Raw genomic sequence first — 55,712 nt, 5'->3', positions numbered from 1 at the left:
CCCGTAGAACACCGCCCGCCAGGACCACCACTCGGCCACCAGGCCGGCCAGCGGCGGGCCGACCAGTGAAGGGACGATCCAGCAGGCGCTCATCAGTGCCAGGGCCCGCGGCCGGAGCCGGTCGGGATAGGCCTGGCCGATCGCCGCGTTGACGGCCACCGCGATCATGCCGCCCGCGACGCCGTCCACGAAGCGTCCGGCGGCCAGTTGCCAGACCGAGCCGCTGGCGGCCGAGACCAGCAGGGTGACCACCGCCAGCACCATGCCCACCGCCAGCGGGCGTTGTGCCCCGGCACGGTCCGCCCACTGCCCGCCCAGCACCCCGCCCAGCAGGCTCGCGGCGACGAAACAGCCCGCCACCAGGGGGAAGAGCGCCACCCCGTCCAGGTCCCGTACCGCGGTCGGCAGCGTGGGCACCACGGCGAGCGCGGCGAGCCCGGTCAGGAACATCACCGCGGCGAAGCCCGCGGTGGCCGTCCGGTACGTACGGGAGAACAGTCCTTCCGCGGTTCCGGGCCGTTCCGGGGCCAGTCGGGCGGGGGCGGCGGGCGTTGTGCTCTCGGGGGCATCGGTCACGGGCCGACAAGCTATGCGGCCCGGCGCGGCGGCCGCCACCCGTTTTCCGCGCGCCGGGGAGCCCGTACCCCTGCCCCGTGGCCCGTGCCCCGTTCAGCTGTCGGCGGGTTCGGCCGCGGTGGCCTCGGTGGCCGGCCGGGCCCCGGCGCCGGCGGGGTCGTGCGCGGGCAGGAAGGACGCGACGAGGAAGGCCACCAGCGCGGCACCGGCGCCGATCGCCAGTACGGTACGGAAGCCGTTCAGCGACGGCACCTCGACGGGTCCGAACCAGGTGGTCATCTGGGCGAGGACCACGCCCGCCACGGCGCTCGCGGCGGAGGTGCCGATGGCCCGGGTGAGGGTGTTGAAGCTGTTGGCGGCCGCGGTCCCGGTGACCGGCACCGCGCTCATGATCAGTGCGGGCATCGCACCGTAGGCAAGGCCGATCCCGGCCCCGATCACGGCCGAGACCAGCAGGAGTTCCCAGATCGCGGACATCAGGACGATGCCCAGCAGGTACCCGGCGGCGACCACGACGGCTCCGGTCATCAGCGTCGTCTTCGGCCCGCTGGTCCGGGAGATGCGCGCCGACAGGGGCGCGACCGCCATCATGACCAGCCCGGACGGGCCCATGACCAGCCCGACGGTCAGCAGCGAGGCCCCCAGGCCGTACCCGGTGGCCTTCGGCAACTGGATGACCTGGGGCAGTACGAGCGAGACCGCGAACATCGCGAAGCCGAAGACCGCCGAGGCGATGTTCGTCAGCAGAACCTGCCGCCGGGCGGTGGTCCGCAGGTCGACCAGCGGCTGCCCGGTCCGCAGCTCCCAGCGGCCCCACACCGCCAGGACGACCAGTGAGACGCCCATCAGGCCGAGCGTCCACCCACTGGCCCACCCCCAGGCCGCCCCCTTGGAGATCGCGAGCAGCAGACAGAGCAGGGCCACGGAGAGCCCGGCCGCGCCCACCAGGTCGAACCGGCCGCCGGTGCGCACCCGCGACTCCGGAACCAGCGTCAGGACGAGTACCGTGGCGAGCCCGCCCATGCAGGCCGCCACCCAGAACAGCACGTGCCAGTCGACCCGTTCGGCGAGAAAGGCGGCTGCGGGCAGTCCGAGGGCGCCCCCGATCCCCAGGGAGGCCCCCATCAGCGCGACCGCCGATCCGAGCCGCTCGGCGGGCAGTTCGTCGCGCATGATGCTGATGCCCAGCGGGATGACGCCGGAGGCGAGGCCCTGGAGGGTCCGGCCGACGATCATCGGGCCGAGGCCGTCGCTGAGCGCGCTGACCACGGAGCCGGCCACCAGCAGGAGCAGGCTGGCCAGCAGCATGCGGCGCTTGCCGTACATGTCCCCGAGCCGGCCCATCACCGGGGTGGCGACCGCTCCGGCGAGCAGGGTCGCGGTGATCGCCCAGGTCGCGTCGGAGGGGGAGGCGTGCAGGAGGTCGGGCAGCTCGGGCACCAGCGGGATCACGATCGTCTGCATCAGGGAGACGACGATCCCGGAGAGGGCGAGCACGGCGACCAGGCGGTCCGCCGCTGCGAACCGGCCCTCCGTGGGCCGGTTTCCGGCCGGGGGCGGGGCGCTGGACTTCACGGAGACCTCCGTTGCGGCGTGCGTGCGGGGACGGCGACGGGTCGACCGGCCCCGTCCCGTTACGGATCGGACCGGTGGGGCCGCGCCCGGTGGCGCGGGGCGCGGCCCCACCGCGCGGTACTGCCTACAGCGTGCGTTCGAGCCGGTCGGCCATCAGCCTCACGAAGCGCGAGGGGTCGCCCAGTTCGCCGCCCTCCGCCAGCAGCGCCAGGTCGTACAGGAGCTCGGCCGTCTCCTCCAGACCGGCACCGGGTTCCTCGCCCCGGGCGGCGTACGCCCGGTTGAGGCCGCTGACCAGCGGGTGCCCGGCGTTGAGTTCCAGGATGCGCTTGGAGTGCGGCACTTCCTGGCCCATGGCGCGGTACATGGCCTCCAGGGCGGGCGTCACACCGTTCGTGTCGGAGACGACGCAGGCGGGCGAGACGGTGAGGCGCGAGGAGAGCCGGACCTCCTTGACGCTCTCGCCGAGCCGCTCCGTCATCCAGCCGAGCAGATCCGCGTACTCCTGCTGCCGGCCCTCCCGTTCGGTGGCCGCCTCCTTCTTCTCCTCCTCGGTGCCGAGCTCCACCTCGCCCTTGGCCACGGAGCGCAGCTTCCTGCCGTCGAACTCGGGGTCCGCCTCGACCCACACCTCGTCGACGGGGTCGGTCAGCAGCAGCACCTCGATGCCCTTGGCCCGGAACGCCTCCATGTGCGGGGAGTTCTCGACGGCCTGCCGGGACTCGCCCGTCAGGTAGTAGATGTGCTCCTGGCCCTCCTTCATCCGCTCCACGTAGCTCCGCAGCGTGGTCGGCCCGTCCTTGTCGTGGGTGCTGGCGAAGGACGAGATGCCGAGGATCGTCTCCCGGTTCTCGAAGTCGCTCAGCAGCCCCTCCTTGACAACCCGGCCGAACTCCCGCCAGAAGGTGGCGTACTGCTCCGGCTCGGCGGACATCATGTCCTTGACCGTCGACAGCACCTTCTTCGCCAGCCGCCGGTGCATCAGCTGGATCTGGCGGTCCTGCTGGAGGATCTCGCGCGACACGTTGAGCGAGAGGTCCTGGGCGTCGACGACACCCTTGACGAAGCGCAGGTACGGCGGCATCAGCGCTTCGCAGTCGTCCATGATGAAGACGCGCTTCACATACAGCTGGATGCCGCGCTTGTACCCCTGCATGAACAGGTCGTGGGGCGCGTGCGCGGGGATGAAGAGCAGCGCCTGGTACTCGAAGGTGCCCTCGGCCTGGAGCCGGACGGTGGTGAGCGGATCGACCCAGTCGTGGCTGATGTGCTTGTACAGCTCGTGGTACTCGTCGTCGGTGACCTCGTCGCGCGAGCGCGCCCACAGGGCCTTCATCGAGTTGAGCGTCTCGGGCTCGCGCGGGGTGCCGTCGGCCTCCTCCCCGGTGGCCGCGGCATCCTCGGGCGCGGTCTCCGCGGCCATCCTGACCGGCCAGGTGATGAAGTCGGAGTACCGCTTGACGATCTCCCTGATCTTCCACGGGGAGGTGTAGTCGTGGAGCTGGTCGTCGGAGTCCTCCGGCTTGAGCCGGAGCGTGACCGACGTCCCCTGCGGTGCGTCGTCGACGGTCTCGACGGTGTACGTGCCCTCCCCCGTCGACGTCCAACGGGTGCCCCGGTCCTCCCCCGCGCGCCGGGTCAGCAGCTCGACCTGGTCGGCCACCATGAAGCTGGCGTAGAAGCCGACGCCGAACTGGCCGATCAGCCCCTCGGCCGCGGCGGAACCCTCGGCCTCCTTCAGCTCGCGCAGGAACTTCGCGGTCCCCGAGTTGGCGATGGTCCCGATGAGCTGGACCACCTCGTCGTGGGACATGCCGATGCCGTTGTCCCGCACGGTCAGGGTGCGGGCCTGCCGGTCGGCCTCGATCGCGATGTGGAGGTCGGACACATCCACGTCGAGCGCGTCGTCGCGCAGTGCTTCGAGGCGGAGCTTGTCGAGCGCGTCGGAAGCGTTGGAGACGAGTTCGCGCAGGAACACGTCCTTGTTCGAGTAGATCGAGTGGATCATCATCTGCAGAAGCTGTCGCGCTTCCACCTGAAACTCGAACGTCTCAGTGGGCATAATTCCGTGATTCCTTCTCAGGTCCTCGGTGCGGGATCCGGCCTGAGCACTTTAGATCAGCCGGTCTTGACACCGGACGGCTTCCGTCAACTGCTCCTCCCCGCGTTGGATACGGTGTATCCGACCCACCGCATCGAATGAGCCCTCCCGAGGGACCGCACAGCAGCTTGAAACACGCCAAGGACAATCAGCAACGAGCCCCTCGGAGTGGACATGCACGCCCGGCGACCTCCTGCTCTGATCGGGCCCGACGCCCGGCGATGGCGGACGTTCCAGAGCGATAGGACCCTGGTCGTAGCCGCCCGGACCGTCACGTCGACGGCCAGGGTGCTCGAATGCCTGCCCGCACTGCTGCGCGGGGACACCAGGGTCGCCGTCGTCTTCGCCTACGACTCCACCTCCGCCTTCAGCGGTGGGGTGCTCGACCTGCTCCACGACGCGGGATGCCAGGTGATCGCGTGGGACCACGTCCCCGCCGCGGCGCCCGACCTCATCGTCTCCGCGAGCGAGAACATCGACGTGCCCGACGGGGACTGCCCCGTCCTCGTGCTGCCGCACGGAATCGGGTTCCAGAAGCACGTGCCGGATTCACGGGCGCGGCGCAGCCGCCTGTCCGGTGTGGTGCCCGACCGGCTCCTGGAATCCGGCCGGGCGTGGCTGGCCATCTCGCACCCGGGCCAGGAGGAGCAGTTGCTCGCGACCCATCCGAAGGCGGCCGGGCGCACGCTGCTCATCGGCGACCCCGCCTTCGACGAGATGCTCGTCAGCCTGGACCGGGCCGCCGCGTACCGGGCCGCGCTGGGCGTACCGGACGGGCGGCGGCTCGTGGTGCTCAGCTCCACCTGGGGCCCCACCTCGCTGCTGGGGCGCCACCCCGATCTGCCGGCCCGGCTGCTCGCCGCGCTGCCGTACGACGAGTTCCGGGTCGCCGCGATCGTGCACCCCAACGTCTGGTCGGGGCAGAGTCCCTGGCAGCTCCGCGTCTCGCAGGCCGCCGCCCTGGAGGCGGGGCTGATCCTGGTCCCGCCCGTCCACGCCTGGCGGCCGGCCCTGGTCGCCGCCGACGCGGTCGTGGGCGACCACGGTTCGGTGACCCTGTACGGCGCGGCCCTGGGCAAGCCGGTGCTGCTCGCCGCGTTCGGCAGCGACGCCGTTCAGGGCACGGCCGCGGACAGTCTCGGGCGGTCCGCTCCCCGGCTCGATCCGATGGGCGATCTGGCCCGGCAGGTCGCGGACGTGGTCGGTACGCACACCGCGCAGCGCTACCGCACGGTCGCGGACCAGGCGTTCGCGGAGCCGGGGCGCGCGCTGCGCCACCTGCGCACCGCGCTCTACCGGCTGATGGGGCTGGCCGAGCCGTCCCCCGGGGTGCCGGACCGGGTGGCGCTGCCCGCGCCGGAGCACACCGGCTCCCCCGTGTCCTCGTGGACCGTGTCGAGCACCGTCCGCCGCGACGGCGCGCGGCAGGCCGTCACCGTACGCCGTCGTCCCGCGGCCGTGTCCCGGGCCGGGCACGAGGCCGCGTACGAGGTGTCCGGCACGTTCACCCATCTCGCCTGCGACGACCGGGAGCGGGATCTGCGGCGGGTCGAGAGCGCCTCGGTCCTCACCCGGCACGAGCCCCTCCCGACGGCCGCCGGGGCGGTGCGCTGGATCGAGGAGACCCTGGACCGGCTGCCCGGCTGCCGTCTCGCGGCGGTCGCCCTGGGCGCGGGCGGCTGCCTGGTCGGGCTGCGCGACGGACGGATCGTCGAGGCGACCGTCACCGGCCCCCCGGTAGACCCCGGTCTGCCGGCCGCGATCGTCTACACGCTGCTGCTCGCCGGGAGCGCGCCGGGCGACACCGAGGCCGTCCTGCGGATCGGCGACGCGCGCGAGGAGGACGTGCTGCTGAGAACGCGCCCCCGACCCGCCGCCGGTCCGTCGTACTGAGGGTCGACCGGCGTCAGTCCGTGGCGTCCAGGGCGTCGATGCGGCGGCGGACCTCCTCGGCCCGCGGGCTGCCGCCCTCCTCGTAGATCTCCAGGGCACGGGCCAGATCGGCCCGCACCTCGGCGGGTGCGGCGGCCGTGCGCTGCCTGATGCCGGCCAGGGCCACGAGGGCCTGCGCCTCGTAGTGCGTCGCCCGTTGCGCGCGCAGCTCCGCGACGGCCTGGCCCAGCGCGCGGATCGCCTTGTCCGTCTCACCGAGGTGGTCGTGGACCAGGCCGATGGCGGCCAGGGCCCTCGGCGCCATCCGCCGGTCGTCCAGTTGGGTCAGCCGGGTGTGCGCCCCGTCCAGGGTGGCCAGGGCCTGTGGGTGGTCGCCGTTCGCGTCCTGGGCGCAGCCGAGGAAGTAGGCGGCGAGGGCGGCGCCGCGTTCCTCCCGCGCCTCGGTGCTCAGTTCGAACGCGCTGCGGTAGGCGTCCATGGCGTGGGAGAGGTCGAAGCGTTCCCAGTACCGGCCGGTGAACTCCTGGACGGAGGCCCGTACCAGCAGGTCGCCCGAGACCTCGGCGCAGGCCGCGGCGGTGTCGAGTTCGCGGCGTGCCGCGTCGTACTCGCCCAGGTCCATCAGTGGGCGGGAGAGCAGGCTGCGGAGCCTCGCCTCGGCCGCCGGTTCCATCGCCGCGGCGGCGGCCGCCGCTCCCAGTTCGAGCGATTCCCGCCAGTCCCCGAGGTGCCGGTTGTGGAAGAACAGCACGGTGAACACCTCGGCCAGCTGCCACACCCCGGCGGCGAGGGTCTCCTCGCGCGCGGCGGTCCGGAGCACGGCCAGGATGTTGCGGTGCTCCGCCTCCAGCCAGTCCAGGGGCGCCGGGCCGGCCCCGGCGGTGAACGGGTCGGGCGCCGTGTCCAGGAGCCCGGAGAGGTCGCCGACGCGCAGCCGGTCCTGCCGGATCGCCCGGTCCGCGAGGGCGGTGAGGGCCAGGTAGTGGGTCAGCACCCGCCCCGTCAGGGCGAGCCGGGCGCCACCGGGTTCCTCCGCCTCGGCACGTTCCCCGGCGTGCAGGCGTACCAGGTCGTGGAAGCGGTAGCGGCCGTCCTCGCCCGCCTCCAGGAGCCGCGCCGCCGCCAGCTCCCCGAGCATCGTCCTGGCGCGTGCGGCGTCGAGATCGGCGGCGACCGCGGCGACTCCGACGTCGAACGTGGTGCCCGGCAGCCAGCCGAGGAGCCGGTAGAGCCGGGCCTTCTCCGGCGGGAACTCCTGATACCCCAGATCCAGTACGGCGGACACCGAGCGCTCCCTTCCGAGGGACATCCCTGCCAGCCGACGCGGTGCGTCGGCGAGTTCGCCGGCCAGCCCGGCCATGGTGAGCCCCGGCTCGGTCAGCAGCCGGGCCGCCACGATGTGCAGGGCCACCGGCAGGCCGCCGCACAGCTCGACCAGCCGCTCGGCCGCGGCCCGGTCCGCCTCGACGGCTGCGGACCCGCAGCGCTCGGTCAGCAGATCCAGCCCGCTCTCCCGGTCCAGCGGCCCCACCGGCATCATCCGGGCCCCGTCCAGGGCCAGTTCCCGCAGCAGCCCGCCGCTCGCGACCAGCAGGGCACTGCCCTCGCCCTTGGGGATCAGGGGCGCCGCCTGGGCGGGCTGGCTCACGTTGTCGAGGAAGATCAGCAGCCGCCGGTCCGCCGAACGCGACCGGAACAGGACGGTGCGGTCGGCCAGCGACTCGGGGATGCACATCTCGTCGACGCCCAGGGACCTGAGACAGCGCCGGACGGCCTCGGAGACGTCCCCGCCCTCGGCGTCGCCGCGCAGAGCCGCGAAGTCCACGTAGATCTGGCCGTCGGGGAAGAGCGCCTTCTTCTCCTCGGCCCAGCGCGAGACCAGCGCGGTCTTGCCGACGCCGGACATCCCGTACAGGGCCCCGAAACCGACCCGTACGCCCGTCGAGCGGCCGCCGCCCACCCAGGCGTCCAGCTCGGCGAGGTCCTCGACGTGGTTGATGAAGGCGAAGGTGAGCGGCGGGATCTCGTCCGGTCTGATGTCGAGTCCGGGCCTGGGCTGTTCCTGGACGTTGAAGGTGATGCCGCCGTGGATCCGCTGGGCCTGGATGCTCGGTCCGTAGACATGCCCGGACAGGTCGTTGCGCAGCTGTACGCGGTCGGCGCCGCCGGTCTCCTCGCCGCTCACGCCGCACCTCTCCCCGGCCCGGCCCAGGCCGTGCGTCCGGTCACGTGTGTCGCGCCGCTCGCTGTCACCGCCGCCAACTCCGCTTCCACTGTTCCCCCGTTGCGTCGACGCCGTGTCCCTGCGCGTCTGATCGTTGCGCCTTCCACCGTAGAGACCGGACGGGCGGTTCGGAAGCGCGAACGCGGCGCGGCGCGTACGGGTTCCGGCCATGGTGCCGGACGGCCCGCGACGAGCGGTTCGCCGCTGCCGCCGGGTACCGGGCGGAGGTGCGGCGCCGGGCCCGGGGTGGGTGGGCCTATCTTGGCCGGTATGCAGTTCTACACGATCGGTCAGGCGGCCCGGCTCCTCGGCGTGAGCCCCGACACCGCGCGCCGCTGGGCCGACGCGGGCCGGGTGGCCACGCACCGGGACGAGAGCGGGCGGCGGCTCGTCGAGGGCAAGGACCTCGCCGCCTTCTCCGTCGAGCTGGCCAAGGACGGGAGCGAGGAGGACGCCTCGTACACCTCGGTCCGCAACGCCTTCCCGGGGATCGTCACCGCGGTCAAGCTCGGTGACGTCGCCGCCCAGGTGGAGATCCAGGCCGGGCCGCACCGGCTGGTGTCGCTGCTGACGCGGGAGGCGGTGGAGGAACTGGGGCTGGAGGTCGGGATGGAGGCGACCGCCCGGATCAAGTCGACCAATGTGCATATCGACCGTGCCTGACCGGGGGTGACGGCCCTCCCGGCTCCACCGGGGCGACCGTCCCGTACAAACGCACATGCGAGCCCGCGAGATCAACTACCGGGCTCATGCAAAGCCACAGCAGACTTCCCCCTCGCATCTGCGGCATTATCATCGGGTCGGCCCGGTGGTGCCGGCAGACCGTAGACGTGTCCGTGAGGACCAAGAGGGAGTGGAACCCGTGACAAGCCGTACCGCACGCCGGACCCGCCGGACCCTTCAGGTGGCCGGTGCGGGCGCCGCCGCGCTGCTGGTCCTGACCGCCTGTTCCTCGTCCGGGAAGGACGACGCACCGGCCTCGGACGCACCGGCCTCCTCGAAGAAGCTGTCCGGCACGGTGACCGTCTTCGCCGCGGCCTCGCTGAAGGAGAGCTTCACCGCCCTGGGCAGGACGTTCGAGAGCCGGCACCCGGGCACGAAGGTGACGTTCAGCTTCGGGGGCAGCGACTCCCTCGCCGCGAGCATCACCGGCGGTGCGCCGGCCGACGTGTTCGCGGCGGCCAGCGCCAAGACGATGAAGATCGTCACCGACGCGGGCGACGCCTCCGGCACCCCCGCCACCTTCGTACGCAACCAGCTGGAGATCGCCACCCTGCCGGGCAACCCCGACAAGGTCGCCTCGCTCAAGGACCTCACGGGCCCCGGCCTGAAGGTGGTTCTCTGCGCCAAGGAGGTGCCGTGCGGCGCCGCCGCGCAGAAGGCCCTCGACGCCGCGAAGCTCAAGCTGACCCCGGTCTCCTACGAACAGGACGTCAAGAGCGCGCTGACCAAGGTCGAACTGAAGGAGGCCGACGCGGCGGTCGTGTACCGGACCGACGTGAAGGCCGCGGGTGACAAGGTGGAGGGCGTGGAGTTCCCCGAGTCGGCCGACGCCGTCAACGACTACCCGATCGCCCTGCTGAAGAACGCCCCCAACGCCGCCGCCTCCGAGGCGTTCATCGCGCTGGTGCGGTCCGCCGAGGGGCAGAAGGTCCTGACCGGGGCCGGGTTCCTGAAGCCGTGACCCGGCCCGTCGAGTCCGACGCCGCGCGCGGCCCCCGTCCGGGCGGGGCGCGGCGTCACCGGGTCCGGGCGGGCGGCCGCGGCGCGCCGCTGCCCCTGCTCGTGCCCGCGCTGCTCGGACTGGCGTTCCTGGTGGTGCCGCTGTTCGCACTGCTGGTGCGGGCCCCATGGCGGGACATGCCGGAGCAGCTGACCAGCCCCGAGGTGTGGCAGGCGCTCCAGCTGTCGCTGGTCTGCGCGACCGCCGCCACCGCCGTGAGCCTGGTTCTCGGGGTGCCGCTGGCCTGGCTGCTGGCCCGGGTCGAGTTCCGCGGCCGCGGTCTCGTACGTGCCCTCGTCACGCTGCCGCTCGTGCTGCCGCCGGTGGTGGGCGGTGTGGCGCTGCTGTCGGCGCTCGGCCGCAACGGGGTCGTCGGTTCGTGGCTGGACGCGTGGTTCGGCGTCACGCTGCCGTTCACCACGGCGGGGGTGGTGGTGGCCGAGGCCTTCGTGGCGATGCCGTTCCTCGTCATCAGTGTGGAGGGCACCCTGCGGGCGGCCGATCCGCGCTTCGAGGAGGCGGCGGCGACCCTGGGCGCCTCCCGCTTCACCGCGTTCCGGCGGGTCACGCTGCCGCTGATCGCACCGGGCATCGCGGCCGGCGCGGTGCTGGCGTGGGCCCGCGCGCTCGGCGAGTTCGGCGCGACCATCACCTTCGCCGGCAACTTCCCCGGGCGTACCCAGACCATGCCCCTCGCCGTCTACCTGGCGCTGCAGAGCGACCCGGAGGCGGCGATCGCCCTCAGCCTGGTGCTGCTGGCCGTGTCCATCGCGGTACTGGCCGGGCTGCGCGACCGTTGGATGACCGCAGGATGACCAGGAACCACGACGAACCGGCCGGTGCCGAAGCGATGGGCCTCGACGCCCGGCTGGTGGTGGAGCGGGGGGCCTTCCGGCTCGACGTGGAGCTGCGGGTCGCACCGGGCGAGGTGGTGGCGCTGCTCGGGCCGAACGGTGCGGGCAAGACCACGGCCCTGCGGGCACTCGCCGGGCTGGCCCCGCTCACCGACGGCCATCTGCGGCTGGACGGCACGGCCCTGGAGCGTACGCCGCCGGAGGCCCGGCCGGTCGGCGTCGTCTTCCAGGACTACCTCCTCTTCCCCCATCTGACCGCCCTGGACAACGTGGCGTTCGGGCCGCGCTGCCAGGGGATGGGCAAGACGGCGGCCCGTGGCCGGGCCGCCGAGTGGCTCGACCGCCTCGGCCTCGCGGACCACGCCGGAATGCGGCCCCGGCGGCTCTCCGGCGGCCAGGCGCAGCGGGTCGCGCTGGCCCGCGCCCTCGCCACCCGTCCGCGGCTGCTCCTGCTCGACGAGCCGCTCGCCGCCCTCGACGCCCGGACCCGGCTGGAGGTGCGCGGTCAGCTCCGGCGCCATCTGGCCGAGTTCGAGGCGGTGGCGGTGCTCGTCACGCACGACCCGCTCGACGCCATGGTCCTCGCCGACCGGCTGGTCGTCGTGGAGCGCGGCGGGGTCGTCCAGCAGGGCAGCCCGTCGGAGATCGCCCGCCATCCCCGTACGGACTACATCGCCCAGCTCGTCGGGCTCAATCTCTACCGGGGCCGGGCGGACGGCCACACGGTACGGCTGGACGACGGCCCCGCCGTCACCACCACGGAGGTCCTGGCCGGGGAGGTCTTCGTGGCGTTCCCGCCGAGCGCGGTCACCCTCCACGGCAGCCGGCCCACCGGCTCCAGCGCCCGCAACGTGTGGCGCTGCGAGGTCGCCGGGCTGGAGGCGCACGGCGACCAGATCCGCGCCTCGCTCACCGGTGGACTCCCGCTCGCCGCCGACCTCACGACGGTGGCCGCCGCCGAACTCGACCTGCGCCCGGGGGCGGAGGTCTGGGCGACGGTGAAGGCCGCGCAGACCCACGCGTACCCCGTGTGAGACCCGGCGGGGGTCAGAGGGCGGCGAACAGGTCGTCGAGCGGGGCGGGGGCGCGGCCGGGACCGAGGGCCTCGACCAGGACCCGGCCGTAGTGGATCTTGCGGCCCTTCTTCGTGCCGAGGAAGCGCCGTATCTGCTGTTCCGGGGCGCGGCCCTGCTGGGCGGGCTGGCCGAGGAAGGTCTCCAGGGGGCGCAGATCGCCCTCCGCGGCGATCAGTTCCCTCACCCGGGCCACCCCGAGCGCGCGGATCAGCTCCTCCTCCAGGTCGGCCGCGCAGACGAAGAACTCCTGCGGAACCGCGCCGGCCCGCTCCAGGCCACGGGCGTAGTAGCCGCGCTCGCGCTCGTCGCAGAGCCCGGTCAGGCGCAGGCCCAGACCGGTCGGGCCGAGCAGCCCGGCGAAACGTCCGACGCTCATCGCCCCGCCCATCGGCAGGACGCAGACCCCTTCCGCCGCCAGGTCCCGGCCCCGGGCGGCGGCCAGCGCGTCGACCGCGGCGGCGTCGCTCGGCCCCTCCAGCAGGACGACCGTCCGGACCGGCAGCCGCGCGGCCAGCTCGCGCACGGGGTCCCCGGGGCCGCCGGCCGCCCATGCCACGACCGATTCCTGGAACAACCGCATCTCCGTCATGGGGCCGAGTCTCGCTCCCGGGTCTCCTCCCCGCCAAGGGATTTCCCCGCCCCGGCCGGGTCCCCGGGACGAACGGGACGGTGGCCCGTCCGTCGTGGTGGCTCCGGGCACACCCCGCCCGGGAAGTGTGGTGCCCCACCACATACGCCGCCGATCCGGGCCTCCCTACGGTGTGGCGACACGGAACCGTCCCCACCCTCCGGAAGTGGTGTCCATGGCAGCCCCAGCAAGCTCCCCGCCGGCATCCTCGAACCTCAGGCGGATCGTCGCCGCCAGTCTCATCGGCACCACCGTCGAGTGGTACGACTTCTTCCTGTACGGCTCGGCCGCCGCGCTGGTCTTCAACAAGCTGTTCTTCCCCGAGTCCGACCCGCTCGTCGGCACGCTCCTTTCCTTCCTCACCTACGCGGTCGGCTTCGCCGCCCGGCCGCTCGGCGCCCTGGTCTTCGGGCACTACGGCGACCGGCTCGGCCGCAAGAAGCTGCTGGTGATCAGCCTGCTGATGATGGGCGGGGCGACGTTCGCGATCGGGCTGCTGCCGACCCACGCCACCGTCGGGTCCGCCGCCCCGGTGCTGCTCACCGTGTTGCGGCTGGTGCAGGGCTTCGCGCTCGGCGGCGAGTGGGGCGGGGCGGTGCTGCTGGTGTCGGAGCACGGCGACGCCCGGCGGCGCGGCTTCTGGGCCTCCTGGCCGCAGACCGGCGCCCCGGCGGGGCAGCTGCTCGCCACCGGGGTACTCTCCGCGCTCACCGCGCTGATGTCCGACTCCGCCTTCGGGGCATGGGGGTGGCGCATCCCGTTCCTGCTCTCCGGTGTGCTCGTCCTGCTCGGCCTGTGGGTCCGGCTCTCCGTCGACGAGTCGCCGGTCTTCCAGGAGGCGCTGGCCAGGGCCGAGGCCCGCAGGGCCACCGCCGGGGCGACGGAGAAGATGCCGCTGGTCGCCGTACTGCGCCATCACTGGCGCGACGTGCTGATCGCCATGGGCGCCCGGATGGCCGAGAACATCAGCTACTACGTCATCACCGCGTTCGTGCTGGTCTACGCGACCACGGCGGCCGATCTCAGCAAGCAGACGGCGCTCAACGCGGTGCTGGTCGCCTCGGCCGTGCACTTCGCGGTCATCCCGATGTGGGGAGCCCTCTCGGACCGGATCGGCCGCAAGCCGGTCTATCTCGTCGGTGCGGTCGGCGTCGCGGTCTGGACGTTCCCGTTCTTCGCGCTGATCGACACCCGGAGTTTCGGGAACGTGCTGCTCGCCGTCACCGTCGGGCTCGTGTTCCACGGTGCGATGTACGCGCCGCAGGCGGCGTTCTTCTCCGAGATGTTCGCGACCCGGGTGCGGTACTCGGGCGCGTCGATCGGCGCGCAGTTCTCCTCGGTCGCGGCCGGTGCCCCGGCCCCGCTCATCGCCACCGCGCTGCTCGCGGACTACGGCAGCTCGACGCCGATCTCGCTGTACGTGATCGCCGCGGCCCTGATCACCCTGCTAGCGGTCGGCTGCGCCCGGGAGACCCGGCACCGGGACCTCGCGGAGATCGGGGCGACGGCCCCCGACCCGGACGGGTCCGAGGCGCGGGCGGCGGACGCCCGGACCGCCTGAAACACCGTCCGCCGGGCGGGGCCGCGTGCACGGCCCGCCCGGCGGACGGTCCCGCTCACGGCTGCGGGGTGGGCTCGAACCAGGTGGGCCCGTCGCTCAGGGACTGCTTGATCCGGAAGAGCCCGAACTCGTCCAGCGGCGGCAGCGCGTCCACCGAGAACCAGCCCACATCCAGCGACTCGTCGTCGTTGACCCGGGCCTCGCCGCCGGTGGCCCGGCAGCGGAAGGTCACGTCGAGGTACTGGCAGCGGTCGCCGTTCGCGTACTCCACGGGCTCCAGGGCCTGGGTGAGCACCACCCGCTCCGCCACGCAGCGCACCGCCGTCTCCTCGAACACCTCGCGCTCCGCCGTGGCCGCCGGCTGCTCCCCCGGTTCGCAGATGCCGCCGATCACCGCCCACTTGCCGGTGTCGGTGCGGCGGCCGAGCAGGACCCGGCCCTCGTCGTCGAAGACGATCGCGGTGACCCCCGGCAGCAGGAGCAGTTGCTGACCCGCGGTGGCGCGGATCCGACGGATGAAATCAGGAGTAGCCATGGCCCCGACCCTACGTGGTGCGGCCGCCGGTCACCGGGCGCGCCGGGCGCGGACCGCGCGCAGGGCGACCAGGCCGAGCCCGGCCGCGGCGATCAGGACGAGGACGCCCTCGGGAAGCGTGCCCATCCGGGTCGCGGGCGTCAGCGAGGAGCGCAGCGGCACCTCGTCCACGAGCGCGTCCGGGGTGAACTGCTTCGTCTGCTGGACGATCGTCCCGTCCGGGCGGATCACCGCGCTGACCCCGCTGGTGACGGGAACGACGACGGACCTGCTGTGCTCGACGGCCCGTACCCGGGACATGGCCAGCTGCTGGTAGGTCATCTCGCTGCGGCCGAAGGTGGCGTTGTTGCTGGGTACGGCGATCAGCTGGCCGCCGTGCATGACGGTGTCCCGTACGGCGTCGTCGAACGCGGCCTCGTAGCAGGTCACGAGCCCGACGCTGGTGCCCGCCAGGTCGAAGACGCCGACCTTCTTCCCGGGACCGAACTCGCGCTGCACCCGGTCCACGTCCGAGCTGAAGACCCGGGCGATGGACCGCATCGGCATGTACTCGCCGAACGGCTGGATGTGGCGCTTGTCGTAGGTGTCGACCGGGCCCTTGCCCGGGTTCCACTGGATGAGGGTGTTGCGCAGGTTCCCGGTGTCGGGCTCGACGACCGCCCCGATCACGGTGGGCGCGCCGATCGCCTTGACCGCCTCGTCGATGAGGATGCGGGCGTCGGCGTTGCGGTAGGGGTCGAGGTCGGAGGAGTTCTCGGGCCACAGGACGAAGTCGGGCTGCGGGACCTTGCCCTGCTTCACCTCCCGGGCGAGCTGCTCGGTGCGGCGCACGTGGTTGTCGAGGACGGCGCGGCGCTGGGCGTTGAAGTCGAGCCCGAGCCGGGGCACGTTCCCCTGGATCGCGGCGACGGTGGCGGTGCCGTCCTCGGCGGAGTCGTCGACCAGCGGCAGTGCGGCGAAGGCCCCGGCCACGGGGACGAGCACGGCCGCGGCCGCGGCGGCCACGGCCCCGCGCGGCACGGTCCCGGTCCGCCGGTACGCGCGGAAGCGGAGCACCGCCTCGCAGAGGCCGAAGCCGCACAGCACCACCGCGAAGGAGAGCAGCGGGGTGCCGCCCAGGGCGGCCAGCGGCAGGAACACGCTGTCCGCCTGGCCGAACGCGATCTTCCCCCAGGGGAAGCCGCCGAACGGCACCCGGGCCCGGACCGCCTCGTCGAGCGCCCAGACGGCGGCGGCCCACAGCGGCCAGCAGGCGAGCCGGCTGACGGCGGCGATCCCGATGCAGCCGACCGCGATGAACAGCGCCTCGGCGGTGGCGAGGGCCAGCCACGGCACGGGGCCGACGTCCTCGCCCGTCCAGTGCAGCAGCGGCAGCATGAAGCCGAGACCGGCGAGGAGGCCGAGCCCGAAACCGGCGCGGAGCCGCCGGCCGTGCAGCACCCAGCCGAGCAGGGCGAAACCGGGCAGGACCAGCCACCACAGGGGGCGGGGCGGGAAGCTCAGATAGAGCAGCACGCCCGCGATCACTGCGGCGGCGGGTCGTACCAGGCGCTGTCGCCGGGAGACGGGGGAGGAAACCGGCTGCGCGGCTCCGACGGGGGTGATGGTGGCGCTCACCCGGCGGAGTCTACGGTGGGCGGCTGTGCGCCCGGGAGCCCCTCCCGGCAGGAAGTGCCCCTGGTCAGGCTCCGGCCGCCGCGCCGCCCGTGGTCAGCCGCAGACGTTCGCGGATGAACCGGACGCCCGCCTCGGCGTCGTCGACCGTGATGGTGAACGTGCGGCCGTCGCCGAGCCGGAGCACCAGCCCCTCGCCCCGGCGGACCACCACGGCCGTGCCCTGATCGGGGCGCCAGCGGTAGCCCCAGCCGCCCCACTGGCGCGGGGTGACCTCGGGGGCGAACTCGGCGCCGACCACCTGGGTCAGCAGGATCCGGCGCCGGGGCAGGCCCATGTGGCCGCAGCGCACCTCCAGGGCGTCCCCGTCGATCCGGACGGCCACGTTCACGAAGGCGAGGGTGCCGAACAGCATGAGGAGTCCGGCGGCGACGCAGCCGATCACGGACATCAGCAGCGGGGCGACCCCGGAGGTCCAGTTGGAGCTCACGGCCAGCTGGACGCCGAGCGCCAGGCAGGCCGCTCCCCCGGCCGCGAGGACCCACTGGGCCCGGTTGGTGGCCCGGCCGGTCCAGACGGCGGGGTGCGGGTCTGTTCCGTTGTGACGGGATTCGCGGGAGTCGTCCCTCATGTCCAGCAGCGTACTCAGGAATCCGCACGCCGGGCAGGGGCCGAAGGGCCCGCGCCGGGTCAGCGGACCGGGCTGACGGCTCCCAGCAGAAGCCCCTCCGGGTAGGCGGGCGCGGCCCGGGGGAGGTCGGTGAGGTCGCCGCCGACGAGCACCGAGACGCGTCCGGTGGATTCGGCCGACGGAGCGGGTTCGGCCCCGATCCGGCGCAGTGCCTGGGCGGCGACGGCCTCGGCCGATCCGTACAGCGAGACGGGCGGCAGGCCGGGCCGCCCCACGGCGGCGCGGATGCGCTCGCCGACCAGCTCGTAGTGGGTGCAGCCGAGGACCACGGCCCGCACGTCGCGCGGGGTGTGGGCGGCGGCAGCGGCGACGGCCCGGTCGATCGCGGCCTCGTCGGCGTCCTGCACGGCGTCGGCGAGGCCCGGACAGGGCACCTCGGTGACGTCGACGGCGCCGGCGAATTCCGCGATGAGCCGGCGCTGGTACGGGCTGCCGGTGGTGGCGGGCGTCGCCCAGATCGCGACGGGACCGCCCGTGGCGACGGACGGCTTGATCGCGGGGACGGTGCCGATGACCGGCAGCTCGGGCTCGAACGCGGCGCGGAGCGCGGGCAGGGCGTGGACGGAGGCGGTGTTGCAGGCGACGATCAGTGCGTCCGGCCGGTGGGCAGCGGCCGCACGGGCCACGTCCAGCGCGTGGGCGGTCACGTACTCGGGCGTACGCGGCCCCCAGGGCGTGTGCTCGGGGGCGTCGGAGGAGAGCACCAGATCGGCGTCGGGCCTCAGCCGGCGTACCGCGGCGGCCGCCGCGAGCAGGCCGATTCCCGAGTCCATGAGCGCGATCTTCACCCGGTCACCATAGTCGACAGCTCGTGCGGTTACGTCCGGGTGGGGCAGACTGCGGCGAATGAGCGCCGTTGCCTGGATCGCCGTGGGTTCGCTGGCCGCATGGGTGTGGCTGCTGCTAGGACAGGGGTTCTTCTGGCTGACCGGCCAGCGGCTGCCCCGCCGCGAGGACCCCGGGCGCTGGCCGTCCGTCGCCGTCGTGGTGCCCGCCCGTGACGAGGCCGACATGCTGCCGGTGAGCCTTCCGTCCCTGCTGGCGCAGGACTACCCGGGGCGTGCGGAGGTCATCCTCGTCGACGACTGCAGTACGGACGGTACGGGCGACGTCGCCCGCGCGCTGTCCGTCCGGTACGGCGGGCTGCCGGTGTCGGTGCTGTCGCCGGGCGAGCCCGAGCCGGGCTGGACGGGCAAGCTCTGGGCGGTGCGGCACGGGATCGCCCGCGCCCGGCTGCGCAGGCCGGCGTACCTGCTGCTGACGGACGCCGACATCGCGCACGAGCCGGACAGCCTGCGCGAGCTGGTCGCCGCCGCCGAGTCCGGCGGCTACGACCTGGTCTCGCAGATGGCCCGGCTGCGGGTGTCGAGCGGGTGGGAACGGCTGGTCGTACCGGCCTTCGTCTACTTCTTCTCGCAGCTCTACCCGTTCCGGTGGGTGAACCGGGCCGGGGCGCGGACGGCCGCCGCGGCCGGTGGCTGTGTCCTGCTGCGGACCGGGGCGGCGGAGCGGGCCCGGGTTCCGGAGTCGATCCGGCAGGCGGTGATCGACGACGTGTCGCTGGCGCGGGCGGTGCAGCGCGGCGGGGGGCGGATCTGGCTGGGGCTCGCCGAGCGGGTGGACAGTGTGCGGCCGTATCCGCGGCTGGCGGATCTGTGGCGGATGGTGGCGCGGAGCGCGTACGCGCAGCTGCGGCACAGCCCGCCGCTGCTGGTGGGGACGGTGCTGGGGCTGGCGCTGGTCTATCTCGCGCCGCCGCTCGCGCTGGCCGCCGGGCTGCTGGCCGGGGACCCGGTGGCGGCGTGGGCGGGCGGTCTGGCGTGGGCGGTGATGGCCGGGACGTACCTTCCGATGCTCCACTACTACCGGCAGTCGCCGTGGTGGGCGCCGCTGCTGCCCTTCACCGCCGTGCTCTATCTGCTGATGACGGTCGACTCGGCGGTGCGGCACTACCGGGGCCGGGGCGCGGCCTGGAAGGGGCGTACGTACGCCCGTCCCGAGGCCGCGCCGGAGCGGTGAGCGGGAGCCCGGCGGCGGACCGGCCCGGCCGGGGTCACTTGCGGCCGGGGGTCCAGTTCATGCCCCACCCGTAGGCGTGGTCGATGGTGCGCTGCGGGCTCACCCCGCGCTCGGGGACGAGATAGCGGGCCTCGCGCTGGACGGTGAGGTCTCCCCCGTTGTTCGTCAGCAGGGCCAGGGCGCAGACGGTGGACGGGACGGTGCACTCGTCGAGCGAGAAGTCGATCGGCGCGCCGTGCTGCGGCTGGAGCGTGACGGTCGCGTGGAGATCGGCGAAGCTCCGGGCGCCCTCGTAGATGGTGACGAAGATGAGGACGCGGCGGAGTCTGTCCATGTGGTCGAGGTTGACGGTGAGGTTCTCGCCGGTGGCCACGGCGCCGGTGCGGTCGTCCCCGTCGAGATGGATGTACGGGGGCTGGTGGAGGGCGCCGAAGGCGTTCCCCAGGGCCTGGACGACGCCCTTGCTGCCGTCGGTGAGCTCGTAGAGGGCGCAGAGGTCGAGATCGAGGTCCGCGTGCTGGGCGACGGCCCGGCCGAGCTTGCTCCCCCAGCCCTTGAACTGCTTGCGCACCTCCCAGTTGAGGTTGACGCGGAGCGCCCCCGACGTGCCGCCCTGCTTGGCGAGGGAGACCCGCGGCGCCTCCTTGGTGAGTGTCACCTTGGAGAGGCGTACCGGGGCGGCGGCCGGCGGCGCCATCGGCGGAGCCGGCGGGGCGGGAGGCATGTGCGGGGGCATGGTCGCGCTCTGCGTCTGCTGGGAAGCCCAGGACGGCTGGGGCGGTTGGGGCTGCGGATACGGCTGGTACGCCTGAGGCTGCTGAGGTTGGGGCGGCGGCGGGTACTGGGGGGACTGCGGCGGCCGGGGCGGCTGCTGCGGTTCGTCGACGGAGATCCCGAAGTCGGTCGCGAGACCCGCGAGGCCGGTGTCGTACCCCTGGCCGACGGCCCGGAACTTCCAGGCGCCCTGGCGGCGGTAGAGCTCACCGAGGATGAACGCGGTCTCGACCGTGGCGTCCGAGCTGTCGAAGCGCGCGATCTCCGTGCCGTTCGCCGCGTCCGTGATCCGTACGTACAGACCGGACACCCGGCCGAAGGTGCCGCCGTCCGCGGAGGCCGCCAGGACCACCCGGTCGATGGCCGGTTCGACTCGGGCGAGATCGACCGCGAGGTTGTCCGTCATGCCCCCCGCGGACGGGCGCTTGCCCTCGTGGCGCACCGCGCCGGAGGCGTGCGAGGGCTGGTTGTAGAAGACGAAGTCGGCGTCGCCGCGCACTTTCCCCGATACGAGAAGGAGCGCCGAGCCGTCGACGTCCGGTGTCCCCGGGGCGGTACGCCACCCCAGTTCGACCCGCACGGCCTGGGCCGGCACCGGAACATTGGCCCCTTTTTGCATGGTCATGCTCGCCCCCATCGCGAGTCCCGCTGTCCACAATCTCTTGCCCGCAAACCTAACCCGCCGGGCGGGCGCACGGGACGCGGAGACCGGGCCGGGCCGGACCGGCGGACCGTCCGTCCGCGGCGGTCCGGGGCCTCCCCGGCCCGTTCCGGTCTTCCGATCGGGTGTTCCAGGCGGGTTCCGGCGCGGCCCGCCCCGCGCACGGGGCCGGTCTTCGGTAGGAGTACCGCGTGCCCCCTCACGGTTCCGCCGATCCGCCGCTCGGCTTCCCCGCCGCCCGCGCCGCCGGATGCCCCTTCGACCCGCCGCCCGCCTACCAGCAGGCCCTGCACACCGGCCGCCCGGCGCGGGCGGTCCTGTGGGACGGCTCGGTCTGCTGGCTGGTGACCGGGTACCCGCAGGTCAGGGCGCTCCTCGGCGACCGGCGGCTGAGCGCCGACGTCCGGATCGACGGGTTTCCGCTGCTGTCCCGGAGCAGACGGCGGCTGCTGGACCGCAGCACCCCGTCCTTCATCCGACTGGACGAGACCGAGCACGCCCGTCAACGGCACCTGCTCGCGGGCGACTTCATCGTCAAGCGGGTCCAGGCGATGGAACCGCGGATCCAGCAGGTGGTGGAGGAGACGCTGGACCGGATGACCGCCGGGGACGGAACGGCCGACCTGGTTCCCGACTTCGCCGTTCCGGTGGTCTCGCGGATCGTCCTGGAACTGCTGGGCCTGCCGTACGAGGACCATCCCTTCCTCCAGAAGCACAGCCACGTCCTGTCCGAGACCGACCCGGAGATCGGGGAACTGCGGGAGTCCCTCGCGGCCCTGAGCGGGTACCTGATCGACCTCGTCGAGCGGAAGCGACGTGTCCCCGACGAGAGCGTGCTCGGCCATCTGGCCGGGCGCGAGGGCCTCACGTCCGAGGAGGTCGCCTCGATGGGGCGGCTCCTGCTGACCGCGGGCCACGGGACCACCATCGACATGACGGCGCTGGCCGCCCTCGCCCTGCTGCGCGACCCGGAGCAGGCCCGGCTCCTGCGCACCGAACCGGATCTCACCGACGGCGCGGTGGAGGAGCTGCTGCGGTACCTGACCGTCGTTCACCACGGTGTGCCCCGGGTGGCGGTGGCGGACCTCGACGTCGACGGCACCGTGATCCGGGCGGGCGAGGGCGTGGTGCTGATACTCTCCACCGCCAACCGGGACGGCGAGCGGTTCGCGCGGGGCGACCGGCTGGACCTGACCCGCGACGCCCGCCACCATCTGGCCTTCAGCTTCGGGGCCCATCAGTGCCTGGGCCAGACGCTGGCCCGTACGGAGCTGCGGATCGCCCTGCCCGCACTCTTCCGCCGCCTGCCCGGACTGCGGCTCGCGGTCCCGTTCGAGGACCTCACGTACCACACGGACGTGATCTACGGCGTCGACGCGGTACCCGTCACCTGGTGACGCCGCCAGGCCGGGGTGCCGGGTCGCGGGCCGCGAGGTCCGCGAAGCGGTGGGCGACGGTGCGCCAGGTGGCGGTGGCCCCGGGCTCGTCCCGCACCGCCCGGGCGTGCAGGGTCTCCGGGTCCGGCGCGCCGTTGCGGTGCAGGCGGTCGCGGTTCCAGCCTCGGATCCGCTCGGCGGTGGTCTCCGGGTGGAACTGCACGCCCCACGCCGCGGAGCCGATCCTGAACGCCTGGTAGGGGCAGTCCTCGCTGCGGGCCAGCCAGTGGGCGCCGGCGGGGAGCGCGGTGACGGCGTCGACGTGGTTCTCGATGGCCGAGGGGTGTGCGGGCAGCCCGTGGAACAGCGGATCGTCGGCCGCCTCGGGGCGCAGGTCGAGCCGGGTGCTGCCGAACTCGGGCGTTCCGTGGTTGCCGCGCACCTCGCCACCGGCGACCTGGGCGAGCAGCTGGCCCCCGAGGCAGATGCCGAACACCGGCGTCCGTGCGGCAAGGGCCTGGCGCACCAGCTCCCGGGTCGCGGGCAGCCAGGGCGCGCGGACGTCGTCGTCGGGAAGGAAGGCTCCGCCGAGCACGATGAGCGCGGAGTCCTCCAGCCGGTCCGGAAGCGGGTCGCCCTCGTGGGCCCGGACCACCCGTGCCGTGACGCCCCGCTCCGCCAGCCAGGCGGTCCAGCGGCCGAGGCCGCCTCCGGAGTCGTGCTGCACCACCAGGGCCGTGGCCGTCGTGCCGGTGTCCTTCATCGTGCCGCTCCTCGCCGTCGTCCGTCGCGTGGCTCCGACTACCGTTCCGTCAGCTCCGCCAGCCATACGTGCCCGGGATGGACGCGTTCCAGCCAGGTGCCCAGGCGGTGCCGTCGCGCCCGGTCCAGCAGCGGCAGCACTCCGTGGAAGTCCGCCCCGTCCTTGGGCCGCGCCGCCTTCGCCTTGAAGAGCAGCACCGCTTCGGGTGCCAGATAAGGGATGCCGTCCGGTGTGCACTCGATGATCTCGTCGTAGGGCAGCCGCAGTTCCGGGTCCCGGCGGCAGATCCACATACCGCCGTCGTGCGGCTCGCGGAACACGTCGAACAGGAACCGGCCGCTCTCCGGATCCCTCGCCCACGTCTGATGCGTGGCCGCCAGAACCCCGGCTCCCGCCTCTTCCCAGATCCGCCCCCAGCCGACCGCGTCGAAGACAAGATCGGGGAATCGGTCCCGAATCCCGGGGAAATCCGCGGCGGGCACCGCGATCTCCAGATCGCCGTGCGCCCGTGTTTGCTCCCCGCGGAACAGATCCAGCGCCCATCCCGCCGCGACGCACCACGGGGTATCGATTCCGCGCAACCGCTCCGCGATCCGCTCCGGCCGCCAGGCACCCGCCCAGCGGGCCTCCACTTCGTCCAAGTCGGCCACGGTGCCGCCGGGCGGCGGTAGTTCGGTCATCGGCCCAAGATACTGGCGGCACTTGCCACACGGAAATTTCACCGGCTGAACGCTTATCCCGCATTTAACCGGCCCGGCGAAAGCGTTCCGGGCCGATGATCTCCGCTCCGGGCAGTACCGCGCGGATGTCACCCTTTGCGGCCCGGCGGCCACTTCTCGTGAACCATCGCGCCCACCGCCGGAAAAGGCCTCGTGTTCACGGCGGATTTAGCAATCTTTCAGCGGCTCGCACCGACGGAATCAGCGTAAATCGGATGCCCCCGAGATGGGGACTCCCCAACCGGCACATCGTGGGCTTAACTTAGGTGTCATGACGTCCCCCCGCTCCACCTTCGGCGGCGGCTACTACGCCGCACCGTCGTTCCCCGACACTCCGATCTACGACTCCCTGGTCGCGGAGCGGGGCACTCCTCAGATCGCTCCGATCCGAGTCCCGGCCGCCTACGACACCGGCAACAGCTACCTGCCCGCCCTCCCGGCGGCGCTGCCGGCCCTTCCCGCGGCCCCCACCCCCACTCCGCCCGCGCCGTCGTACGGCTATCCGCAGCCCGCACCCCCGCAGGGGTACGCGCCCGCGCCGCCCGCGCCGTTGCAGCACGCCCCGGCGCCGTACATCCCGCAGCAGCCCGCCGCGGCCCGCGGCGGCTACCCGGCGCCCCATCCCCAGCAGCCGCAGCGCCCCGCGCCCGGTACCGGCTACGAGGCGATGCGCCCGGCGGCTCCGCGCCCCGCGCCCGCCCCGGCGCCCCGCCCGGCCCCCTCGCCCTACGAGGACCCGTACAACCGCCCTTACCAGGGCCGGGGGTACTGAGCCGGGACATGCACCGTCGTACGGAGCCGCCGCCGGGCCATGGGGACTCGGCGGCGGCTTCCGTGTTGCCGTAGCGGACGGGACGTCAGCGGACGGCTCGTCAGTGGACGGAACGTCAGCCGGGGGGCGGGGCGGGGGAGCTCCGCACGCCGAGCGGAGAGAGGGCTCATTCTCGCCCCTCCCTCCGCGCATGAAGCATCCCGTACCGGGCTAAGACGGATACGGAAGGGGGCGTGGACAGTGCGAGCGGTGACGGGTGTATGGCGTTGGCGGCACAATTCCCTGCGCCGTGCCACGGACCGGCGCGAGGCGTGGGCGGCCCTGGCCGCGCTGCTCCTGATGGTGCTGGCGGCTCCCGCGCTGGGCTGGGCGTGCGGGGCGCGGACGGACGACGCCCTGCAGGAGTCGGCGCGGGCGCAGCGGGCGGGGCGTCATGCCACCACCGCGGTCGTGGTGCGCCGGTCGCCGCAGGGCCCGCGCTTCCCCTCCGACCCCGAGACGGCCCCGCGGCGCACCCTGCCGCCCTCGGTGGTGGCGCGCTGGCGGTCCCCCGACGGCACGGTGCGGCAGGGCACCGTGACGATCGAGTCCCGGCGGACCGCCCCCGGCGCCCGGGTGGAGATCTGGACGGACGACGCGGGCCGCCCCGTCCCCCGTCCGATGGACGAAGCCACCGCCCGCGCCCACGCGGTGCTGGCCGGGATCGGTGCCGCGCTGCTGGCGGTCGGCGCGGTCGAGGGGGTCCGGCAGCTGATCGTCCGTCGTCTGAAGAAGGCGCGGTACGACCGGATCGACCAGGAGTGGGCCAGCACCGGTCCGGACTGGGGCAGGACCGGAACCGGCAGTTGATCGCCTGCTGATCGGGGCAACTCCCGCCCGCCGCGCGCGCTACGGTGGACCGGCCCGCCCGGTTTCCCGGTGGGCGGTCCCGGGGACCCACCGCTGCCGCGAGGCCGGTGACCAGGGCATCACGCACGCACGAGGTGGGGACACAACAGCGCCATGGCACAGGGCACGGTCCAGGTGACGCACACCGGAACTTCGCGGTGGCGGCGCCGCACAGGCGAGTACCCCTCCCTCACCGCGGCCCTGGAGGCCGCGGCCGACGGGGACGTCCTCACCGTCTCGCCGGGCACCTACCGGGAGAATCTGGTCCTGCACCGCGCGGTGACCCTGCGCGGCACCGAGGGCTCGGTCGGCTCCGTACGGATCGCGCCGGTCGACGGCGTGCCGCTGACCGTCCGCGCCTCCGCCGTCGTCTCGGACATCCATGTGGAGGGCCAGGACTCGACGGCGCCCGCGCTGCTGATCGAGGACGGGGCGCCGGAGATCGCGGACCTGCGGATCGTCACCCGCTCCGCCGCCGGGATCGAGGTGCGCGGGGCCGCCCGGCCGACCGTGCGCCGGTGCACGGTCGACAACCCCGCCGGTGCCGGCCTCGCCGTACTCGACGGGGCGGGCGGTGTGTTCGAGGAGTGCGAGGTGGTCTCCGCCGGGCAGTCCGGCGTCTCGGTGCGCGACGGCGCGCACCCCCGGCTGGAGCGCTGCCGGATCCACCACGCCTCGGGCGCGGGGCTGAGCGTCACCGGGGAGGGCAGCGGCCTGGAGGGCTTCGGCTGCGAGGTGTACGAGATCAAGGGCAGCGGTGTCCAGGTCACCTCCCGGGCGTCCGCCCATCTCACCGACTGCACGGTGCACCGCACGTCCGCGGACGGGGTGACGCTCGACACCGACGCCGTGCTGACGCTGGCCGACTGCGACATCCACGACATCCCGGAGAACGCGGTCGACCTGCGCTCCCGTTCGGTGCTCACGCTGACCCGGTCCACGGTGCGCCGCTTCGGCCGCAACGGCCTCTCGGTCTGGGACCCCGGCACCCGGGTCGACGCCAACCAGTGCGAGATCCACGACAGTACGGGCGACTATCCCGCGGTCTGGGTGAGCGACGGGGCCACGGTGATACTGGACTCCTGCCGGGTCCACGACGTGCCGGACGCCCTCTTCGTCCTCGACCGGGGCTCACGCGCCGATGTCGTCGACAGCGATCTCTCCCAGGTCCGCAACACCGCCGTGTCGGTGAGCGACGGGGCCACCGCGCAGCTCGACGACTGCCGCATCCGCGAGACGTCCACCGGTGCCTGGTTCCGCGACCACGGCAGCGGCGGCACACTGAACAACTGCACCATCGACGCGGTCCAGACCGGCGTGATCGTCACCAAGGGAGCCGACCCGGCGATCGAGCGCTGCACGGTCACCTCGCCCGCCGAGGCCGGTTTCTACGTCTCCGCCGAGGGCCGCGGAACGTTCAACGGCTGCCGGGTCACCGGGAGCGACGGCTATGGATTCCATGTGATGGACGGCTGCCGTACGACGCTGACCCGCTGCCGGACCGAGCGGTGCGCCCGCGGCGGGTACGAGTTCGCCGAGCCGCCCGTCACCCGTGGCGACGGCCAGGGGACCGGCCCGGTGGTGGAGGACTGCACGAGCGACGAGAGCGCGCTGCGCTCCTCCGCTCCCCCGGCGCCCACCGTGCTGACGGCCACCCAGTCCTCCCCCGGGCTGCTCGGCGGGGTTCCCGGCCAGCGTGCCGTGGAGCCCGCCCCGGCCGCGACACCCGAAGCTCCCGCGCGCCCCTCGGACGCGGTGCTGGCGGAGTTGGACGCGCTGGTGGGCCTGGACAGCGTCAAGCGCGAGGTGCGGGCCCTCACCGACATGATCGAGGTGGGCCGGCGCCGCCAGGAGGCCGGGCTGAAGGCCGCGTCGGTCCGGCGCCATCTGGTCTTCACCGGCTCCCCCGGCACCGGCAAGACCACCGTGGCCCGGCTCTACGGCGAGATCCTCGCCTCGCTCGGGGTGCTGGAGCGGGGCCATCTGGTCGAGGTGTCCCGGGTCGACCTGGTCGGTGAGCACATCGGCTCGACCGCCATCCGTACCCAGGAGGCGTTCGACCGGGCGCGCGGCGGGGTGCTGTTCGTCGACGAGGCGTACGCCCTGTCGCCCGAGGACTCCGGCCGGGACTTCGGCCGGGAGGCGATCGACACCCTGGTGAAGCTGATGGAGGACCACCGGGACGCGGTGGTCGTGATCGTCGCCGGGTACACCCACGAGATGGAGCGGTTCCTGACCATCAATCCCGGTGTGGCGTCCCGTTTCTCCCGGACCATCACCTTCAGCGACTACGAGCCCGCCGAGCTGCTGCGGATCGTGGGGCAGCAGGCCGACGAGCACGAGTACCGTCTGGCCTCCGGGACCGGGGAGGCGCTGCTGAAGTACTTCACCGAGCTTCCCAAGGGGCCGGCGTTCGGCAACGGCCGCACCGCGCGCCAGACCTTCGAGTCGATGGTGGAGCGGCACGCGGGACGGGTCGCCCAGCTCGACGAGGTGAGCACCGACGACCTCACCCTGCTCTACCCCGAGGACTTGCCGGAACTGCCCTGACCCTGCGGCGCCCCGGCCCCGTCCGCCCCTGCCGTCCCGGCCGCCTGCCGGGGAACGAGCGGGTCGAGGCGTTCCAGCAGCGCGGCCCGTTCCTCGGCGAAGACCGGGTCGGCCTGGTAGTCGCCGTGCCCGAGGATCGCCTCGGGCAGCGGGTGCTCCGGGGTCCGGCCGTAGACCAGGGGGTCGCGCAGCGGACCTCGGTCCACCTCGGGACCGGGGACGTCGTCGAGGCGGATCCGGCCGCCGATCGGGTCGGTGGCCCGCCACAGGTTGCGCCAGCAGTGCACGGACCGGTGCAGCACATGCATCGGCCCGGTCCCGAAGTAGGCCGGGAACCAACGCCCGTACAGCCGCTCGATCGGCGAGCCGTAGGTGAGCAGCGCGACCCGGCTCCGGGTGTGGGCGGGCAGCTGCCAGACCGCGGACGCGGCCAGCACACTGCCCTGGGAGTGCCCGGAGATGACGAGCCTGCCGTGGGTCAGCCCGGTCCAGCCGGACATCCGCGAGGCCAGGTCGGGGACGGCGCGCTCGGCGTAGCAGGGCGGGGCGAAGGGGTGGGCCGCGCGCGGCCAGAACGTACCGACGTCCCAGAGGATGCCGATGGTGCGCCGGGCGGAGGCGTCGCGGTAGGCGCGGCGGCCCCAGGTGACGAAGAGGATGAAGCCGAGTCCGACCATCCAGGAACCGGTGGACTGGGCGGCGTCGGCGAGGGATTCGAGGAACGCGCCGCTGCCCTTCATGGCGAGCCCGGGAACCTTCCCGGTCACCCAGGCGCCGAGGACCGCTCCGGCGCCGAGCAGCAGGGCGGCCCCGCAGAGGGGGCCGAGCATCCAGGGCACGGAGTCGGTGAGCCCCGCGGCGGCCTGGACGCGGGCGATCTGCCGGGTACGGGCGGGCTCCGGCCGGCCCTCGGCGTACTCCCGGTCGATCCCGGGCTCCATGGCGCGGGCGGTGCGCCAGGTCCGTGCCAGCAGGAACAGGGTGGGCAGGGCGAGCAGCACCAGGAGCACCGGGATGATCGACGCCTGCCAGCTGAGCAGGACGGGCGGTCCGGGGATGACGGAGCCCTTGCCCATGCCGGGGGTGCCGGGGCCGTCGAGCCAGTCGGCGACGCGCTGGGAGACTCCGCCGCTCATGACCCCGCCGAGGGCGCAGGCGAGCATGGCGACCACCGGGCCGCCCAGTCCGTACAGGACGGTGCGGGCTTCGGGGGTGCGGTGGTAGAGGCCCAGGGAGACGGCGGCGAGCACCACGACGAGGGTTCCCTGGCCGATGGCGAGGAAGCTGAAGGCGAAGTCGCCCGGGAGGGCGCCCGAGGAGACCCAGCCGGGGCGGGACCAGGAGGCGTACGCGGCGGAGAGGACGAGCAGGGCCAGTGCCACGCCGGGGAGGTAGGTGATGAGGGCGCGGTCGAGCTTGTTGTCGAGGCGCCGTTCGCTGCGGCCCCGGCGGCAGACCACCCAGACCACCACGAGCCCGCAGAGCAGCAGCGTCGCCTCGATCAGCCGGCCGACGGAGCCCGGGACGGGGCTCGCGACGGCGCGGTCGTGACGGGCCGCGGCGCCCGCGACCGACGCGGCGACGGTCAGGAAGCCGGCGGCGGTGTGCGCGGCGCGCAGCCGGGCGACCAGTCGGCGGCCGTACCAGAATCCGGGCCGGCCGAGGGCGGGGACGCTGGTGGGCGTGCCGGCTCCGGAGTCGTAGGTGTCGTCGTCGGGTGCGGAGCCGGTGAGGGTGCGCTGTGATTCGTACGCGCTCCAGGTGCGGTTGGAGAGGAACCACAGGAGCACCACCAGGGCGGTGGGCACCACGGCGGCGAGGGCGAGCCGGCGGCCCGGCTGGGACCACCAGCCGCCCTGGGCGGTGGAGAGGAAGCCGAGCCAGGAGCGCTGGTCGGAGCAGGCCGGGACCCCCGCGCACTGCCAGGCCACCAGGTCGAGCGCCACCTCGCAGGCCGCCGCGGTGAGCAGCGCGGTGAGGCTGAGTGCGACGAGCCGGACGACCACCCCGTACAGGCGCACCGCCCGGGTGCGGGCGCGGGCGGTGGGGCGCATCCAGTGGGCGAGGTTGACCACCATGAACGGGAGCAGCAGCAGCCACAGGGCGCGGGAGCCGTTGCCGGAGGTCAGGTTGGACCAGCAGTACGCCTCGGGGATGGGGCGGTCGCGGTAGCGCTCCGGGTGCTGTTCGGCGTCGGTGTCCTCGGCGCGCCGGTAGATGGCGGCGGTCGCGTCGCCGGTGATCCGGACCGTGCGCGGATCGTCGAGCATCTCCTGGGGGGTGGCGCCGCCCACGCCGTGGACCAGCAGTTCCAGCGCGGGCCCCGGACTCTGCGGGGCCGGGGAGGCAGGTGGCACGAGGGTGACTCGCTCTCTGGTTCGTGTGGGGGTGTTGACGCGGTGTCACCAGGATCGTGGAAGGGGCCGGTGACCGCGCCGCTCTCACGGAATCTCCCCAGTGCGGCGGTGGACCACACCGCGTGGCAGGATGACCCCGTTCGAAATGACCGCCGCACGGCCACGGAGGAAAGGGGCGGACCGGCGTTGAGCGAGAACCAGAACCTGCTCGCGGAGCAGCGGCGTGCGCTGATCCTCGACGAGGTACGCAGGCGCGGCGGGGTCCGGGTCAACGAGTTGACGCGCAGGCTCAATGTCTCCGACATGACGGTGCGCCGGGACCTGGACGCGCTGGCCCGCCAGGGGGTCGTCGAGAAGGTGCACGGCGGGGCCGTGCCGGTGGTCGAGGCCAGTACGCACGAGCCGGGTTTCGAGGCGAAGTCGGCGCTGGAGCTGACGGCCAAGGAGGACATCGCGCGGGTGGCCGCGGCCATGGCGGTGCCGGGCAGCGCCATCGCGCTCTCCGGCGGCACGACGACGTTCGCGCTGGCCCAGCGGTTGCTGGAGGTGCCCGATCTGACGGTGGTGACCAACTCGGTGCGGGTCGCCGATGTCTTCCACACCGCGCAGCGGCCGTCGGGGACGTCCGGGGCGCGGCCGGGGGCGGCCACGGTGGTGCTCACCGGCGGGGTGCGGACCCCCTCGGACTCGCTGGTCGGTCCGGTCGCGGACCAGGCGATCGCCTCCCTCCACTTCGACGTGCTGTTCCTGGGGGTGCACGGGATCTCCGTGGAGGCCGGGCTGTCGACGCCGAATCTGGCGGAGGCGGAGACCAACCGCCGGTTCGTCCAGTCGGCGCGGCGGGTCGTGGTGGTCGCCGACCACACCAAGTGGGGCACGGTGGGCCTGAGTTCGTTCGCGGCGCTGGAGCAGGTGGACACGTTCGTGACGGACGCGGGGCTGTCGGCCGCCACCCGTGCGGAGATCGAGGAGCATCTGCCGGGGCTGCTGGTGGCGGGGCGGGGCGCGGACGACGGCGCCTGATCCGCCGTACCCGGCGGGTCCACCGCCCGGTGGCGATGTGCCGGACTTGTCGGACACTCCGTAGAATCGCGGCGTGGCTGTCTTCCGGATCGAGCGCTTCACCTCACTCCCCGCCGCCGAGTCCTGGCGCCGGGTGACGGACTGGGAGCGGCACGCCGCACATGTCCCGCTGACCGGGATCACGGTCGCGGAGGCTTCGCCGACCGGGGTCGGAACGGTTTTCGTGGCGCGTACCGGGCTGGGGCCGCTGGCGTTCGACGATCCGATGGAAGTGGTGCGGTGGGTTCCGCCCGCCGCCGGGCGGGCGGGGGCGTGCCGGCTGGAGAAGCGCGGTTCGCTGGTGCGGGGGCGGGCATCGATCGAAGTGTCCCCGACGGGATCCGGCTCGCATGTGGTGTGGGTGGAGGAGCTGACCGTCCGCCCACTGCCCGGGTGGTGCGATCCGGCGCTCGCCCGTGCGGGGCGCCGGGTCTTCGGCCGGGTCCTCGACGGCCTGCTGGGGCAAGACATCTGACAAGACGTCAGTTATGGTGTGCCCGACCGGTCCCACGACCGCACGGGAGGTACGTTCCATGCCGCGCCGACTCCGTTCCGTGGAGCTGGAATTCGTCGACACCGCCCCGGTGCGGCTGGTCTTCTCCGCCGAGGTGTCCGCGCCGCCGGAGGCGGTGTACCACGCGCTCGCCGACGACGTGCCGGGCTGGCCGGAGTGGTTCACGGCGGTGACGTCCGCCCGCCCCACCCCGGACGGCGGGGGTCGTGTGGTCCGGCTCAAGGGCGGCTTCACCGCACACGAGACCATCATGGCGACGGAGCCCGGCGAGCGGTACGCCTACCGGGCCGACCTGGTCAACGCGCCCGCCGTACGGGCGTTGCTGGAGGAATGGCGGCTGACTCCGGCCGGAGCGGGCACCCGGGTGCAATGGACGTTCGCCGCGGACGGTCCGGCGCCCTACCGGCTGCTCATGCGGCTGGCCCGGCCGGGGGTGGGCCGGGCCTTCCGGGAGGCGGTGCGCAATCTCGACCGGCGGCTGGCGGGGGCCGCCGCGTAGCCGAAGCCCCTGTGGGGCGGACGGTCACCCCAGGGCTGCCGTCCGGGCTTCGTCGAGCGATGTCACGCCGTCGGAGGCGAGGAAGTGGCCGGCGCCGGGGACCACGAGCTCGGACACGCCCAGGAGGCCGGCGAGGCGGTCGGTGTGACCGGTCGGCACGATCGGGTCGGCGTCCGACCGCAGGACGGCGAGCCGGTCGATGTGGCCGCCGAGCCCCGTCACGTCCGGCACCCCGTCGACATGTGCGTCCAGCTCCGGGAGGTCCGGCAGCCGGTCGACGAACCCCGCCACCAGCACCAGCGCGCCCAGGCGCCACGGCCCGGTCAGTGAGCCGAGATGGCGCAGCACCGTGACGCAGCCGAGGCTGTGTGCCACGACGATCGAGCCCGCGTCCGGCGTGCCCAGGACGGCCCCGGCGGCGGCCGCCCACCGGTCGGGGTCCGGGTTCCCGGAGTCCGGGAGGGCGGGGACCACCGTGCGGATGCCGTCGGCTTCGAACCGCCCGGCCAGTCGGCCGAACCAGTGGTCCCCGGGGGTGGCGCCGTAGCCGTGGATGATCGAGGCGCGCCGTTCGGTTGAGGTGTGTGTCATGACGCCGGACGGTACGGCTTCACGTCGGCGTGAAGGTCAAGTCACCGAGGAGGAGCCGTGCTCATAGGCGGACTCGCCGAGCGGACCGGGGTGAGCCCGCGCGCCCTGCGCCACTACGAGGACCGCGGGCTGCTGGTCCCGGCTCGCGACACCAACGGCTACCGGATCTACTCCGACACCGATGTCGACCGGGTGGCGCGGATCAGGACGATGATCGACGCGGGCCTGGGAACGGAGGCGATCGGCCGGTACCTGGACTGCCTCCGCCCGGACGGCGAGGGGGCCCCGCTGGAGATGTGCCCGGCGCTCCGGGCCGAGTTGGAGGCCCTGGCCGGGCGCATCGACGCCCAGCGGGACGGCCTCCGCCGGACCCGCGAGCGCCTCTCCGCGCTCCTGTCCGCCGACGGACGGCAGCTCGGCGGACCGGAGGGAACGGCCGGCCGGTCAGGGCCAGTCGCCGCCGGCCAGGAAGGAGTCGATGGTCGCCGTGTACGGGGCGATGTCCAGGCCCTGTTCGGCGAGCCAGTCGTCGGAGTAGTACTTGTCGAGGTAGCGGTCGCCGGGGTCGCAGATCAGGGTGACGACGCTGCCGGTGGCGCCCTGCCCGACCATCTCGGCGACGAGTTTGAAGGCGCTCCAGAGCCCGGTGCCGGTGGAGCCGCCCGCCTTGCGGCCGATGGCCCGCTCCAGGGCGCGTACGGCGGCGACGCTCGCGGCGTCCGGCACCTTCATCATCCGGTCGATCGCCCCGGGCACGAAGCTCGGCTCCATCCGGGGGCGGCCGATGCCCTCGATCCGGGAGCCGCAGTCGCTGGTGGCCAGGGGGTCGTGGTGGGTCCAGCCGTCGAAGAAGCAGGAGTTCTCCGGGTCGGGGACGCAGATCCGGGTGTCGAACTGCATGTAGTGCACGTAGCGGGCGATGGTCGCGGAGGTGCCGCCGGTTCCGGCCGTGGCGACGATCCAGGTCGGCTCCGGATAGCGCTCCAGCCGCATCTGCTGGTAGATCGATTCGGCGATGTTGTTGTTGCCGCGCCAGTCGGTGGCCCGCTCGGCGTAGGTGAACTGGTCCATGTAGTGCCCGCCGGTCTCCTCGGCGAGCCTGGCGGACTCCTCGTACAGCTTCCGGGAGTCGTCGACGAAGTGACATCGGCCGCCGTGGAATTCGATCAGCCGGCACTTCTCGGGGCTGGTGGTGCGGGGCATCACCGCGACGAACGGGACGCCGATCAGCTTGGCGAAGTACGCCTCCGAGACGGCGGTGGAGCCGCTGGACGCCTCGATCACCGGCTTGCCCGGCCGGATCCAGCCGTTGCAGAGCCCGTACAGGAAGAGTGAGCGGGCCAGCCGGTGCTTGAGGCTGCCGGTGGGGTGCGTCGACTCGTCCTTGAGGTAGAGGTCGATGCCCCAGGCCTCGGGCAGCGGGAAGCGCAGCAGATGGGTGTCGGCGGACCGGTTGGCGTCGGCCTGGACCTTGCGTACCGACTCCTTGAGCCAGGCCCGGTACTCGGCGTCGGAGCGGTCGACGTCGACCGTCTCCATGACCCGTCCGGCGTGCTCGTGCGTCTTGGTGCCCATCAGCCCGTTCCTCCTCTTGCCGCTGTCGCCGTCTCCCGCAACCTACCCTCCCCACCTGCAAAAACGTTCACTTTGACCGGTCATAGCACTGCCTTGGACCTCCGGGACGCCACGGCCGGGACACCCGGCCCGCACGCGGCCTGGCGTCCTGGCCCGGCATTGTGCAGACTGCCCATCAGAGGTGTCATGAAGGGGGCGAAGCAGTCATGAAGGAAACGGAGTTCAGCGCGACGGGAGTCCGCATCGAGCGGTGGGCCCGTTCGCTCACGCGGGCCGGGCAGGTGGTCGTCAAGGACGGCAGGCTCGCCCTGCTGACCAGCAACGGCCGGGAGATCGACAGCGCCCCGGTGGGCACCGTCAGCGCAGGTCGGCCCTGGTTCGCCGGGTCCGACGCCACGGTGGCCCGCCTCAACGGGACGCGGTACCGGCTCACGATGGGACAGCGCAACCACGGCCCGGACCGGACCGGACCGGCCCGCCGGTTCCTGGAGACGCTGCGCAGCGCGGGCGGCCGGACGACCTGACGCGGCCCCCGCGGCGCCGGAAGGCCGCGAGTTGCGGAGCGGTGACCCCTGAGTGACATTGAACACGTCACTCACGGTTCACCGGCGGTGACGGCAGGATCCTCCGCCGGCACCACATCAGCAGCCGCCAACTGCTGGATCCGTTTCTTCGTCTTCTTCCGGACCTCTTTCGGGGAGTCGCAGTCGTGATCACCGACCCAAGCAGGCACTGCACGGTGGAGCTCCAGGCCCTGCCGTCGCGGATCGGCCAGGTACGCAGAATCGTCTCGGCGCAGTTGCGCTCCTGGCATCTCGAACCCTTGATCGACCAGGCCGCACTCGGCGTCACCGAGCTGCTGACCAACGTCCACCGGCACGCCCAGCCGGACAAGTCGTGCACCGTCGAGATGGAGCTGCTGCTCGAACGGCTGACGGTGTCCGTCCACGACCATGATCCGAGGCTGCCGACCGTGCGCCCGCCCAGCATGTCCAGCACCTCGGGACGCGGGCTCGCGCTGATCGCCGCCGTCAGCGAGAGCTGGGGGGTCCGGCCGAGCGGCGGAGCCGGGAAGGTGGTCTGGTTCACCCTTCCGGCCCCACCTTGCCCCGCCGCCCCGCCACCCGGCCCGGTGTACGGAGCCACCACCGACGGCCCCTTCGCGCTGGGTTCCGTCATGTACCTGGGGAGCCGTACGCCGTCCACCGAGCGGTCCGCGGCGGTCGGCTGACCCGTCCGGCGGCGGTCAGACCGTGCCGCTGCCGACGCCCCGGCCGAACCGTTCATCCAGGACGGAGAGCCGGCGCCAGTACTCGTCCTCGTCGATCTCGCCGGCCGCGAAGCGCCGGCCGAGCAGGGCGATCGGCGCCGGTTCGGACGGGGCGGCCTGGGCGGCGCGGTCCTGCCAGGGGGCGCCCCGTCCGCGCCGTCCGGCACGGCGCAGCAGGGTGGTGCCGCCGACGACGACGGCCGTCCAGACGATCGGGATCAGCAGGACCCAGGGCCCGGGCCCGGGTCCGCCGTTGTACGCCAGGATGTTCATCTCACTCGGCTCCCTCGGTTCGGGTGGTGCGGCCGGGGGTTCCCGGCACTTCCGAGCCTCGCCCGGAGCGGGGGCGGTGTCGTCGTACCGCCGGCGGCCGTACGGGTACCCCCTCGGGAGTACCCCGGCGCGGCCGGGTCAGGCCAGCGCGGTCAGCGGGTCGTCCAGGACCGGCTGCCAGGCCAGTTCGGCCGCGCCGACCAGGCTGTTGTGGTCGAGCGTGCACGGCAGGATCGGCACGCTGCCGCTACGGCCCCACAGGCTCCGGTCGGCGACCACCGCGCGCAGCCGTTCCGGGTCGGCGTCGAGCAGGGCGCGGTACAGACCGCCGAGGACGATGCGGTCCGGGTTGAGGATGTTGACCAGTCCGGCGAGTCCGAGGCCGAGCCGGTCGATCAGCTCCTCGGCCGCCCCCCGTACCGCCGCGTCCTCGTACCCCGTACGGAGCAGGTCGCCCGCCTGCTTGAGCAGGGACTCCTCCGGGCCGGGTTCGCGGCGGGCGGCGAGCAGGAAGGCCAGCGGGTCCGTCTCGACGTCCAGGCAGCCGCGTCCGCCGCAGTGGCAGGGGCGTCCGTCGGGGTGGACCGTGAGGTGGCCGACCTCCAGCGCGAGCCCCGAACTCCCGGTGTGCAGGCGGCCGTCGAGGACCAGGGCACCGCCCACGCCCCGGTGGCCGGTGGCCACGCAGAGCAGGTGCCGGGCGCCGCGCCCCGCGCCGTGCCGGTGCTCGGCGAGGGCGGCGAGGTTGACGTCGTTGCCGGTGAACGCGGGGCCGGGGATGCCCGACGCCCGTACCCGGTCGGCGAAGATCTCGCGGACCGGGGCACCGGCCGGCCAGGCGATGTGCAGCGGGTTGAGCGCGGTGCCCTCCGGCTCCGCGACCGCCGAGGGGACCGCGAGGCCCGCGCCGACGCAGCGCAGTCCGCTGTCGCGCAGCAACCGGGCGCATTCGTCGACCACTTCGCCGATGACCTGGGCCGGGTCGGAGGTGACGGCGACACGGCCCGGGGCGGTGGCCACGAGCCGGCCGCCGAGCCCCACGAGGGCGGACCGGAACCCGTCGGCGTGCACCTGGGCGGCGATGACGACGGGCCCGTCCTCCCGGACCGCCAGCCGGTGCGAGGGGCGGCCCTGCGATCCGGCGGCGGAGCCCGGCCGGGAGTCGACCCTGATCAGGCCGAGCGCCTCCAGTTCGGCGGCGACCGCACCGGCCGTCGCCCGGGTGACGCCGAGCTCGGAGGTGAGCACGGCGCGGGTGGGCGCGCGCCCCGTGTGGATCAGCTCCAGCGCGGGTCCGAGCGCGCTGCGGCCCCTCTCCAACTTCGTCCGGGTGGTGGACACCTTGCCGTTCATGGGGGCGAGTCTCCCATGATTCCCGGGCCGCACCGGACCCCCCGGTGGTGTGGGGAGACTGCCCGCAGCCGTCTTGCGTCGACCGCCGGAGCGCCTCTATCCTCACTTTGTGCCGCAACTAAACAAACTGCGGACGGCTCTTCCGGGGGACCCCGGCGGTGACCCCGCCGCGCCTCCCTCGCCCCGTCTCCGTACCGCCCTGACCCTCTTCTTCGCCCTCGACGGCTTCCTCTTCGCCGGCTGGGTGGTCCGCATCCCCGCGATCAAGCAGCAGACCGGCGCCTCCGCCGCCACGCTGGGGCTCGCCCTGCTCGGGGTGTCCGCCGGGGCCGTGGTGACCATGATGTTCACCGGGCGGCTCTGCCGCCGCTTCGGCAACCATCCGGTGACCGTGGCCTGCGGCGTCCTGCTCCCGCTCGCCATCGCACTGCCCGCACAGACGCGTTCGGCCCTCTCGCTCGGGCTGGTGCTGCTGCTCTTCGGCGCCGCGTACGGCGGGATCAACGTCGCGATGAACAGTGCGGCGGTCGATCTGGTCGCCGCCCTGCGGCGCCCCGTGATGCCGGGCTTCCACGCCGCGTTCAGCCTCGGCGGGATGGTCGGCGCCGGGCTCGGCGGGCTGGTCGCGGGCGGCCTCTCCCCCGCCACGCACCTCCTCGCCCTCACCGTGATCGGGCTGCTGGTCACCGCGGTGGCCGGGCCGGTGCTGCTGAGCCGTCCGGCGCCGCCGCCCGTGGCCGGGGCGACGGGGTCCGGCGCTCCCGGGATGAGCGGGCGGACCAGGCGCCTGGTGCTGCTGTTCGGTGTGATCGCGCTCTGCACAGCGTACGGCGAGGGCGCGCTGGCCGACTGGGGCGCCCTCCATCTGGAGCAGGACCTGCACGCCCACCCCGGCGTGGCCGCCGCGGGCTACTCCCTGTTCGCGCTGGCGATGACGGCGGGGCGGCTGAGCGGCACGGCGCTGCTGGAGCGGCACGGCCAGACCCGCACCCTGGTCATGGGCGGCTCGACGGCCGCGGCGGGGATGCTGCTCGGCGCGCTCGCGCCCAGCACGTGGGCGGTGCTGCTCGGCTTCGCGGTCACCGGTATCGGTCTGGCCAACATCTTCCCGGTCGCGGTCGGCCGGGCCGGTGCGCTGGCCGGGCCCGGCGGGGTGGCCGCCGCGTCGACGCTCGGCTACGGCGGGATGCTGCTCGGGCCGCCCGCCATCGGCTTCCTGGCCGAGTGGTCCTCGCTCCCGGTGGCCCTCACCACGGTGGCGGTGCTGGCCGTCGCGGCGGCGGCGCTGGGCTACGGGGCGCGCGGCACGGCGCACGGCTGAGCCCGCGCACCGCACGTGGCCCGGCACCGCCCGCCGTCAGCCGAGCCAGCCCGGCCGCACCAGCCCCGACTCGTAGGCGAGCACGACGAGCTGGGCCCGGTCGCGGGCGCCGAGCTTCACCATCGTGCGGCTCACATGGGTCTTGGCGGTGAGCGGGCTGACCACCAGCCGCCGGGCGATCTCCTCGTTGGAAAGCCCCATCCCGACGAGCGCCATCACCTCGCGCTCCCGTTCGGTGAGCCGGTCCAGCCCGGCCGTCCGCGCGGGCACCCGGGAGCGCGCGGCAAACTCGGCGATCAGCCGGCGGGTGACTCCCGGGGAGAGCAGGGCGTCGCCGCCGACCACCGCGCGTACCGCGCGCAGCAGTTCCTCCGGCTCGGTGTCCTTGACGAGGAATCCGGAGGCTCCGGAGCGGATCGCCTCGAAGACGTACTCGTCGAGCTCGAAGGTGGTGAGCATGACGACCCGGACCCCGTCGAGGCGGGCGTCGCCCGTGATCGCCCGGGTCGCGGCGAGGCCGTCCAGGCGGGGCATCCGGATGTCCATCAGGACGACGTCGGGCCGCAGTTCGGCCACCAGGCGCACGGCCTCGGCCCCGTCGGCGGCCTCCCCCGCCACCTCGATGCCGGGCTGGGCGTCCAGCAGGGCACGGAAGCCCGCCCGGACCAGCGACTGGTCGTCGGCGAGCAGTACGCGGATCACGGATCCTCCTCCTGGTGCGCGGCCGGGCCGGACGTCCCGGTCGGCAGCGGCAGTTCGGCGCGGACCCGGAAGCCGCCGCCGGTCCGGGGGCCGGCCTCGATGGTGCCACCGAGCCCGGCGGCCCGCTCCCGCATCCCCGCCAGACCGTTGCCGCTGCCTCCGGCGTCCGTGCCGGTCGCGGGTCCCTCGTCGTCGATCCCGAGCCGGATGCGGTCGGGCCGGTAGCCGACGCGGACCCGCGCGGTACGCGATCCGGAGTGCCGGACCACGTTGGTCAGCGCCTCCTGCACGATACGGAAGGCGGCGAGGTCGGCGCCGGGCGGCACGGACCGGCGCACGCCGTCGGTCTCGACGGTGACGGTGAGTCCGGTGGACGCCGCCTGCTCGACGAGTTCGGGGAGCCGGTCGAGTCCGGGCGCCGGCGCCGTGGGGGCGTCCCCGGGGGTACGCAGGGTGTCCAGGACCTGGCGGACCTCGCCGAGGGCCTCCTTGCTGGCGGCCTTGATGGCGGTGAGGGCCGCCCGCGCCTGTTCCGGGTCGGAGTCCAGCAGGGCGAGCCCCACGTTCGACTGGACGTTGATGACGGAGATGCTGTGGGCGAGCACGTCGTGGAGCTCGCGTGCCATCCGCAGCCGCTCCTCGTCGGCCCGGCGCCGCTCCGCGGCCTGCCGTTCCGCCCGGCGGTCCGCCCCCTGTTCGCGGCGTACCCGTACGAACTCCGCGGCGGCCGCGAGGGCCAGCACCCAGGCCGTGATGCCCAGCTCCTGCCCCCAGCCGGCGGCCCGGTCCCCGGCGGGCGGCAGCCACCGGTAGAGCCAGTGCGCCACCAGGACATGGCCCAGCCACACCAGGCCGACGGCCGCCCAGGCGGCCCGCCGGTGCCCGGCGACGACGGCACCGAAGCAGCCGACGGCGACGGCCAGGAAGACCGGACCGTACGGGTAGCCGGCCGCCAGGTAGGCCGTCGCCGCGACCGCGCTGCCGTAGGCGGCCGCCACCGGATACCGGTGCCGGAGCAGGAGCACGGCGACCGCCAGCAGGAGGAGCAGCCGCGCGACGGGGTCCAGGGGCAGGCGGCCCTCCGGCCGGACCCGCGCCGCGACGGCCGAGCCCGCGAGGACGACGGCGCCGAGCAGGACCGTCGACACCCACGGCAGCCGGGCGGCGGGCCCTCCCGGCGCCCCGGTCAGCCAGCGCGGCGGCCCGACCCGCACCCGGGGAAGGCCGCCGATTCCGGGCGCACGCCGCTCGTCCATGACGGCCACGCTAGGGGGTGGGCCCCGGTGACGGCGTCGGCCGGGGGTGGTGGTCGCCCGTACTCCCCGGGGAGTACGGGGCCGTTCAGGCGCCGGGCAGGCCGACCGTGCGGGCGAGTGCGGTGACGGCCTCCCGGAAGAAGACCTCCCGGTCGTCCACCACCCGGTGGAACTGGCCGAAGATCTCGAAGGAGACCAGCCCGAACAGCTGCGACCACGCGGCGATCAGCGGGGCCACGGCCTCCGGCGGGAGGTCGGGGGCGAGGTCCGCGACCTGCCGTTCCGCTTCGGCGCGCAGGTCACCGGCGAGCGGCGGCGGGGCCAGCTCGCCCGCGCGGTGGGCGTCCGCGACCACGGTGATCAGGACGAGGCCGACCCGGGCGGCGGGGCCGATCGTGGCCTGGGGCGCGGTGTAGCCGGGCACGGGCGAGCCGTAGATCAGGGCGTACTCGTGGGGGTGGGCCAGGGCCCAGCCGCGCACCGCCCGGGTGGCCGCGAGCCAGCGCGCGAGGTGCGGGGCGTCCTCGGCGAGGGCGGCGCGGTGGGCGGCTTCGGCGGCGGCGCCCACGGAGTCGTACGCGTCGACGATCAGGGCGGTGAGCAGCTCGTCCCGGCTGGGGAAGTAGCGGTAGAGGGCGGACGAGGCCATGCCCAGCTCGCGCGCGACGGCGCGCAGCGAGAGCTTCGCGGCGCCCTCGGCGGCGAGCTGTTTCTTCGCCTCGTCCTTGATCGCCGCGGTGATCTCCGCGCGGGCGCGTTCCCTGACTCCTCGGACAGTGCTCATGTCCTCAGTCTGCCATGGAGGAAGAGCACCGACCAAGAACGAGAGCAGTGCTCTTGCTTTGCAGTACCCCTCTCGTGCACACTGATCTCAAGCGAGAGCACCGCTCTCAAAAAGTCGAGGAGTCCCCATGTCCCAGCCGTACTACCTCCGTGGCAGCGCGATGAACGTCCGGATGAACGGCCTGATCGGCTGGCTCGCCCGCCGAGGTCTCAGCCTCTTCGGCTCCGCCGAGCTGTCGGTGCCCGGCCGCAAAAGCGGGCAGATGCAGCGCGTACCGGTGAACCCGCACACGTACGGGGGCGCGCGGTACCTGGTCTCCGCGCGGGGCCACTCCCAGTGGGTGCGCAACATGCGCGCGGCCGGCGGCGGCGAACTGCGGGTGGGCCGGAAGGTCCACGCGTTCACGGCCGTGGAGATCGCGGACGACGAGCACAAGGCACTCGTCGTCCGCGCCTACCTGGAGCGGTGGGGCTGGGAGGTCAAGGACTACTTCAAGGGCATCACGGCGCAGTCCTCGGACGCCGAACTGCTGGCGGCCTGCCCGGACCACCCCGTCTTCCGGATCGCCGTGGAACGGTGACCGTACGCCCGAACGGGCCGGGGCTAACGGTCCATCGCGGACAGGGCGCGCTGCGCCAGCGGATGCGTACGGACCAGCTCACCGAGCGAGGTCGTGCCCCGGGTGATCCCGGCGAACGCGTTCCAGGCCGGGCGGAAACCCGTCAGCACGGCGTGCAGCACTCCGGGACGGCGCTCGAACAGCTTCAGCATCCGCCGCCCGACGCCCATCTCGACACCGAGGCCGGCCTTGATGGCGAACGCGTAGTTGAGTGCCTGGCGACGGGCGTCCACCGCGTCGTGGGACTCCGCGATCCGGACCGCCCATTCACCGGCCAGCCGTCCCGACCGCAGGGCGAAGGAGATCCCCTCGCGGGTCCACGGCTCCAGCAGCCCCGCCGCGTCGCCGCAGACCAGGACCCGGCCCCGGGAGAGCGGCGAGTCGTCGCTGCGGCAGCGGGTCAGATGGCCGGAGGAGATCTTCGGCTCGAAGCCCGCGAGGCCGAGCCGGGCGATGAAGTCCTCCAGGTACCGCTTGGTGGCCGCGCCCTCGCCGCGTGCCGAGATCACGCCGACGGTCAGGACGTCGCCCTTGGGGAACACCCAGCCGTAACTGCCGGGCAGCGGGCCCCAGTCGATCAGCACCCGGCCGGCCCAGTCCTCCGCGACCGTGGCCGGCACCGGGATCTCCGCCTCCAGGCCGAGGTCCACCTGGTCGAGCTTGACGCCGACATGGGCTCCTATCCGCCCCGCGCTGCCGTCGGCGCCGACGACCGCGCGGGCCAGCACCGTCTCACCGCCGGACAGCACCACGGCGACCGTGCGCCGGTCGGGCACCGCCGCACCGTGCTGCTCCACCCGCGTCACCGTCGCGCCGGTGCGCAATTCGGCGCCCGCCTTCTGCGCCTCCTCGACCAGGCCCGCGTCGAACTCCGGGCGGTTGATGAGCCCGAAGAGCATCCGCTTCGAGCGGCGGGTCCGCGCCAGACGGCCGTTGAGCGAGAAGGTGACCGCGTGGATCCGGTCCCGCAGCGGCAGTTCGAAGCCGGGCGGCAGCGAATCGCGTGAAAACCCGATGATGCCGCCGCCACATGTCTTGTACCGGGGAAGCTCCGCCTTCTCCAGAAGCAGCACCCGCCGTCCGGCGACTGCCGCCGCGTATGCCGCCGAGGCCCCGGCCGGTCCGCCGCCGACTACGACGACGTCCCACACGGACGACTCTTCGTGCTCCTGTACGGCGTCTGCGTTCTCGCTGCTCACGATGTGCTTCTGCTCCCGATCCCACCAGTGGCCCATGCTGCTCACGGCATCCTACGGCGCGTCTCCCCCGGCCCCCGCTGTGGGAGGATCGACCGTACGTTCGTCCCGCGTGCGACGCCGCACACTCGGTGCGCATGCGGCCGGATTCATCCAGATAACGTCGCACCCACGAGGAGCGTGCCCATGACCGCCCGTCCGATCGCCGAGACCATCTCCTCGCTGATGCCCCGCGCCAAGTCGGAGCTGGCCGAGCTGGTGGCCTTCCAGTCGGTGGCGGACCCCGCGCAGTTCCCGAAGAGCGAGTGCGAGGCGGCGGCCGACTGGGTCGCCGACGCGCTGCGCGCCGAGGACTTCCAGGACGTCGCCCTGCTCGACACCCCCGACGGCACCCGCTCGGTCTACGGCTTCCTGCCCGGCCCGGCCGGCGCCCCCACCGTGCTGCTGTACGCGCACTACGACGTGCAGCCGCCGCTCGACGAGTCCGCCTGGCTCTCCCCGCCGTTCGAGCTGACCGAGCGCGACGGCCGCTGGTACGGGCGCGGCGCGGCCGACTGCAAGGGCGGCTTCATCATGCACCTGCTCGCGCTGCGCGCCCTCAAGGCCAACGGCGGCGTGCCGGTCTCCGTCAAGGTGATCGCCGAGGGCTCCGAGGAGCAGGGCACCGGCGGTCTGGAGCGGTACGCGGAGGCGCACCCCGAACTGCTGGCCGCCGACACCATCGTCATCGGCGACACCGGCAACTTCCGGGTCGGACTGCCGACGGTCACCGCGACGCTGCGCGGCATGACGATGCTGCGGGTCACCCTCGACACCCTGGAGGGCAACCTGCACTCCGGGCAGTTCGGCGGCGCCGCCCCGGACGCCCTGGCCGCGATGATCCAGCTGCTGGCGTCGCTGCGCGCCGAGGACGGCACGACGACCGTCGACGGACTCGCCCAGGACAGCGAGTGGGACGGACTCCAGTACCCGGAGGCCGACTTCCGCAAGGACGCGAAGGTGCTCGACGGGGTCGGGCTGATCGGCACCGGCACGGTCGCCGACCGCGTCTGGGCCCGGCCCGCCGTCACCGTCATCGGCATCGACTGCCCGCCGGTGCTCGGGGCCACGCCCTCGGTGCAGGCGAGCGCGCGGGCCCAGGTCAGCCTGCGGGTCCCGCCGGGCCAGGACGCCGCCGAGGCGACGGAGCTGCTGACCGCCCACCTCCGGGCGCACACCCCGTGGGGGGCCAGGATCTCGGTGGAGCAGGTCGGCCAGGGCCAGCCCTTCCGGGCGGACACGTCCAGCCCCGCGTACACCTCGATGGCGCGGGCGATGGAGTTCGCGTACCCCGGCGAGAAGATGCAGACGTCCGGGATGGGCGGCTCGATCCCGCTCTGCAACACCCTCGCCGCCCTGTACCCCGAGGCGGAGATCCTGCTCATCGGGCTGAGCGAGCCGGAGGCGCAGATCCACGCGGTGAACGAGAGCGTGTCGCCCCAGGAGCTGGAGCGGCTCTCGCTCGCCGAGGCCCTGTTCCTGCGGAACTACGCGGAGTCCAAGCAGGGCTGACCGCGCCCGTCCGGCCCGTTCCGGGTCCCGCTACGCGTTCGGCGAAGCTCGCCGAGAGCGTAGAACGGGGTCCCGGGGCGGGCCGGACACGTACGTTCGCGGCATGGACCTCGTCGAAGTGCTTCCCCGGCTGCACATGTTCCGTTTCCCCATCGGTCAGGCCTATCTGTGGCGTGACGGCTCCGATCTGACGCTGATCGACGCGGGCGACGCCGACGCCGCGCCCGCGATCGAGGGCGGGATACGCGAACTGGGCCTGGACCCGGGCCGCATCTCCCGGATCGTCGTCACCCACGGGCACGAGGACCACTACGGCGCCGCGCGGGAACTCGCCGACCGGCACGGTGCCGAGATCCTCGCGCACGGCGCGGACGCGGCGGTGATCCGGGGCGAGGAGCCGATGGCGCCCCCCGTGATCCTGGACTGGGAACGCCCGTTGTGGGAGCGGACGCGGACCGTTCCCGCCGCCCCGCCGACCCGGGTCGACCGCGAGCTGGCCGACGGCGACGTCATCGGGTTCGGCGGCGGGGCCCGGGTGGTGCACGCCCCGGGCCACACCCCCGGCTCGATCGGGATCCATCTGCCGGAGCACGACGTGCTGTTCACCGGGGACTGCGTGGCCGGGGTCGGCCGGGTGATCCTCGGCGTCTTCAACATCGACCCGGCCCTGGCCCTGGCCTCCTTCCGGCGGCTGGCCGCGCTGGAACCGGACACGGTCTGCTTCGGCCACGGCGATCCGGTGGCCCGGGGCGCGGCGGCGGTGCTGCGCGCCTCAGCCGACGGGGACCCCGGCCTCCAGGTTGAGCACGGCTGAGCGCTCCCGGGCCCGCAGCGCCCAGCGCAGCCGCTCGAACCGGGTCGGCGGCAGCAGGTCGGCGGCCTCCTCCTCGGTGACGAACCGCCAGCCGCGCAGCTCGGAGCCGGGGAGGAGCAGCCGCCGGGCGTCCGCCCCGGTGAGCAGCCCGCCGTCGAAGAGCAGCCGCAGCCCGCCGAATCCGGGTGGGTCGGGCGCCTCCCAGTCGACGACCAGGAGCTTGGGCACCCGGTCCAGGTGGATGCCGATCTCCTCGAACACCTCGCGGATGCCGGCCTGGGCCGGCGCCTCCCCGGACTCCACCACCCCGCCGGGGAACTCCCAGCCGGGCTTGTACGTCGGGTCGACGAGCAGCACGCGGTCGTGCTCGTCGAAGAGCAGCACCCCGGCGGCCACGGTCTCCGCGGTCGGCTCGGGGGTCTGGACGATCTCGCACGGGGTGGCGGTGCCGTCGCCGACCGCCTCGGCGATCCGCTGGGCCGTCGCGTACGGGGTCAGCGCCCCGGAGTCGACGAGGTGCGCGTCCCGGGTGAGCCAGCCGAGGGCCGCCCGGTAGGGCTCGATGTGCTGGTAGGCCCACTGCCGTACCCGCTCGCTGTGCTCCGGGTCGTCGGGGTCCTCCACCCGTTCGGCGATCCGTGCACGCAGGATCGTTTCCTCGGGTGCGAGCAGGACATGGTGCACGGGAATGCGCCGGGAGGCCAGCCCACCGAAGATCTCGTCGCGGTACTCCTGTCTCAGCAGGGTCATCGGCACCACCAGGACCCCGGGCACCTCGGCGAGCAGCGCCGCGGCGGTGTCCACGACCAGGCGGCGCCAGATCGGCAGCTCCTGGAAGTCGGTCACCTCGGCGAGTCTCTTCTGGGGCAGCAGCTGCCGCAGCCCCGCGCCGACGAGCTCGGGGTCGTACAAAGTGCTGTTCGGGATCAGATCGATCAGTTCACGCGCGACGCTCGACTTGCCCGCGCCGAACGCGCCGTTCACCCAGACGATCACGGTTCCCCCTCTTCCGTAGCCCCCTGAGGCTTGCCCGCAACACCCCGCCGCGAAAACCCGGCCGGGGCGGCGGTTGTCTCCCGGGCCGGACCGACGGCGGCGGCCGGGGCCCTCAGCCCTTGGTCGAGCCGAGGGTGAGGCCCGCGATGAAGTGGCGCTGGAGCAGCAGGAAGACCACCAGGGTGGGCAGGGCGACGATCACCGATCCGGCGGCGAGCAGATTGTAGTCGGTGAAGAACTGCCCCCTGAGGTTGTTCAGCGCCGAGGTGATGGGGAGCTTGTCCCCGTCGGAGATGAAGACCAGCGCCCACAGGAAGTCGTTGTACATCCAGGTGAACTGGAGCGTGCCGAGCGCGGCCAGGGCCGGGCGGCACAGCGGCAGGGTGATCCGCCAGTACCGGGTCCACACGCCCGCTCCGTCGACGACCGCCGCCTCCAGGATCTCCTGCGGCAGGGTGCGCATGAAGTTGGCCAGGACGAAGACGCAGAAGCCGAGTTGGAAGCCGATCTGCACGACGACGACGGCCCAGTAGGAGTCGTACATCGTCATCGAGTCGGACATCCAGTACGGCAGCGGGACGCGGTTGAACAGCACGTACAGCGGGGTCACGATCACCTGTTGGGGCAGCAGGTTCCCGGCGGTGAAGAGCATGAGCAGGACGAGGCTGCCGCGCATGTGCAGCCGGGCCAGCGCGAAGGCCGCGAACGAGGCGAGGAAGAGCGTGACGAGCACTCCGGGGACGGCGATGAGCAGGGTGTTGACGAAGTACTTCGTCATTCCGGAGTCGGTGAACGCCTGCCGGTAGTAGTCCAGGGAGAGGTGGCGCGGCAGCGAGAAGTAGCCGTGCTCCGAGGTCTCGTCGTACGGCCGCAGCGAGGCGTACACCGCGAGCAGGAGCGGGGCGAGGAAGGCGACGGAGACCGCGGTCAGGAAGAGGTGGACGCCGACGCGGCCGGGGCGGAAGCGGCGGCGGGCGGGCCGGACCGGCGGCGGGCCGGGCCGGACGGGGGCGGCTGGGGCGCTCAACGGTTCTTCTCCCCTCGGTACTCCTGGACGAGGTACGTCACGACGAAGCCCAGGGAGACCAGCAGCAGGACCACGGCGATGGCGGAGCCGAAGCCGATCCGGCCGGCCTCGCCGATGATGTTGTCGGTGACCAGCACCGAGAGCAGTTCGAGTCCGTTGCGGCCGTGGTTGACGGCGTACACGATGTCGAAGGCGCGCAGGGACTCGATGACGGTGATGACGCCGACGATGACGTTGACCGGGCGCAGGGTGGGCAGGACGACGCGGAAGAAGGTCTGGGCCTCGCCCGCGCCGTCGATCGCGGCGGCCTCCTTGAGCGAAGGGTCGACGGCCTTCAGCCCGGCGAGGTAGAGGATCATCACGTAGCCGGTGTGCCGCCAGGCGGCGGCGAGGAGCACCACCCAGATGTTGAGGTCCGGGTCGCCGAGCCAGTCGGTGGGTGAGGCCGTGTCCCCGAGGACGGCGTTGAGGGCGCCCTGGTCGCGGGAGAAGACCAGTTGGGCGATGAAGCCGACCACGGCGAGCGAGAGCACGACGGGCATGTACAGCGTCGACTGGTAGAAGCGGCTGAAGCGCACGCCCCGGTCGATGAGTACGGCCAGCAGCAGGCCGAACGGGGCGGCGACCAGCCCGAGGAAGGCGAGCCAGAGCAGATTGTGCCGGGCCGCGGGCCAGAACGGCGGGTAGTTGGTGAAGAGGTTCTCGTAGTTCCGGGCACCGGCCCACTTGATGTCCCCGACACCGTCCCAGTCGGTGAAGGAGAGGGCCACGGAGGCGAGGGTCGGCCCCCAGACGATAACGATGTCGAGCAGGACGGGCATGCCGAGCAGCACACCGAGTACGGCGAGGTCGCGGCCGGTGAACCGCCGCATGGACCGCCGTCCGGCGCGCCGGGCCGGGTTCAACGACACGGTCGGGGCTCCAGGTTCGGTCGGATGACGTCGGGATGGGCCGGGGTCAGCCGGCGGCGAAGATGGACTTCTTCTGCCGTTCGATGCTGTTGACCAGTCCGTCCACGTCGTTCGGGTCGCTGATGAACTGCTGGATCGCCGGGATCATGACCGTGGAGGCGAAGTCCGGCCGGGTGTCCCGGTCGAGGAACTGGGAGATCTGCTTCGCCCCGGAGACCAGTTCCACCGCCTTCTTCTGGATCGGCGAGTACGCGGAGATGTCCGCCCGGTCGTTGACCGCGATGTTGTTCGGGTCGCTCTTCAGGTAGATGTCCTCGGCCTTTCCGGTGGCCAGCCACCGGAGCAGGTCCTTGGCGCTCTCCAGGGTCTTCCGGTTCTTGAGGTTCTTCGACTTCGCGGCCAGCAGGAACCCGTCGATGGGCGCTTCGACGGCGTCCTGCCCGTGTTCCGGGGCGATGACGGGGAAGGGGAAGAAGTCGAGGTCGTCCTGTTCGTCCTTGGGGAACTGGGCGCCGGGGTGCGGCAGTCCGAAGACGCCCATGCCGGCCTCCTTCTTCTGGAGGCTGGTGGCCGCCTCCTGCCAGGTACGGCCGTTGGCACCGGGCTGGCAGTACGGGAGGAGCCGCCGCCAGGTGTCGAAGACCTCCCTGACCCGCTTGTCGGTCCAGGCCACCTCGCCGGCCATCAGGCTCTTGTGGAACTCGTAGCCGTTGGTCCGCATGTCGATGTAGTCGAAGGTGCCCATGGCGGGCCAGCCGTCCTTGTCGCAGAAGGCGATCGGGTCCAGCTTGTCCTTCCGCATCTGCCGGGCGAGCGCCACGTACGCGTCGAGCGTCTTCGGCGCCTGGTAGCCGCGGTCGGCGAAGAGGCTCTTCCGGTGGAAAACGGCCCACGGATAGTAGTAGTACGGCGTGAGGTACTGCTTTCCGTCAGCCCCGGTGGACTGGGCCTTCAGCGCGTCGGAGAAACCCTCGTATTCCTGCCAGAGATCGCTGATGTCGTGCAGCAGACCCTTCTCGGCGAAGAACTGCATCCGGTTTCCGGCGAACCACATGAAGACGTCGTCCGGCTTGCCCTGCAGATATCGGTTGATGTTCTCCTGGAAGGTGTTGTGGTCGACGGTGTTGACCTTCACCTTCCGGCCGTCCGACTGCTCCTCGTACGCGGCGAAGGCGTCGGCGAATGCCTTCTTCGGCACCGGGTCGGAGGAATTCGACCCGAGGGTGATCGTCTTTCCGTCGCCGCCGGGGCCGCTCCCGCAGGCGGTCAGCAGCGCGGGCAGCGCCACGGCTCCGGCACCGACGGCCGCACCACGCAGCAGGCTCCGCCGGGACATCCGATGTCCCGCCACACTTCCCGGCACGGTGTACCTGCCGTCATCAGACTGCGTCATGCCCCACTCCCTCGGAGATGCAACCCAACACAACCGAACGTGCGCTTGGATCTCACTCCCAACTATTCGCTCCGTCAAGGGTTTTGACGAGATGCCAGTTAACCGGCGCCACTCCCCTTCCAACAGACTCCAACACGCTCTAACGTAATCGCACTCATTGGCGTGCACATGTCGCCATCCGATCATGCGAGTGTGGAGGAACGTAACGATGCGTCATCTTCCAACCCGTACAACCCGAACCGCTCGGGCGGGCCGCCGGGCCGCCGGAGTGCTGGCGGCCGGGCTGCTGTGCGCGGCCGGAACGGCCGTACCCGCCGGTGCCGCGGACTCCCCCGCGCCGCGCCGCACTGTCGCCCCGCAGTCCGAAAACGGCCTTGCGCTCACCCCGCCCATGGGATTCAACAACTGGAACTCCACGCATTGCCGGGCCGAGTTCGACGAGTCGATGGTCAAGGGGATCGCCGACATCTTCGTCGAGAAGGGCCTCAAGGACGCGGGATACCAGTACATCAATCTCGACGACTGCTGGGCCGCACCGCAGCGCAATGCGGAGGGAAAGCTGGAGGCCGACCCGAAGCGCTTTCCGAACGGCATCAAAGCCGTCGCGGACTACGTCCATTCCAAGGGTCTCAAGATAGGCATCTACACCAGTGCCGGCACCAGGACCTGCGACAGCGTCGGCCTCCCGGGCGCGCTGGGCCACGAGTACAGCGACGCCCGGCAGTTCGCCGACTGGGGCATCGACTACCTCAAGTACGACAACTGCAACAACCAGGGCGTCGACGCCAGGCAGCGCTATACGACGATGCGGGACGCGCTGGAGGCGACCGGCCGCCCGATCGTCTACAGCATCTGCGAATGGGGCCAGAACAAGCCCTGGGAATGGGCCGGTGAGGTCGGCAACCTCTGGCGCACCACCGGCGACATCAACGACAGCTGGGGCAGCATGCTGTCGATCATGAAGCAGAACCTGCCACTGGCCGCGGCGGCCGGGCCCGGCCGCTGGAACGACCCGGACATGCTGGAGGTCGGCAACGGCGGCATGACGGACACGGAGTACCGCACGCACTTCTCCATGTGGTCCGTGATGGCGGCACCGCTGCTCATCGGCTCCGACCTGCGCAGGGCGAGCGCGGAGACCTACGAGATCCTCTCCAACCGCGAGGTCGTCGCGGTCGACCAGGACCCGCTCGGCAAGCAGGGCACCGTACTGTCCTCCACCGACGGACGCTGGGTGGTCGCCAAGGAGATGGCGGACGGCAGCCGCGCGGTCGCCCTCTTCAACGAGACCGACAGCGCCCAGCACATCGCGACGACCGCAGCCGGGGCGGGACTGCCGGAGGCCGACGGCTACACGGTGCGCGACCTGTGGGAGCACCGGACGTACAACACGGCGGGCACCCTGGCGGCGACCGTCCCGGCACACGGCACCGTGCTGCTGCGGGTGGCCGCCGACGACGGCTGGGCCGCGTACCCGCCCGCGGTCGGGCTCGGGATCGACTCCGCACCACTGCTGGAGGCCGGCCGCACCACCACCCTGACCACCACCGTCACCGACCTGGGCCGCACCCCGGCCAGGGCGGTGTCGGCCCGGCTGGACGGCCCCTCGGGCTGGCGGGTGGAAGCGGTGTCGCCGACCGGCGCGCCCGCCCTGCCCACCGGCCGCTCCCTCACCACGCGCTGGCGGGTGACGGCCCCCGCGTCCACCCCCGCCGGCGCGTACGGTCTGACCCTCGACGTCCGCTACCGCGCGCCGAACGGGGCCCGCGCGCGGTCCACGGTCCCGCTCGGCGCCCATGTGGTGGTCGCGCCCCCGGCGGGCGACAGCTTTCTGAGTGATCTGCCGCGGCTCTCCGCGAGCAACGGCTGGGGCCCCGTCGAGCGCGACACCAGCAACGGGGAGAGCGCGGCGGGCGACGGCAACCCGATGACGATCGGCGGCACGGTCTTCGCCAAGGGGCTCGGTGTGCACGCCTACAGTTCCGTCGAGTTCTACGCGGGCGGCGCCTGCTCCACCGTGACGGCGCGGGTCGGTGTGGACGACGAGAAGGGCGCCAAGGGATCGGTCGCCTTCGAGATCCGGGCCGACGGCAGGACGGCCGCGTCCACCGGCGTGCTGACCAACGCGATGCCCGCGCAGCCGATCACCGCGGACGTGGGCGGCGCGCGGGTGGTCCGCCTGGTGGTCACCGACGGCGGGGACGGCACCGACTCCGACCACGCGGACTGGGCGGATCTGCGGATCACCTGCTGACGGATCGCCGGGCGGGCTGCCGCGTACCACGCCCCCGAATCCGCCCGGCGCATCCCCGTACCCCCGGAACCGGACCTCCGCGGGCCCGCCCGGGCGAGTCCCGCGCACCGCACCACGGCGGCCCGGTCAGTCGCGGGCGGCCGGACCGCCGTCCGGCCCCGCCCGCAGGGCCGCCGCCGCCGCGCCCACCAGGCCCGCGTCGGCCCCCATCACCGCCGGGGCCACCTCGATCCGGCGGACGAAGGACAGCGTGGCGTACCGGCTCAGCGCCCGGCGCAGCGGTACGAAGAGAACGTCGCCCGCACCGGCCACTCCCCCGCCGACCACCGCGATGTCGATCTCGACGAGGACGGCGGTGGCGGCGATCCCGGCGGCCAGCGCCTGGGCGGCACGCTCGAAGGAGGCCAGCGCCGCCCCGTCGCCCGCCCGCGCGGCGGCGGCCACGGCGGCCGCCGAGGTGTCGCCGTCCGGTCCGGGCCGCCAGCCGTCCGCCAGCGCCCGGCGGGCGATGTTCGGGCCGCTGGCGATGCGCTCGACGCAACCGCGCGAACCGCACGGGCAGGGATCGCCGTCCAGGTCCACACTCACATGGCCGATGTGTCCGGCGTTGCCCGTGGGGCCGGGGTGCAGCCTGCCGTCGAGTACGAGTCCGCCGCCGACGCCGGTCGACACGACCATGCACAGCGCGTTGCCGTACCCCCGGGCGGCACCCAGCCAGTGCTCGGCGGCCGTCATCGCGACCCCGTCGCCGACCAGCTGGACCGGCATCCCGCCGACCACCCCGGCCACCCGCTCCACCAGCGGGAAGCCGCGCCAGCCGGGGATGTTGACCGGGCTGACCGTACCGGCCGAGGCGTCGACCGGGCCCGCGCTGCCGATGCCGACCGCCGTCACCCGCCCCCACCCGGGCGATCCGGTCAGCTCGGCCAGCACCTCCGCGACCGCGCCCATCACCGTCCCGGCGTCCTCCCGGGCCGGCGTCGGACGCTGCGCCCGGACCACCAGGGTGCCGTCGCCGCCCACCAGCGCTCCGGCGATCTTGGTGCCGCCGATGTCCAGCGCGGCGACGAGATCGGATGGCATGGGTGCGGCTCCGTGGGTAGGGGGCGGGGACCTGCGGCTTCGGGAATCGGCCCGGCTCAGTCTCCCTGCCGCTGACAACGTTGTCCAGGGCCTATGCTCGACCGCACACGACCCGGCCCGCTCCATGGCACCGCCCGTGCGGGAGCAGGCCGGTCCGCACCAGAGGACAGGACAAGCGCACCGTGGCCGAGACCGCCCGTCACTCCGAGCCCCGCTACGGCAACCGGCCGACCATGAAGGACGTGGCCGCCCGCGCCGGGGTGGGCCTCAAGACGGTCTCCCGTGTGGTCAACAGCGAGCCGGGCGTCACGCCCGACACCGAGCGCCGGGTCCAGGAGGCCATCGAGGCGCTCGGGTTCCGCCGCAACGACAGCGCGCGGGTGCTCCGCAAGGGCCGCACCGCCTCGATCGGCCTGGTCCTGGAGGATCTCGCCGACCCGTTCTACGGACCGCTGAGCCGCGCGGTGGAGGAGGTCGCGCGGGCCCACGGCGCCCTGCTCATCAACGGGTCGAGCGCCGAGGACCCGGAGCGCGAGCAGGAGCTGGTGCTCGCGCTGTGCGCCCGCCGGGTGGACGGGCTCATCGTGATCCCGGCAGGTGACGACCACCGCTATCTGGAACCGGAGATCAGGGCGGGCGTCGCCACCGTCTTCGTGGACCGCCCGGCGGGCCTCATCGACGCCGACACGGTCCTGTGCGACAGCTTCGGCGGTGCCCGCGAGGGCGTCGCGCACCTGATCGCGCACGGCCACCGCCGGATCGGCTTCATCGGCGACCAGCCGCACATCCACACCGCCACCGAGCGGCTGCGCGGCTACCGCGCCGCACTGGCGGACGCGGGTACGGAGGCCGGGGACGCCTGGGTGTCGCTCGGCCCGACCGACCCGGCGCGGGTACGGGCCGCCGCCGAGCGGATGCTCTCCGGCCCCGAGCCGGTCACCGCGATCTTCGCGGGCAACAACCGGGTGACGGTGACGGTGGTGCGGGTCCTCGCCGAGCTGGAGCGCCGTGTCGCCCTGGTCGGCTTCGACGACATCGAGCTGGCCGACCTGCTCGGCATCACCGTCGTGTCCCAGGACGCCGCGGCCGCCGGGCGCACCGCGGCCGAGCATCTCTTCCGCCGGCTCGACGGGGCCGGGCACGCCCCGGCCCGGGTGGAGCTGCCGACCCGGCTCGTGCCGCGTGGCTCGGGCGAGCTTCCGCCCGCCTGAGCCACGCGGCCTGAGCGGCCCTCGCGGAGGACGCGCTACGGCGCGGTGACGGTGAGGTCGGCCCGGCGGGGCGAGGCGAAGCCGTCGAGGTCCTCGCGCGTCAACCCGGTCAGCCGGGCGACCTCGGCGGTGTCCAGGGCGCCGCAGTCGATGCCGCGCAGGAGGTAGCCGCTGAGCGCCTTGGCGGTGGCCGGCTCGTCCATCACGTCGCCGCCGGCCTTCGCCACGTACGCGGCGAGCCGCGCGGCGGCCTGCTCCAGGCCCTCGCGGTAGAAGGTGTACACGGCCGCGTACCGGGTCGGCAGGTGGGCCGGGTGCATGTCCCAGCCCTGGTAGTAGGCGCGGGCCAGGGCGCGGCGGGTGAGGCCGTAGTGGAGCCGCCATGCCTCGTGCACCCGCTCGGTGGGGCCGACCGGCAGGACGTTGGTGGAGCCGTCGGAGACCCGTACGCCGGTGCCCGCCGCGGCGACCTGCATGACGGCCTTGGCGTGGTCGGCGGCCGGGTGGTCGCTGGCCTGGTAGGCGGCGCTGACACCGACGCAGGCGCTGTAGTCGAAGGTGCCGTAGTGCAGGCCGGTGGCCCGCCCCCGGGCCGCGTCGATCATGCGGGCGACGGCGGCCGTGCCGTCGGCGGCGAGGATGGACTGGCTGGTCTCGATCTGGATCTCGAAGCCGATTCGCCCGTCGGGCAGCCCGTGCGCCCCCTCGAAGGCTTCGAGCAGCCGGACGAAGGCGGTGACCTGCTCCGGGTAGGTCACCTTGGGCAGCGTGAGGACCAGCCCGTCGGGCAGACCGCCGGCCTCCATCAGGCCGGTGAGGAAGACGTCCGTGGTACGGATGCCCCTGTCGCGCACGGCGGCCTCCATGCACTTCATCCGGATGCCCATGTACGGGGCCGCCGTGCCGTTCGCGTACGCCTCGGCGACCAGCCGGGCGGCGCGGGCCGCCGTCGCGTCCTCCTCGGCGTCGGGGCGGGGGCCGTAGCCGTCCTCGAAGTCGATGCGCAGGTCCTCGACCGGCTCGCGCTCCAGCTTGGCCCGGACCCGGTCGTGGACGGGTCCGGCCAGCTCCTCCGGGATGCCGAGGACGGCGGCGAAGGAGGCGGCGTCGGGGGCGTGCTCGTCGAGGGCGGCCAGGGCCTGGTCGCCCCAGGACCGGATGGTGCCGGCGGCGAACGCGTCGCCGGGGACGTAGACGGTGTGGACCGGCTGGCGGGTGCCCGGGTCGCCCGGGTAGCGGCGCGCGAGCTCGGCGTCGACCGCGGTGAGGGAGGCACTGATCTCCTCGCTGACCGCACCGGCGAGGCTCGTTGCCACCTTCTCCTGCTGACCCATTTCCACACCCTTCACAGTCACGCTGTTTCCGCTTCCCGGAATCAACAATCCGTATAGTGAAGTTATAAGGCCCCCGGACCTGCGTCAATGGTGGCAGGAACGGGTGCGGGGCCGTGCGGTGTGTACCGCGCGGCCCCGCACCCGTTCCCCGTCCCGGGGGTCGTCAGCCCTTGCGGGTGTTGATCTCCTCGGT

At 73.2% G+C, this 55,712-nt stretch carries 50 protein-coding genes and 1 pseudogene (1 of these 51 running past the window's edge); 24 read left to right on the top strand and 27 right to left on the bottom strand.

What is annotated here, in order from left to right; genetic code table 11:
• The 3 genes from ACIQGQ_RS25665 to htpG all read right to left on the bottom strand — a co-directional run.
• Window positions 1-576, bottom strand: the beginning of a protein-coding gene (locus ACIQGQ_RS25665; RefSeq protein ID WP_402399335.1) for an MFS transporter. Its footprint begins 843 nt before the window's first position; 576 of the gene's 1,419 nt are visible here — the first part of the coding sequence; it begins with the start codon at window positions 574-576; its stop codon lies off the left edge, out of view.
• A gap of 93 nt (window positions 577-669) precedes the next feature.
• The gene (locus tag ACIQGQ_RS25660; RefSeq protein ID WP_402399332.1) at window positions 670-2,151 is read right to left on the bottom strand and encodes an MFS transporter; all 1,482 of its coding nucleotides are present in this window, start codon (window positions 2,149-2,151) and stop codon (window positions 670-672) included.
• 124 nt (window positions 2,152-2,275) lie between these two features.
• A complete protein-coding gene (htpG, locus tag ACIQGQ_RS25655) occupies window positions 2,276-4,213 on the bottom strand; it encodes a molecular chaperone HtpG (RefSeq protein WP_402399329.1) in 1,938 nt (645 codons plus the stop codon).
• On the opposite strand from htpG, the gene ACIQGQ_RS25650 reads away from it, so the two are divergent.
• Both ACIQGQ_RS25650 and ACIQGQ_RS25645 read left to right on the top strand, forming a co-directional pair.
• A complete protein-coding gene (locus ACIQGQ_RS25650; protein WP_402399717.1) occupies window positions 4,151-4,354 on the top strand; it encodes a hypothetical protein in 204 nt (67 codons plus the stop codon). The genes htpG and ACIQGQ_RS25650 overlap by 63 nt on opposite strands.
• Window positions 4,355-4,426: 72 nt before the next feature.
• Complete coding sequence (locus ACIQGQ_RS25645) at window positions 4,427-6,145, top strand: hypothetical protein (RefSeq protein WP_402399326.1); 1,719 nt, start codon at window positions 4,427-4,429, stop codon at window positions 6,143-6,145.
• Window positions 6,146-6,158: 13 nt separating this feature from the next.
• Here the strand turns inward: ACIQGQ_RS25645 and ACIQGQ_RS25640 are convergent, their stop codons facing one another.
• On the bottom strand, window positions 6,159-8,330 hold the full coding sequence (locus tag ACIQGQ_RS25640; RefSeq protein WP_402399323.1) for an NB-ARC domain-containing protein: 2,172 nt from the start codon (window positions 8,328-8,330) through the stop codon (window positions 6,159-6,161).
• Window positions 8,331-8,639: 309 nt separating this feature from the next.
• Between ACIQGQ_RS25640 and ACIQGQ_RS25635 the strand changes: the two genes are divergently transcribed.
• From ACIQGQ_RS25635 to ACIQGQ_RS25620, 4 genes are all read left to right on the top strand, one after another.
• Window positions 8,640-9,032 carry a molybdopterin-binding protein gene (locus ACIQGQ_RS25635; RefSeq protein ID WP_402399321.1) on the top strand — a complete coding sequence of 131 codons (393 nt, stop codon included), beginning with the start codon at window positions 8,640-8,642 and terminating at the stop codon, window positions 9,030-9,032.
• A gap of 199 nt (window positions 9,033-9,231) precedes the next feature.
• A complete protein-coding gene (gene modA / locus ACIQGQ_RS25630; RefSeq protein WP_402399318.1) occupies window positions 9,232-10,053 on the top strand; it encodes a molybdate ABC transporter substrate-binding protein in 822 nt (273 codons plus the stop codon).
• Window positions 10,050-10,907 carry an ABC transporter permease gene (locus ACIQGQ_RS25625; protein WP_402399315.1) on the top strand — a complete coding sequence of 286 codons (858 nt, stop codon included), beginning with the start codon at window positions 10,050-10,052 and terminating at the stop codon, window positions 10,905-10,907. Before modA ends, ACIQGQ_RS25625 begins: the two co-directional genes overlap by 4 nt.
• Complete coding sequence (locus tag ACIQGQ_RS25620; protein ID WP_402399312.1) at window positions 10,904-11,980, top strand: ABC transporter ATP-binding protein; 1,077 nt, start codon at window positions 10,904-10,906, stop codon at window positions 11,978-11,980. Before ACIQGQ_RS25625 ends, ACIQGQ_RS25620 begins: the two co-directional genes overlap by 4 nt.
• A 13-nt stretch (window positions 11,981-11,993) precedes the next feature.
• Here ACIQGQ_RS25620 and ACIQGQ_RS25615 read toward each other — a convergent pair whose 3' ends face one another.
• Window positions 11,994-12,611: a TOPRIM nucleotidyl transferase/hydrolase domain-containing protein gene (locus ACIQGQ_RS25615; RefSeq protein ID WP_402399309.1), complete on the bottom strand. Its 618-nt coding sequence runs from the start codon at window positions 12,609-12,611 to the stop codon at window positions 11,994-11,996.
• A gap of 214 nt (window positions 12,612-12,825) precedes the next feature.
• Between ACIQGQ_RS25615 and ACIQGQ_RS25610 the strand changes: the two genes are divergently transcribed.
• Entirely contained in the window at window positions 12,826-14,211 is a 1,386-nt protein-coding gene (locus ACIQGQ_RS25610) for an MFS transporter (RefSeq protein ID WP_402399306.1), read from the top strand.
• Between the two features lie 55 nt (window positions 14,212-14,266).
• On the opposite strand, the gene ACIQGQ_RS25605 is transcribed toward ACIQGQ_RS25610, so the two are convergent.
• The 4 genes from ACIQGQ_RS25605 to ACIQGQ_RS25590 all read right to left on the bottom strand — a co-directional run bounded on the left by ACIQGQ_RS25605 (window position 14,267) and on the right by ACIQGQ_RS25590 (window position 17,839).
• A complete protein-coding gene (locus ACIQGQ_RS25605) occupies window positions 14,267-14,746 on the bottom strand; it encodes an NUDIX hydrolase (RefSeq protein WP_402399303.1) in 480 nt (159 codons plus the stop codon).
• A gap of 30 nt (window positions 14,747-14,776) precedes the next feature.
• Complete coding sequence (gene lnt / locus ACIQGQ_RS25600) at window positions 14,777-16,363, bottom strand: apolipoprotein N-acyltransferase (protein ID WP_402399300.1); 1,587 nt, start codon at window positions 16,361-16,363, stop codon at window positions 14,777-14,779.
• A gap of 64 nt (window positions 16,364-16,427) precedes the next feature.
• Window positions 16,428-16,991: a hypothetical protein gene (locus tag ACIQGQ_RS25595; protein WP_402399297.1), complete on the bottom strand. Its 564-nt coding sequence runs from the start codon at window positions 16,989-16,991 to the stop codon at window positions 16,428-16,430.
• Window positions 16,992-17,050: 59 nt separating this feature from the next.
• A complete protein-coding gene (locus tag ACIQGQ_RS25590; protein WP_402399294.1) occupies window positions 17,051-17,839 on the bottom strand; it encodes a glutamate racemase in 789 nt (262 codons plus the stop codon).
• A gap of 58 nt (window positions 17,840-17,897) precedes the next feature.
• On the opposite strand from ACIQGQ_RS25590, the gene ACIQGQ_RS25585 reads away from it, so the two are divergent.
• Window positions 17,898-19,070 (top strand): glycosyltransferase, encoded by a 1,173-nt coding sequence (locus tag ACIQGQ_RS25585; protein WP_402399291.1) that lies wholly within the window; start codon window positions 17,898-17,900, stop codon window positions 19,068-19,070.
• Window positions 19,071-19,104: 34 nt separating this feature from the next.
• Here the strand turns inward: ACIQGQ_RS25585 and ACIQGQ_RS25580 are convergent, their stop codons facing one another.
• Entirely contained in the window at window positions 19,105-20,481 is a 1,377-nt protein-coding gene (locus tag ACIQGQ_RS25580; RefSeq protein ID WP_402399288.1) for a TerD family protein, read from the bottom strand.
• A gap of 215 nt (window positions 20,482-20,696) precedes the next feature.
• Between ACIQGQ_RS25580 and ACIQGQ_RS25575 the strand changes: the two genes are divergently transcribed.
• The gene (locus ACIQGQ_RS25575) at window positions 20,697-21,902 is read left to right on the top strand and encodes a cytochrome P450 (RefSeq protein ID WP_402399285.1); all 1,206 of its coding nucleotides are present in this window, start codon (window positions 20,697-20,699) and stop codon (window positions 21,900-21,902) included.
• Here ACIQGQ_RS25575 and ACIQGQ_RS25570 read toward each other — a convergent pair.
• Window positions 21,892-22,644 (bottom strand): type 1 glutamine amidotransferase, encoded by a 753-nt coding sequence (locus ACIQGQ_RS25570; RefSeq protein WP_402399282.1) that lies wholly within the window; start codon window positions 22,642-22,644, stop codon window positions 21,892-21,894. The two genes, ACIQGQ_RS25575 and ACIQGQ_RS25570, sit on opposite strands and share 11 nt — an antisense overlap.
• A 38-nt stretch (window positions 22,645-22,682) precedes the next feature.
• Window positions 22,683-23,324, bottom strand: coding sequence for a nucleotidyltransferase domain-containing protein (locus ACIQGQ_RS25565; protein ID WP_402399279.1), 642 nt, complete (start codon window positions 23,322-23,324; stop codon window positions 22,683-22,685).
• Between the two features lie 310 nt (window positions 23,325-23,634).
• Here ACIQGQ_RS25565 and ACIQGQ_RS25560 point away from each other — a divergent pair, with 310 nt between their 5' ends.
• The 3 genes from ACIQGQ_RS25560 to ACIQGQ_RS25550 all read left to right on the top strand — a co-directional run bounded on the left by ACIQGQ_RS25560 (window position 23,635) and on the right by ACIQGQ_RS25550 (window position 27,573).
• Entirely contained in the window at window positions 23,635-24,135 is a 501-nt protein-coding gene (locus tag ACIQGQ_RS25560) for a DUF6643 family protein (RefSeq protein WP_352277838.1), read from the top strand.
• Window positions 24,136-24,384: 249 nt separating this feature from the next.
• A complete protein-coding gene (locus ACIQGQ_RS25555; RefSeq protein WP_402399276.1) occupies window positions 24,385-24,984 on the top strand; it encodes a hypothetical protein in 600 nt (199 codons plus the stop codon).
• A gap of 153 nt (window positions 24,985-25,137) precedes the next feature.
• Window positions 25,138-27,573 carry a right-handed parallel beta-helix repeat-containing protein gene (locus ACIQGQ_RS25550; RefSeq protein ID WP_402399274.1) on the top strand — a complete coding sequence of 812 codons (2,436 nt, stop codon included), beginning with the start codon at window positions 25,138-25,140 and terminating at the stop codon, window positions 27,571-27,573.
• Here the strand turns inward: ACIQGQ_RS25550 and ACIQGQ_RS25545 are convergent.
• Window positions 27,543-29,930 (bottom strand): hypothetical protein, encoded by a 2,388-nt coding sequence (locus ACIQGQ_RS25545; protein ID WP_402399271.1) that lies wholly within the window; start codon window positions 29,928-29,930, stop codon window positions 27,543-27,545. The two genes, ACIQGQ_RS25550 and ACIQGQ_RS25545, sit on opposite strands and share 31 nt — an antisense overlap.
• Window positions 29,931-30,116: 186 nt before the next feature.
• On the opposite strand from ACIQGQ_RS25545, the gene ACIQGQ_RS25540 reads away from it, so the two are divergent.
• From ACIQGQ_RS25540 to ACIQGQ_RS25530, 3 genes are all read left to right on the top strand, one after another.
• A complete protein-coding gene (locus ACIQGQ_RS25540; protein ID WP_402399268.1) occupies window positions 30,117-30,953 on the top strand; it encodes a DeoR/GlpR family DNA-binding transcription regulator in 837 nt (278 codons plus the stop codon).
• Window positions 30,954-31,026: 73 nt separating this feature from the next.
• Complete coding sequence (locus ACIQGQ_RS25535) at window positions 31,027-31,467, top strand: SRPBCC family protein (RefSeq protein ID WP_402399265.1); 441 nt, start codon at window positions 31,027-31,029, stop codon at window positions 31,465-31,467.
• Window positions 31,468-31,525: 58 nt separating this feature from the next.
• Complete coding sequence (locus ACIQGQ_RS25530; RefSeq protein ID WP_402399263.1) at window positions 31,526-32,005, top strand: SRPBCC family protein; 480 nt, start codon at window positions 31,526-31,528, stop codon at window positions 32,003-32,005.
• A gap of 24 nt (window positions 32,006-32,029) precedes the next feature.
• On the opposite strand, the gene ACIQGQ_RS25525 is transcribed toward ACIQGQ_RS25530, so the two are convergent.
• The gene (locus ACIQGQ_RS25525) at window positions 32,030-32,596 is read right to left on the bottom strand and encodes an RBBP9/YdeN family alpha/beta hydrolase (protein ID WP_402399260.1); all 567 of its coding nucleotides are present in this window, start codon (window positions 32,594-32,596) and stop codon (window positions 32,030-32,032) included.
• A 57-nt stretch (window positions 32,597-32,653) separates the two neighbouring features.
• On the opposite strand from ACIQGQ_RS25525, the pseudogene ACIQGQ_RS25520 reads away from it, so the two are divergent.
• A pseudogene (locus tag ACIQGQ_RS25520) lies at window positions 32,654-32,842 on the top strand (MerR family transcriptional regulator); the annotation flags it as partial.
• A gap of 198 nt (window positions 32,843-33,040) precedes the next feature.
• On the opposite strand, the gene ACIQGQ_RS25515 reads toward ACIQGQ_RS25520, so the two are convergent.
• Entirely contained in the window at window positions 33,041-34,171 is a 1,131-nt protein-coding gene (locus ACIQGQ_RS25515; RefSeq protein ID WP_402399257.1) for a PLP-dependent cysteine synthase family protein, read from the bottom strand.
• A gap of 206 nt (window positions 34,172-34,377) precedes the next feature.
• On the opposite strand from ACIQGQ_RS25515, the gene ACIQGQ_RS25510 reads away from it, so the two are divergent.
• Both ACIQGQ_RS25510 and ACIQGQ_RS25505 read left to right on the top strand, forming a co-directional pair.
• The gene (locus tag ACIQGQ_RS25510; protein WP_352277827.1) at window positions 34,378-34,695 is read left to right on the top strand and encodes a hypothetical protein; all 318 of its coding nucleotides are present in this window, start codon (window positions 34,378-34,380) and stop codon (window positions 34,693-34,695) included.
• A 185-nt stretch (window positions 34,696-34,880) separates the two neighbouring features.
• Window positions 34,881-35,402: an ATP-binding protein gene (locus ACIQGQ_RS25505; protein WP_402399254.1), complete on the top strand. Its 522-nt coding sequence runs from the start codon at window positions 34,881-34,883 to the stop codon at window positions 35,400-35,402.
• A 15-nt stretch (window positions 35,403-35,417) separates the two neighbouring features.
• Here the strand turns inward: ACIQGQ_RS25505 and ACIQGQ_RS25500 are convergent, their stop codons facing one another.
• Window positions 35,418-35,714 carry an SHOCT domain-containing protein gene (locus tag ACIQGQ_RS25500; protein ID WP_402399251.1) on the bottom strand — a complete coding sequence of 99 codons (297 nt, stop codon included), beginning with the start codon at window positions 35,712-35,714 and terminating at the stop codon, window positions 35,418-35,420.
• Window positions 35,715-35,852: 138 nt separating this feature from the next.
• Window positions 35,853-37,067: an ROK family protein gene (locus tag ACIQGQ_RS25495; RefSeq protein WP_366298005.1), complete on the bottom strand. Its 1,215-nt coding sequence runs from the start codon at window positions 37,065-37,067 to the stop codon at window positions 35,853-35,855.
• Between the two features lie 109 nt (window positions 37,068-37,176).
• On the opposite strand from ACIQGQ_RS25495, the gene ACIQGQ_RS25490 reads away from it, so the two are divergent.
• On the top strand, window positions 37,177-38,388 hold the full coding sequence (locus tag ACIQGQ_RS25490) for an MFS transporter (protein ID WP_402399248.1): 1,212 nt from the start codon (window positions 37,177-37,179) through the stop codon (window positions 38,386-38,388).
• Window positions 38,389-38,424: 36 nt separating this feature from the next.
• Here the strand turns inward: ACIQGQ_RS25490 and ACIQGQ_RS25485 are convergent, their stop codons facing one another.
• From ACIQGQ_RS25485 to ACIQGQ_RS25475, 3 genes are all read right to left on the bottom strand, one after another.
• Window positions 38,425-39,090 carry a response regulator transcription factor gene (locus tag ACIQGQ_RS25485; protein WP_366298003.1) on the bottom strand — a complete coding sequence of 222 codons (666 nt, stop codon included), beginning with the start codon at window positions 39,088-39,090 and terminating at the stop codon, window positions 38,425-38,427.
• Complete coding sequence (locus tag ACIQGQ_RS25480; protein ID WP_402399245.1) at window positions 39,087-40,346, bottom strand: sensor histidine kinase; 1,260 nt, start codon at window positions 40,344-40,346, stop codon at window positions 39,087-39,089. Before ACIQGQ_RS25480 ends, ACIQGQ_RS25485 begins: the two co-directional genes overlap by 4 nt.
• A gap of 85 nt (window positions 40,347-40,431) precedes the next feature.
• Window positions 40,432-41,130, bottom strand: a complete 699-nt coding sequence (locus ACIQGQ_RS25475; protein WP_402399242.1) for a TetR/AcrR family transcriptional regulator — start codon at window positions 41,128-41,130, stop codon at window positions 40,432-40,434.
• A 127-nt stretch (window positions 41,131-41,257) separates the two neighbouring features.
• Here ACIQGQ_RS25475 and ACIQGQ_RS25470 point away from each other — a divergent pair, with 127 nt between their 5' ends.
• Window positions 41,258-41,710: a nitroreductase family deazaflavin-dependent oxidoreductase gene (locus ACIQGQ_RS25470; protein ID WP_402399240.1), complete on the top strand. Its 453-nt coding sequence runs from the start codon at window positions 41,258-41,260 to the stop codon at window positions 41,708-41,710.
• Window positions 41,711-41,733: 23 nt separating this feature from the next.
• Here ACIQGQ_RS25470 and ACIQGQ_RS25465 read toward each other — a convergent pair whose 3' ends face one another.
• Window positions 41,734-42,948 carry a geranylgeranyl reductase family protein gene (locus tag ACIQGQ_RS25465; RefSeq protein WP_402399237.1) on the bottom strand — a complete coding sequence of 405 codons (1,215 nt, stop codon included), beginning with the start codon at window positions 42,946-42,948 and terminating at the stop codon, window positions 41,734-41,736.
• Between the two features lie 183 nt (window positions 42,949-43,131).
• On the opposite strand from ACIQGQ_RS25465, the gene ACIQGQ_RS25460 reads away from it, so the two are divergent.
• Both ACIQGQ_RS25460 and ACIQGQ_RS25455 read left to right on the top strand, forming a co-directional pair.
• Window positions 43,132-44,496, top strand: a complete 1,365-nt coding sequence (locus tag ACIQGQ_RS25460; protein WP_402399234.1) for a dipeptidase — start codon at window positions 43,132-43,134, stop codon at window positions 44,494-44,496.
• A 103-nt stretch (window positions 44,497-44,599) separates the two neighbouring features.
• Window positions 44,600-45,310, top strand: coding sequence for an MBL fold metallo-hydrolase (locus ACIQGQ_RS25455; RefSeq protein WP_402399232.1), 711 nt, complete (start codon window positions 44,600-44,602; stop codon window positions 45,308-45,310).
• On the opposite strand, the gene ACIQGQ_RS25450 is transcribed toward ACIQGQ_RS25455, so the two are convergent.
• The 4 genes from ACIQGQ_RS25450 to ACIQGQ_RS25435 form a co-directional block, all read right to left on the bottom strand.
• A complete protein-coding gene (locus tag ACIQGQ_RS25450) occupies window positions 45,269-46,306 on the bottom strand; it encodes an NUDIX domain-containing protein (RefSeq protein ID WP_402399230.1) in 1,038 nt (345 codons plus the stop codon). The genes ACIQGQ_RS25455 and ACIQGQ_RS25450 overlap by 42 nt on opposite strands.
• 112 nt (window positions 46,307-46,418) lie before the next feature.
• Window positions 46,419-47,333, bottom strand: coding sequence for a carbohydrate ABC transporter permease (locus ACIQGQ_RS25445; protein ID WP_402399228.1), 915 nt, complete (start codon window positions 47,331-47,333; stop codon window positions 46,419-46,421).
• The gene (locus tag ACIQGQ_RS25440; protein WP_402399703.1) at window positions 47,330-48,205 is read right to left on the bottom strand and encodes a carbohydrate ABC transporter permease; all 876 of its coding nucleotides are present in this window, start codon (window positions 48,203-48,205) and stop codon (window positions 47,330-47,332) included. Before ACIQGQ_RS25440 ends, ACIQGQ_RS25445 begins: the two co-directional genes overlap by 4 nt.
• 85 nt (window positions 48,206-48,290) lie before the next feature.
• Window positions 48,291-49,580, bottom strand: coding sequence for an ABC transporter substrate-binding protein (locus ACIQGQ_RS25435; RefSeq protein ID WP_402399699.1), 1,290 nt, complete (start codon window positions 49,578-49,580; stop codon window positions 48,291-48,293).
• A 265-nt stretch (window positions 49,581-49,845) separates the two neighbouring features.
• Here ACIQGQ_RS25435 and ACIQGQ_RS25430 point away from each other — a divergent pair, with 265 nt between their 5' ends.
• Window positions 49,846-51,891 carry an NPCBM/NEW2 domain-containing protein gene (locus tag ACIQGQ_RS25430; RefSeq protein WP_402399225.1) on the top strand — a complete coding sequence of 682 codons (2,046 nt, stop codon included), beginning with the start codon at window positions 49,846-49,848 and terminating at the stop codon, window positions 51,889-51,891.
• A gap of 126 nt (window positions 51,892-52,017) precedes the next feature.
• Here the strand turns inward: ACIQGQ_RS25430 and ACIQGQ_RS25425 are convergent, their stop codons facing one another.
• The gene (locus tag ACIQGQ_RS25425) at window positions 52,018-52,974 is read right to left on the bottom strand and encodes an ROK family protein (protein WP_402399223.1); all 957 of its coding nucleotides are present in this window, start codon (window positions 52,972-52,974) and stop codon (window positions 52,018-52,020) included.
• A gap of 182 nt (window positions 52,975-53,156) precedes the next feature.
• Between ACIQGQ_RS25425 and ACIQGQ_RS25420 the strand changes: the two genes are divergently transcribed.
• Window positions 53,157-54,185, top strand: a complete 1,029-nt coding sequence (locus ACIQGQ_RS25420) for a LacI family DNA-binding transcriptional regulator (RefSeq protein WP_402399220.1) — start codon at window positions 53,157-53,159, stop codon at window positions 54,183-54,185.
• Window positions 54,186-54,220: 35 nt separating this feature from the next.
• Here the strand turns inward: ACIQGQ_RS25420 and ACIQGQ_RS25415 are convergent, their stop codons facing one another.
• Entirely contained in the window at window positions 54,221-55,519 is a 1,299-nt protein-coding gene (locus tag ACIQGQ_RS25415) for a DUF6986 family protein (protein WP_402399218.1), read from the bottom strand.
• Between the last annotated feature and the right edge of the window lie 193 nt (window positions 55,520-55,712).

This window comes from Streptomyces sp. NPDC092952 (assembly GCF_044754785.1).
Taxonomy (GTDB): domain Bacteria; phylum Actinomycetota; class Actinomycetes; order Streptomycetales; family Streptomycetaceae; genus Streptomyces.
The sequence above is the reverse complement of the archived record's forward strand: the minus strand, read 5'-3'. Positions and strand labels throughout refer to the sequence as shown.

Excerpts from the sequence above, each read along its gene's own strand:
- htpG (WP_402399329.1), bottom strand. The coding sequence starts at position 4,213 with ATGCCCACTGAGACGTTCGAGTTTCAGGTGGAAGCGCGACAGCTTCTG.
- ACIQGQ_RS25645 (WP_402399326.1), top strand. The coding sequence starts at position 4,427 with ATGCACGCCCGGCGACCTCCTGCTCTGATCGGGCCCGACGCCCGGCGA.
- ACIQGQ_RS25635 (WP_402399321.1), top strand. The coding sequence starts at position 8,640 with ATGCAGTTCTACACGATCGGTCAGGCGGCCCGGCTCCTCGGCGTGAGC.
- ACIQGQ_RS25620 (WP_402399312.1), top strand. The coding sequence starts at position 10,904 with ATGACCAGGAACCACGACGAACCGGCCGGTGCCGAAGCGATGGGCCTC.
- ACIQGQ_RS25615 (WP_402399309.1), bottom strand. The coding sequence starts at position 12,611 with ATGACGGAGATGCGGTTGTTCCAGGAATCGGTCGTGGCATGGGCGGCC.
- ACIQGQ_RS25610 (WP_402399306.1), top strand. The coding sequence starts at position 12,826 with ATGGCAGCCCCAGCAAGCTCCCCGCCGGCATCCTCGAACCTCAGGCGG.
- ACIQGQ_RS25605 (WP_402399303.1), bottom strand. The coding sequence starts at position 14,746 with ATGGCTACTCCTGATTTCATCCGTCGGATCCGCGCCACCGCGGGTCAG.
- ACIQGQ_RS25595 (WP_402399297.1), bottom strand. The coding sequence starts at position 16,991 with ATGAGGGACGACTCCCGCGAATCCCGTCACAACGGAACAGACCCGCAC.
- ACIQGQ_RS25585 (WP_402399291.1), top strand. The coding sequence starts at position 17,898 with ATGAGCGCCGTTGCCTGGATCGCCGTGGGTTCGCTGGCCGCATGGGTG.
- ACIQGQ_RS25580 (WP_402399288.1), bottom strand. The coding sequence starts at position 20,481 with ATGGGGGCGAGCATGACCATGCAAAAAGGGGCCAATGTTCCGGTGCCG.
- ACIQGQ_RS25570 (WP_402399282.1), bottom strand. The coding sequence starts at position 22,644 with ATGAAGGACACCGGCACGACGGCCACGGCCCTGGTGGTGCAGCACGAC.
- ACIQGQ_RS25565 (WP_402399279.1), bottom strand. The coding sequence starts at position 23,324 with ATGACCGAACTACCGCCGCCCGGCGGCACCGTGGCCGACTTGGACGAA.
- ACIQGQ_RS25560 (WP_352277838.1), top strand. The coding sequence starts at position 23,635 with ATGACGTCCCCCCGCTCCACCTTCGGCGGCGGCTACTACGCCGCACCG.
- ACIQGQ_RS25550 (WP_402399274.1), top strand. The coding sequence starts at position 25,138 with ATGGCACAGGGCACGGTCCAGGTGACGCACACCGGAACTTCGCGGTGG.
- ACIQGQ_RS25530 (WP_402399263.1), top strand. The coding sequence starts at position 31,526 with ATGCCGCGCCGACTCCGTTCCGTGGAGCTGGAATTCGTCGACACCGCC.
- ACIQGQ_RS25525 (WP_402399260.1), bottom strand. The coding sequence starts at position 32,596 with ATGACACACACCTCAACCGAACGGCGCGCCTCGATCATCCACGGCTAC.
- ACIQGQ_RS25515 (WP_402399257.1), bottom strand. The coding sequence starts at position 34,171 with ATGGGCACCAAGACGCACGAGCACGCCGGACGGGTCATGGAGACGGTC.
- ACIQGQ_RS25510 (WP_352277827.1), top strand. The coding sequence starts at position 34,378 with ATGAAGGAAACGGAGTTCAGCGCGACGGGAGTCCGCATCGAGCGGTGG.
- ACIQGQ_RS25500 (WP_402399251.1), bottom strand. The coding sequence starts at position 35,714 with ATGAACATCCTGGCGTACAACGGCGGACCCGGGCCCGGGCCCTGGGTC.
- ACIQGQ_RS25495 (WP_366298005.1), bottom strand. The coding sequence starts at position 37,067 with ATGAACGGCAAGGTGTCCACCACCCGGACGAAGTTGGAGAGGGGCCGC.
- ACIQGQ_RS25480 (WP_402399245.1), bottom strand. The coding sequence starts at position 40,346 with ATGGACGAGCGGCGTGCGCCCGGAATCGGCGGCCTTCCCCGGGTGCGG.
- ACIQGQ_RS25475 (WP_402399242.1), bottom strand. The coding sequence starts at position 41,130 with ATGAGCACTGTCCGAGGAGTCAGGGAACGCGCCCGCGCGGAGATCACC.
- ACIQGQ_RS25470 (WP_402399240.1), top strand. The coding sequence starts at position 41,258 with ATGTCCCAGCCGTACTACCTCCGTGGCAGCGCGATGAACGTCCGGATG.
- ACIQGQ_RS25460 (WP_402399234.1), top strand. The coding sequence starts at position 43,132 with ATGACCGCCCGTCCGATCGCCGAGACCATCTCCTCGCTGATGCCCCGC.
- ACIQGQ_RS25455 (WP_402399232.1), top strand. The coding sequence starts at position 44,600 with ATGGACCTCGTCGAAGTGCTTCCCCGGCTGCACATGTTCCGTTTCCCC.
- ACIQGQ_RS25440 (WP_402399703.1), bottom strand. The coding sequence starts at position 48,205 with ATGCGGCGGTTCACCGGCCGCGACCTCGCCGTACTCGGTGTGCTGCTC.
- ACIQGQ_RS25435 (WP_402399699.1), bottom strand. The coding sequence starts at position 49,580 with ATGTCCCGGCGGAGCCTGCTGCGTGGTGCGGCCGTCGGTGCCGGAGCC.
- ACIQGQ_RS25430 (WP_402399225.1), top strand. The coding sequence starts at position 49,846 with ATGCGTCATCTTCCAACCCGTACAACCCGAACCGCTCGGGCGGGCCGC.
- ACIQGQ_RS25425 (WP_402399223.1), bottom strand. The coding sequence starts at position 52,974 with ATGCCATCCGATCTCGTCGCCGCGCTGGACATCGGCGGCACCAAGATC.
- ACIQGQ_RS25415 (WP_402399218.1), bottom strand. The coding sequence starts at position 55,519 with ATGGGTCAGCAGGAGAAGGTGGCAACGAGCCTCGCCGGTGCGGTCAGC.